The following is a 57,671-nucleotide window of genomic DNA, read 5'->3' as shown; positions in this document are numbered from 1 at the left end:
TTCTACGAAGTTACAAACGAATGGGCGGATTAAGCTGATTGGTACTGCAACTACCGTGATCAGTGGAATATTGAAGTTGTAGGTTCTAAGCAAGTTATCTTATGAGCTTGCGTTTTCTAACTTGCTCTTATTTTCAATGTCTGTTTTTATTAGTCGGGCTTATTCTTCAGTCATGCCTATTTGATTGACTAAATAGCTAAAGTGTCATTGTCATTATTTAAGGAATCGCCGTGTCAGCCTTCTACCTTTCACAAGTGCTCGTCGCCATCGCTATATGTTTCGACTTGTTGTCTTTTCAGTTCAAAGAAAGGAAGAAAATCGTTACGTGTTTGTTTTTCGCTGGCGTTCTTATTTCGAGTCATTTCATTCTTCTTGAGCAATGGACAGCGGCGAGTTTGATGATTATCGCGACTGTACGTTATTTGACGAGTGTGTTCTCGACATCACCTAAATTAAAATACCTCTTTTGTTCTATGTCATTAGTGGCAACCGTTTTTACTTATTCTGGGGTTGTGAGCGTATTAAGTTGTTTGGCTTCAGTTTTTCAAACTTTAGCGGCGTTCAATAAAGACGATCGTCGCTTGAGAGAGTTGATGATAATAGGAACCAGTTTTTGGCTAATTCATAACTATTTGGTTGGCTCTCCAACCGCAGTGGTAATGGAAGTCTTGTTTATATGCAGCAATTTAGTGGGTTATTACCGTTTTTATTTCAAAAAAAGTGCAGTGGTATAAACGGAGTACGTCGTGGTTAAAATTCGAAACTATCAAGCGAGTGACGCCAAAGCACTGTGGGAAATTTACTTTAATACCGTTCGTAATATTAACGTTCGTGATTACTCTCAAGAACAAGTCGAGGCTTGGGCACCAAGTTATTTTGACTCCGAACTTTGGCAAAAGTGTTTGCACCGTATACAACCCTTCGTGGCCGAGTTAGAGGGAGTTGTGGTTGGTTATAGCGACCTTCAACCGAATGGGTTGATTGATCATTTTTTCTGTCATCATGAATACCAGGGCAAAGGTGTAGGAAGAGCCTTAATGGAACATGTGTTTTCTATTGGTGCAGATCTCGGAGTGACTCGGTTTTTCTCTGAGGTGAGTATTACCGCCAAGCCTTTCTATGAGCACTTTGGTTTTACGGTTGTGGATGAGCAGGAGGTCGACATGCGTGGAGTTAAGCTGACAAATTACGTTATGGAGAAAGTGACCTAATAACCTAATCTGTAGCAAAGGATGAAAGGGCGTGAACCAATCACACCCTCTAGGAATTATTCGTGTTTATCTATTTTGCTTACTTTGGCAGTAACACTTTATCGATCACGTGGATTACGCCATTGCTTGCTTCAACGTCTGGCATTGCGATTTTAGCGTTATTAATCATTACGTTACCATCGTCAATTGCTATCATTACAGCTTCCCCTTGCACCGTTTCAGCACTATTAAGCTTCATGACTTCTGTGGCCATAATTTTCCCAGGTACGACATGATAAGTCAGCACTGCGACTAACTTGTCTTTATTCTCTGGTTTCAACAGCATATCGACCGTTCCCTCTGGCAGTGCAGCAAATGCCTCATCGGTTGGGGCAAATACGGTAAATGGTCCGTCGCCTTTCAATGTATCGACTAAGCCTGCTGCTTTTACCGCCGCGACTAAGGTTGTGAACGAGCCATTTTCTGCAGCCACGTCAACGATGTCTTTCTTCATACCATGATGATCCGCATGAGCAAAAGCTGTGAAAAGAAGCGATGCAAATAGTACTGACAGAGTCTTACTTAAATTATTAAACATATTGTCGTCCTTTGAGTTTGTCTGTATTTCCGACAATCACTACGAAAGTTTAAACTGGATAGATCAACTAACTGAACCTTCGATCAACATCCTTTGATAGCCAACGTCATCATACGAATAAAAATACACTGCTAAATCATTGTTATAATTTCACTTATCTACGTATAGCTGAAAGTAATTACTCAATTAATGGATGTGAATATGATTTTTTACCTGTTTTACTATCGGGATTTGCGTCAATGTGGACGCGAAAGGTGATTTGATAGGTTATCAAGATTGGTCCTAATATCGATTTTTATAACTCCGAGTAAGTGTTAGCAACTGTTGGTGTCGACGATAAATTCTAGCCACACTCAGATTCCAAACTGCAATTTTCATTATTCGTTTAGCTTTCTCTTTATTATTGATTCAAGTATCTTGATTACTTACCACCTTCTAAGGTTGTAGGTGCTCGTTGCTATCCGTAATATGAAAAATAGGTTACAGGTAGGAAGAATTAATAAGGAAGTGCTTTGGAAATACAAATTAGACATCTTGAACTCACGGACAATTCAGATATTTTCGATATTTATCGGCATCCATCAGTATCTGAAAATACTTCACAAAAGCCTTTCCTTAGTTCAGACCAAGTTGAAAGGTTGTTTGGACATTCTGATCATTTTTCTTTGGTGGCTGAAGTCTCGGGTAAAGTCGTGGGACATATGACCTTATTCATGACCACGAAGGTCAGAGACAGACACTGCGCAGGGCTTGGTATCGCGATTCATCCTGATGCCCACGGCAAAGGGGTCGGTAAGGCATTAATGCAAGAAGCAATCAACCAGGCGGATAACTGGCTTAATCTCGTGCGCCTTGAACTTGAGGTTCATGCTGATAACCACGCCGCAATTGCTTTGTATGAAGGTGTCGGTTTTCAATTTGAAGGCACTAAAAGGCTCAGTACATTCAAAGCCGGGAAATACATCGATATGTTATTAATGTCGAGAATTCGACCGGATTACCTCTAATATCTCGTTATTCGTTTACCTTTAGTGGACAGATACTACAGCGATAACTGACAGCCCCAAACCGTTTGTTGTTTGGGGATTTTATATAGAATGAATGGGTTATTATTTATCCCAAACCATAGCGCAGCGCAAACTGGATTAATTCAGTATGGTTGTTGAGTTCACAATATTACTGAGTAATTGGTTAGTGAAATTCCCATCTGATTCTGTATAGTTACAACAGTTTGCTTCGTATAACCCCAATGATATGGTTTGGGGGTCTCTACCAGCTCCCGCAAAGTGCTGATTACGAAGGGTTTAGACCACAATAGTGTTCTTGCTCTTTGTAATGGCGTTCAAAAAACATCTTGTCTATTATTCAGAGTAAGTACACACCTAAAATCCATAGTAGGTGAAATATGAACGCATTTATTCAAGGGCTTCCAAAAGTAGAGCTGCATTTACATATTGAAGGTTCATTAGAACCCGAGTTACTTTTCCAACTGGCTCAACGCAATGGCATCGATCTGCCTTATTCATCTCCAGAGCAATTAAGAGCTGCTTATGAGTTTGATGATCTGCAATCATTTCTTGATATTTACTATCAGGGCGCTAATGCTCTGCGTACAGAACAAGATTTTTACGACCTAACATGGGCATATTTAGAGCGCTGCCGAGCCGACAACGTTATTCACACTGAAATTTTCTTTGATCCTCAAACACATACTGATCGTGGCATTGCATTCGATACCGTGATTAACGGCATTCACCGTGCGCTTGAATACGGTCAAAAAGAACTAGGAATTACCTCTCAAATCATTGCCTGCTTCTTGCGCCACCTGTCTGAAGAGAGCGCCATTCAAACGTTCGCCGATATTATCAAGCATCAAGATAAAATCATTGGTGTTGGATTAGACTCTTCTGAATTAGGGCACCCACCTGAGAAATTTAAGCGAGTATTCCAGAAAGCCAAACAAGCGGGTTTCCTAACGGTAGCTCATGCGGGAGAAGAAGGGCCAGCTCAAAATATTGTTGATGCGATTGAAATGCTTGGTGTTAGCCGAGTAGACCATGGTGTGCAGTGCATGGCTGACAAGGCCTTGATAGAGGAATTGATTGAAACCAAGATGCCACTGACTGTATGTCCACTGTCTAACACTAAATTACGCGTTTTCGATGCGATGGAAGACCATAACATAGTCGAGTTGTTAAGAAAGGGCGTAGCTGTCACCATTAACTCTGATGATCCTGCGTACTTCGGTGGTTATATGTCGGATAACTTTAATGCTGTGAATCAAGCTCATGACATGACGCAGCAAGAACTGGCGCAGTTTAGCTTGAATGCTATTGAAGCGAGCTTTATTGGAGAGTCATTAAAGCAGAAATATAGAGAAGTTGTGTTGGCTTATATCGCATAGCTTTCTGCAATATATGAAGGTAAGAAGCTGGCTATAATAACGTGCCAGCTTCTTTAGTTTGAACGAGAGATAAATCGATCTACTTGTTCACGTAATCTTTGAATTTTTGTTTGGTTTCAGAGTCAGCTTTTTCGTACCAGAAATAGAGCATCTCCTCGGCTGTGTTCGCAGCGTTAGTATCTATCTTAGCTGGCAGAGTAACTGCTTGGGCATCAACGGACGTAGTCATGCCAATGGCTAGTGCCGCAATACCACCTTTCTTGTTGTATTCTTTAGCTTCTTGAGGGAACTTACGACCAATTTGCATGCCGTCTTTAATTAACTTGTCTTGCTTAACACTGATAACGTTTTGGTTCTCATCAACCAATTTCCAATCTAGGTGCTCAAGGCCTTTCTTCGCTTCACGGGTATTATGGTATTTAGGCATATCGAACATCAATGCAGCGTCGGTAGCACTGAAGGTTGCAATAATAGCATCGCTATCAACAAACTCACGGTCGTTACCTTTGTCAAAAGCAAGCTGATATTGGAATACGATCTGGTTTTTACCGTCTGGAACGGTGAGCGTTTTATGGGAAGAGAATAAGCTGCCATCTAGATCTGGCTTAGCTTCGTTGACCGCTAGAATATCAACACTTGATGGAACTTGAATTTCAACGTCAGCTAATACTGCAGGTGTTGCAACGATAGCTGTAAGTAGGGCAATGCTTTGGATTGTCTTCATAATCATACAGTTGTTTATAGTTAGATAAATCACATTCTCATGCAGAGCGAAGTATTTCAAGTTACCTTGTCTCGATTTGATAAAATTCACCGAAACTTAACCTAAGCCTAATTTTTGAACGAATTACTCGCACTTTTCCGCTCAGATAAGGGGGCGTTTAACGACTCATGATGTGTAGGGTTTATATCGAAGCTTTAGGACTCGAATCTTTAGGGTACATGGGGAAACACTGCATACATTGAAAATATCAGAAACCCAACGGGCAACAACTTATTTGAAAGCGGCAAACCAGTTTGTTGCTCGTTTGAAGAGTAAACAAGCCAAACGTACGAACAATTGCCCACATAGCGGCTGAGGAGGTCTACCCCGTTTTTCGTTGTTGATGGAGTTTGTGTATTAATCGCATTGCTTGGTGACTATTGACCATTAGCCTATTAATGAGTTGTTGAAGTAGCTCTGCTTCGGGCATCATATGTTGTTCGGTGATTTCTTCAGCGGAGATTGATAGCTCAAGAACCTCTGACATTTGAAACTCTATGGCGATATTTTTTACTGCTTGTAAGGTGTCGTAGAGTTCATCAGGTTTTGAATCAGAAAATATCTTTATTAATTGATCAATTTCGTTCTCTAACTTATTGACTAGAGATCTTAAACATTCAAGCTTCTCGCTGGCTTTAAGCTCTTCGCCAATCAGTAATTGGCAGCGAGATATCTCTTCTTCTGTCATCGGTAGCTTATCTTTTGGATGACGAGTAAGTACCGTAACATTGCCTCTAGCCTCGTTCTGAAGACTTTGCAAATGCGAGGATCTGTGTCGATTTATCTCAAACTTATGACGAAATTCATTAATGGCATTTTGGAGGCTGTTTTTTTGTAGTGGTTTAGTGAGAACGAAATCAGCCCCTGAAAGCAAAAAATCGTCATGAGCCTCCTTGAATACGTCTGCGGTGCACGCGAAAATGACGGTCTTGAGTTTAAGCTCATTTCGAATCTTATGTATCGCTTCTATACCGCTCATATTGGGCATGTGGTTGTCCATGATGATTAAGTCATATTGGTTTGAAATCAATTTATCCAATGCCTGTAATCCGTCGTAGGCATTCTCAACGGTTAAGTTTATCGACTCACAAAACTTTCTTATCACCATTGCGTTAATCTTGTTGTCTTCTACTAATAGCACAGAAAAATTATCGAGTGTTTCACTATATTTGGGTAGTGCTTTTTCTACTATTTGTCTTTCAATCTCATACATTTCTAACGGAAGAGTGATGGTAAATTTAGTACCGAAATTTATCTGACTGAAAACCGAGATCGTCCCGCCCATCAATTCGACTAACTGCTTCACAATAGAAAGTCCTAATCCTGTTCCGCCAAACTTACGTGTCGTTGAAAGCTCTGCTTGTTCAAATGCCGTGAATATGTGGTCGATTTTGTCTTCGGCAATCCCAATCCCTGTGTCGGCGACCGTAATATGTACACTTGGTGGGTTCGTTGATGTGATCTGGAATTCAACTTCGACTTTCCCACTTTCGGTAAATTTAACGGCGTTGCCAGCAAGATTAAATAAGATCTGACGTATACGTGCGGGATCTCCAATGAGCTGAATATTGGTTGGTGTGCTGTCTTTTATGAGAAAAGATAAGCCTTTTTCGGCGGCTAATGGTGTCAAGGTTTTATCAAGGTGGGGGATGATGTCTGTAACAGAGAATGGGCTTAGTTCTAGCTCCATTTTTCCTTGTTCTACTTTAGAAAAATCAAGAATGTCATTGAGTATTGTGACGAGATGTTGACCTGAATCGATAATAATTTGGGCCTGTTTTCGGGTATCAGTACTTTGTGAGTCCTCTTTGATGATTTGAGCGATGCCCAATACGCCATTCATCGGCGTGCGTAATTCATGGCTCATGGTCGCGAGGAACAAAGACTTCGCTTCGTTGGCTTTGTGTGCTCTGTCAGCTGCTTCTTGGTAAGAAAGGGTGTTCCGTTTCAACTCGAATACACGCAGAATAAAGATCGTGATTGAGAAGGCAAAGGTAAGCAGGGCTAGGGTGATGATGAGTCGAACGATAAACCCGACGAGTTGGTCTTGAAAGTTTGTAAACTGATGTGCAATTTGATCTAGATATTCCATGCTATGAGCGGCAAGGACTTGCGAGAGAAGCTGGCTTTGTTGTTGATTAAGCTCCACAAACGTTTCTGATAGATTCGCCAAATCTGAGCCTACATTTTGTTGCTGGATAGAGGATCCGGTTTGCAAAATACTGGCGAGAAGTCCGCTTGGTATTTCTAAGTTCATAGAAGAAGATAAGCGGTTATCAGTGAGCTTAAGAGTCAGAGATTGCAGAATGAACTCTCGAGCGACACTCAGCCCGACAAGGTTGTCTAGCTTATCGATATTAGCCATTGAAGCATTGTGGAAGCGCTCAAGTAATTGAACTGTTTGTAAGTCGCTAAAGAACGTGGAATGTATTTTCTTTCCTTGATAACTCTCCCTCAATGTTTGTAGTTTCTTTTCTAAACGGACTAGATTTGCCGACATTTGATAAGGGTTTGAAATACCTGCGAGAGCACTGTTCGTGACTTTATCGCGCATTTCTAAAATTTCATGGCCTAATTCACGAACAGACTCACTGTATTCAACGACATTCTCATGTTCAGCGTAGGTGAGTACAATGGCGCTGATTAGACCCATAAATAGAGAAACAAAAAGTAAGAGGGCGAGCCTGATTTTATTCATTTTCAAACTCCACTAATATTGGAGGTCGGTGGCCTGTAAGTGTTTTTAAAAATACTTTAAGATCACTAATAGTTTGTTTTTCGAATGTTTTACCGAGCTGGCTTTCACCCATGATTTTGATTGCTTCCTCTAAAGTAGGCGTTTGACCATCATGAAAATAGGGTGCTGTAATTGCCACATTTCTTAGGCTGGCGACACGAAATAGATGTTTATCTTGTGGTTGACCGGTAAACATAAAACGGCCTTGATCTTTGCTTCTCTCTGCACCTGTTCTTGATAACCCAAAGTAGCCAAATCGCATTACCATGCCGCCGCCAATATTGGTGCCTTGGTGGCAACGAATACAGCCTTCCTCTTGAAAGGTTCTCCACCCCCTTTTTTCGCTTTCAGAAAGTGCAGAACTATTGCCTCTTAAATATTGGTCGAAAGGAGAGTGCGGTGTCGTTAAGCCTCGCATAAACTCAACAAGAGCCGCTTTAATTGAGGCCTCGTTAATATCTGTTCCCTCTTCATTGAATAGATTAACGTAATCATCTGACTGGGAGACATAATCAATAATATACCCCCAGTTAGAATCCATTTCGGCGACGTTGTGTACGGGGCCATCGATTTGGTCAGTAAGGTTGTTAACGCGACCATCCCAAAAGAAGCGGTAGTTAAAGGTTGCGTTGAACACTGTGAGTGAATTTCTCATTCCGCTGCCGTTTACCCCTGCGGATACAGGAGTCACTTCAGCCCCATTGGTTTGCAGGCTATGACAACTTTCACAACTGACACTTTGATCGGATGATAAGTTGGGATCCCTAAATAAAACCCAACCTATTTTGGCAAGTTTCTTATCAATTTGAATTGAATCTGGAATTGGTGATACTGGAGATTTTGCAGATGGGAGCTGTTTGGTATTTTGGCTATCTCTAGTGGAGGTGTGCGCTGCTGAAAGGAAGGTTTCATCGTCGTTATTACGAGAATGTTGTTCTTCATGTTCAAGTAATACATGGACCTTTGAAGAGGCGGTATCATAAACCAATACGGCGATTGAAACGCAAATTACCGTTATGCTTATTACAGCCAGATATGGCGTTTTCATAGCATTAATTCCAACTGATTATGACCATTCAGAGTCGCTCTGATTCCACCTTCATTTTCCTTGTTAAGGATAGGTGTGACTTTATAAACCTAGTTGCATTAAATTGAAGTTGCAAGGCAGGTGGAAGGAAATTAAACCGGCTTGGAAAGTATGGTCGGGGAATAGACTGACAAACTGGGGGCTAATGTCGGTTAGATGAGGAAAAGCCGTAGTCACTGCATTGAGTCACCACGGCTTGGTTATTTCATAATGCACTTACTTTATATATTTAGTGCGTATGTTTACTGAGGTACTAATGTTTACTTGAAACATCTCGCCTAAATCGGCTTATTTAGCTTGCGCTGCTGCCGCTTCTAGTTGCTTTAGTCTACCTTGAAGCATGTAAGTATTCTGGTTGAAGTTGCCAGAGTTCAGCACTTGGCTATTCTGCATTGGGTAATCTGGTAGTGTGTTCATAAACTCTTGTACTTTGCCGCCTACCGGTACGAATAGCCACATGTTGTCTGCCATCCAGCGCAGGTACATGCCAGATTCGTGTGGTGCTTTTTCGAATGGGTCGGCACGCAGGTGTACGACTTGGGGCCAGTTTGGTTGGAAACGTACCGCATCGGTAATGTTACCATCCATAACAGCGAATGAGATCTTGAAGTCATTCCAACGTACAGCGTTTAACTCAGCGTTAGCAGAGAAGTAAAGCATGCTGTCACGAGGGCCTTTTTCTTCTTTACCTTGGAAGTAAGGTAGGAAGTTGTAACCATCTAGGTGTACACGCCAGTTTTTACCGTTGTAAGTCGCACCTTTATCAGAAGCAAGCTTCTCAACCACTTTATCATCACCAGCCGCTGCTAGTAGCGTCGGGATCCAGTCTTGGTGACTCATGATGTCATTGATCTTAGTTCCCGGTTTGATTGTACCAGGCCAGCGAACGAGCTGAGGAACACGCATACCACCTTCGTAAGTGGTACCTTTCTCACCGTGGAAGTAAGTTGCACCGCCATCAGGCCAAGATACTGTCTCTGCACCATTATCGGTAGAGTAGATTACGATGGTGTTGTCTGCGATTTTAAGCTCATCAAGCTTGTCTAGCAGGATACCTACTTGGTCATCGTGCTCTAACATGCCGTCAGCGTAAATGCTGATACCCGATTTACCTTGGTATTTTTCTTGTAGACGAGTCCACACGTGCATACGTGTTGTGTTGTGCCAGATGAAGAATGGTTTGTCAGCTTTCACTGCTTTTTCCATGAAGGCTAGAGATTCTTCTAGGAACTCTTCATCCGCGTGCTCCATACGCTTACGCGTCATAGGGCCAGTATCTTCGATCTTACCATCAGCCGTTGACTTGATTACACCTCGAGGGCCGAAGTTCTTACGGAACTCAGGATCTTTAGGGTAGTAGTATGTCTCTGGTTCTTCTTCTGCATTCAGGTGGTAAAGGTTACCGAAGAACTCGTCAAAGCCGTGATTCGTTGGAAGGTGCTTATCTTGGTCACCCATGTGGTTCTTGCCGAACTGAGCGGTCATGTAGCCCTGTTCTTTAAGAAGGTCAGCGATAGTGGGAGCCCAATCTGGGATGCCGTGATCAGAGCCTGGCATACCGATAGTTAACAGACCCGTACGGAAAGGTTCTTGGCCCGTTAGGAATGCAGCACGACCAGCAGTACAAGACTGTTGCCCGTAGTGGTCAGTAAACAGCGCGCCTTCGTTAGCAATACGGTCGATATTAGGTGTTTCGTAACCCATCATACCGTTGTTGTATGCACTGATGTTGAATACACCAATGTCATCACCCCAGATAGCAAGAATGTTTGGTTTTTCTGCTGCTGTTGCCGCTGAAGAAGCGGCTAATAAGCCAACACTTAATGCCAGTTTATTAATTGTAGTACCCATAAGGACTCCGATTCACTTTAAAGATTAATGCGTTAGAGCAACACATCGCTGGACAAACATTAATCTTTAAAATCGGTTGTGTCTTTTTATAGTGGTTATAACTAATTGTTATGGGTGTTTATTAAGGTTTTGATTTTTATGGTTCTTTACTGGTTTAGTCGATTTGCCTTCTAACATCAGTTGTGATCATTATCATGTTTGTGTGCCTAATTTCTATCATCTAGTTGTGCGTGTCGCTGTTAAGAAAAATGACAAATAGATTAATAGTTTAGCGAATCTCGCGATCGTTCAAAAAATGGACTATATGTTGTATGGCAGGATGCAAACAACTAACGAAGAGGTTTTTATGACAGCGAAATATGGCGTCAAACGTCGATTAGCAATTTTGGGTACTGCGATGATGGCGGCTTCCACCACCACATTCGCGGCAGAAAAACCGAATATTCTCGTCATTTGGGGTGATGACATTGGTCAATCTAATGTCAGTGCGTACACCTTTGGCTTAATGGGGTATCAAACTCCGAATATTGATAGCATTGCCAAAGAAGGCATGATGTTTACCGATTACTACGCAGAGCAATCTTGTACCGCAGGTCGCTCTACGTTTATTACAGGGCAAAGTGTACTGAGAACAGGCTTGAGTAAAGTAGGCTTGCCGGGTGCAGACATTGGCTTACAAGCTGAAGATGCAACCATTGCAGAAATGCTGAAACCTATGGGTTACATGACAGGTCAATTTGGTAAAAACCACCTTGGCGATAAAGATGAGTTTCTTCCAACTGCACACGGGTTTGACGAATTTTTTGGCAACCTTTACCACCTGAATGCAGAAGAAGAACCAGAAAATGAAGATTACCCGACCGATCCTGAGTTTCGTAAGAAATTTGGCCCGCGTGGTGTCATCAAATCATTCGCTGACGGCAAGATTGAAGATACGGGTCCTTTAACGCGTAAGCGTATGGAAACGGTCGATGAAGAAACACTAGACGCGGCACTTGATTTCATGGATCGCGCAGTGAAAGCGGACAAACCATTCTTCGTGTGGTGGAACGCGACACGTATGCACTTTAGAACCCACGTGAAAGCGGACAGTAAGGGGGTGACAGGTGTGGGTAATTACGCTGATGGTATGGTGGAACACGATCGCCACGTAGGACAGTTATTGAAGCAAGTCGATGAGCTGGGTATCAAAGACAACACGATTGTTTTCTACTCAACGGATAATGGTCCACATATGAACTCTTGGCCGGATGCCGGTACAACACCGTTCCGTGGTGAGAAAAACACTAACTGGGAAGGCGCATACCGTGTACCAGCAATGGTTCGTTGGCCCGGTAAGATTGAACCGGGTAGTGTTTCTAACGAGATCATGCACCATATGGACTGGTTGCCAACTTTTGCAGCCGCCGCTGGTGATGACCAAATCAAAGAGAAACTTCTGAAGGGTCATAAGGCAGGCGATAAAACGTTTAAAGTTCACCTAGATGGTTATAACTTCCTTCCTTACCTAACCGGTGAAGAAGAAAAAGGTCGACGTTCTGAGATCTTCTACTTTACCGATGACGGTGATTTAGCGGCACTTCGTTACAATCAATGGAAAGCGGTGTTCATGGAGCAGCGTGCAACGGGCACCATGCAGATTTGGTCAGAACCGTTCGTGACGTTGCGTCTTCCTAAGTTGTTTAACCTCCGTATGGACCCATACGAAAACGCAGATATTACGTCGAATACCTATTATGACTGGTTGCTAGACCATGCTTATATGTTCGTTCCTGCGCAAGCGTATGTGGGTAAATTCTTAGAAACGTTTGCTGAATTCCCACCACGCCAAAAAGCAGCAAGCTTTAGCTTGGATCAGGTTATGGAAAAACTTCAAGAGAACCATAACAAGTAAGCTTTGGTTTATTGAAACTGATAACACGAAAGAGCTCCTAGGAGCTCTTTTTCATGTGCATTTCGATGAGTCAATACTAGTCGCGCATGTGAATCACAACTATCGAGTTAACTACCACTAAATAATTGTAATTTCATTGTTTTTACGTCTACCTTATTAAGCATAAGGATGTATAAAAACAAGGAATGTTATGTCTGCATGGTTGTGCTCACTAGTGAACAAATTAAAACACCTGAGAGCTGCAGTATTATTTGGAATTTTTGCGCTGTTCAGTTTGAGCGTATATGCCAACGAGAAAGCTCATCATATAAGCTATGAAGCTTCGCTCGCTAGCTCTAAAGCAACGTATGTCGGCTCGGAAGCATGTATTGACTGTCACAGCGAAGAAATTGAAGCGTGGCGAGGTTCTCATCATGATATGGCGATGAAGCATGCTACCGATGAAACGGTATTGGGCGACTTCAACGATCAAACCGTGACTCATAAAGGAAAGCCCAGCCGTTTTTTTCGCAAGGGTGATGAGTTTTGGGTCAACATCGAAGGGCCAGACGGCCAATTCAAAGATTACAAAATCAGCTATACCTTTGCCTTTGAACCTCTTCAACAATACATGGTTGAGTTTGAAGACGGGCGTGTTCAGTTGATTCCTTTTGCTTGGGATTCTCGCAGTGAGGGCGAAGGCGGACAACGCTGGTTTCATCTCTATCCTGATACCACCAACACCGATGAGTTTTACTGGACCAACAGTGGTCAGAACTGGAACTTCATGTGTGCAGACTGCCACTCAACAAACCTAGAAAAGAACTACGACAGCGCAAACAATACTTACAATACCACTTGGTCTGAGATTAATGTTGGTTGCGAAGCGTGTCATGGCCCTGCGAGTGAGCATGTTGATCAGGCCCGGTCAGCAAAAGCTAATGGTGGGAAGGGTGTCCAAGTCTCGGCGCATTACGGTTTCGATCGCGACTTGTCGAAGTCGGTTAAAGAGTGGAGCTATCAAGAGGGCAACTCAACCCTTCAACCAAAAGACATCATCCATACCAATCAAGTTCAAACTTGTGCTCAATGCCACAGCCGACGTACTCAGCTAAATGAAACGGGTGATCACGTTAATGGGTCATTCTTTGATAAATATCGTCTGAGCTTAATTACCCCTGAGCTTTACCACAACGATGGTCAAATCTACGATGAAGATTACGTTTACGGATCTTTCTTGCAATCAGTGATGGCAGAGAAAGGCGTCACGTGTACTAACTGTCACGATCCTCATACTGCAGAACTGAAAATTGCCGAAGAAGCCGTGTGTAGCCAGTGTCACATTGCTTCTGAATACACACCTGAAAAGCACACATTCCATGAAGCCAATACCGAAGCTTCCCAATGTACCACTTGTCACATGCCAGAAACGACGTACATGGAGGTCGACCCAAGGCGTGACCACAGCTGGCATATTCCACGCCCAGATATCAGCCAACACATTAAAACACCGAACGTGTGTACTAGCTGTCATGAAGACCAAACTGATCAATGGGCCGATCAACAAATCGGTAAGTGGTTCCCAGATTCTAAGTATCGTAACCAACAACACTTTGCCGTTGCTTTTTACGCGGATTCAATAGGGCACAGAGGTGCAGAGGATGCATTGGCATACTCGGCTCAGGATTCAAGCTTAAGCAATATTATTCGCGCTTCGAGCTTAGAACGTTTGGGTGGTAACACGGGTAAGAACACACTTATCTCACTAGCAAGAGCGGTAAAACATGACGATGAGATGATTCGGTTAGGCGTCGTGCAAGGTTCGTCTGGTTTCCCGTTTACTGATCGTTGGCAGATCCTAGAGCCACTATTGAAAGACCCTGTATTGTCGATACGTTCAGAAACCGCAGGCGCACTAGTACGTTATTGGGGAGAAATGAATCCGCTGCAGAAAGACCAAATCAAGCCTGCATTAGAAGAGTACATCGAGATACAACAATTCAATGCTGACAGAGGGTTTGGCAGCACGAACTTAGGTAACGTTTACCGAGATTTAGGTCAGCACGACAAAGCCATTGAATTCTATCAAGGTGCTATCGAGATTGAGCCTTACTTCGAGAACAGTTACGCCAACTTGGCTGATTTGTATCGTGCACTTGGTGACGAGCCAAAGGCATTAGCAACATTGAAACAAGGCATTCAAGCGCAACCAAAATCGAGTGTGTTGCCATACAGTGCAGGGCTATCCATGCTGCGAGTCAAAGATTACAAACAGGCAACCAACTATTTAAAACAAGCGGCAGAAACCGCACAAACCGACCCGCAATATTGGTATGTGTACGGTTTGGCTTTAGAGAAGTCGGATGTACTTGCGGCAAGTCAATCACTGCATAAGGCTTACCAATTTAGTCGCAACCCACAGCACCTGTATGCTCAGTGTGAAGTGTTGGCGCGAAACAGCCATATACCGGGCGTACCAAAGGCGTTTGAGCAATGTATTTCATCATTGAGCAAAGTGGCACCGCCGGAAGCCATTAACCAATTGAAAGCTAGGTTTAAATAAAGCGATGAGGTGAGCTTGGCTATCGAGCTTATAACTAATAGTTATGGGCCTTGTGAGTAGGATGTACGCAGCCAGATTGAATTAAGGGAATACCTATGAACCATGCGCAACAAGCAATAAACCAACTGATTGAACAGACAGAGAAAAGTGTTATCGGTCAGAGTCACGTCGTTCGGGCTCTGGTAATCGGATTATTGACCAATGGCCATGTGCTTCTAGAAGGACTTCCCGGTACAGCGAAAACTCGCTCAGTAAAATCGCTGGCGAATCTACTGAACACCAGTTTTGGTAGAATTCAATTTACGCCAGACCTGCTGCCATCTGATGTGACGGGCACTGAGGTGTATCAGGAGCTTGATGGAAAGCCTCAGTTGCATTTCCAACCGGGTCCTATTTTCAACAGCATTGTTCTAGCCGATGAAGTGAACCGTGCGCCTGCAAAGGTACAAGCGGCACTACTTGAAGCGATGGCGGAAGGCACGATAACCGTGGGTGGCCAAACTCACATCCTTCCTGATTTGTTCATGGTATTGGCCACTCAAAACCCAGTAGAACAAGAAGGTACGTATCCACTACCTGAGGCGCAGATGGACCGTTTCATCATGAAAGTGACGGTTGATTACCCAGAAGACGAAGCGGAACGTGACATCATTCGATTGGTGCGCAGCGAAGAACTGTGCAGTGAAACGAGCTCAGAGCTAGTCACACCGCAACACATTGAACCTGAATTGGTACTTGAAGCTCGTCGTCAACTGCCTGAAATCGCAGTTTCTGAATTAGTCGAAAACTACATTGTGGCTTTGGTGATGGCGACTCGTAAGCCAGAGCGTTACCCTGAATCAAACTTATCTAAATGGATTGAGATTGGTTCAAGCCCACGCGCGTCAATCGCATTAGACAAATGTGCACGCGCTTATGCGTGGCTACAAGGGCGTGACCATGTCACGTTGGACGATGTGCGAGCGATGCTACCTACGGTATTAGGTCATCGATTCTCACTCTCTTATGACGCATTGGCCGATGGTGTTGACCATCAAAGAGTGGTTGAAGAACTGCTTGATAATGTTGAGATCGGATAACTAGGGGGCGTCATGGCGAAGCCAACACAAGCTCCCAAACCGCAAGGCCTTGATCCACGATTATACTGTGATTACTCAAGGTTAGTGCGAATACAGGCTCAAGCTGAGTCGTTTTCTCTGTTGCCTCATCTTAAGGCGGGCAGTGTACTGTCGGGGCGACATAATTCTCTGTTCCGTGGCCGTGGTTTGAACTTCGAAGAATTACGTCATTACCAATTGGGTGATGATATCCGTAATCTCGATTGGAAAGTCACCATGCGCACGGGTAAGCCTCATGTTCGCAGTTATACCGAAGAGAAAGACCGAAATGTGATGATCTGTGTCGATCAGCGAAGTTCGATGTTCTTTGCTTCTCAAAACACCATGAAATCCGTTGTGGCGGCGGAAGTGGCGGCATTATGTGGATGGCGAGTACTGAAAGATGGCGACCGCGTCGGCTTTGTTTTAGCTTCACATCAAAAACTCTTTCATACCAAAGCACAGCGCTCACAGTCTGATTTACTCGCTCAACTTAAACACCTTACTAAAGCGAATCAAAGCTTAGGTGTCAGTGTGAGTGACAGCGAGGGTGTCGGGTTCAGTCAATGGATTGAACTGATCAAGCGTATGAGGCTAAAACAGTCGACCTTAATCTTTATTAGCGACTGGCGTGATTGCCAAGAACAACATCTTGATCGACTCAAGCAGCTACAGCAGCACAACGACATCCTTGCCATTATGGTGACCGATCCGTTAGAACAATCACTGCCTCATGATCTCGCTAGCGCCAACTGGGTGGTGGGTGACGGTCGTTTTCAGCTCAATCTCGATAGCCAATCTAAGGTTAACCTTGCAAGCGACAGCCTTGCTCAAAAAGCGGCACTTCAAAAACAATCCCTTGCTAAATTAATGGCGATGAAAAACCTTCCTTATATCGAATTAGACACGTCAGGAGCTCATATTTCACAGCTTCAAAAGCTAGTAGGAGGGCGCTAAATGGCCGTTGAACATACGCCTCCTAGTACTTATATCCTTCGCGAACTGCGCGATGTAACGATTCCCGACAGCGTGAGTTGGTTTCCCCAAACGATCGGTTGGAAGATCCTTGGCGTTGCCTTGTTATTGGCCGCGTTCTATCTGGCTTATCGCTTGGCGTTAAGGTGGTGGAATAATCGTTATCGTAAAGAAGCACTTAAAGCGCTGATGGTATTGGATGCACGAGATAAAAACTCAACCGAACGAACCTTCAAGGTACTCAAGGTGGTGCTTCGTTATTTAGACAGCGGCAATGCTAAGTTGTTTGGTCAAGCCTATGTAAACCGCTTGAATGCTTATTTGCCCGTTAGCGCTGGCACGAGCGCAAACAGCAATGCTTTCTTTACCGATGAAGTCTCGGGGCTGTGGATGCAAAGCTTAATCGACCCAAAGGTACGTTTGACCTTTGAACAGCGTTTAGAGGTGATTCAAACCGCGATGATGTGGTTAAAACTTCATAAACCCGATGTACAAACAAAACCGAATGTACAAGCGACAACAGAGGGGCGAGATAATGTTTGATAGTTTATCTGCTAGCTTTGAGTTCGCGCACCCATTGTGGTTTATCGCGTTACCATTGCCTTTGTTGGTCTACTTGGCTGTGCCTGCTTATCGCACTAAACAAATGGCCATTAAGGTGCCATTTTTCAGTGAGTTGGTGGAAGCAATAGGCGAAGCGCCATCCGAAGGGGCAAGCCAGTTAACACCAAGTTGGTGGCAACGCACCACGCTGATTATTACTTGGGTACTCGTGGTTTGCGCGTTAGCTAAACCAACCATATTAGGAGAGCCACAAGTTCGTGAACAATTAGGTCGCGATGTGATGGTGGTGGTCGATTTATCGGGCTCAATGGCTGAACAAGATTTTACGTCTCAACAAGGGGACAAAATCTCGCGTTTAGACGCAACTAAAGAGGTGTTAGCCGACTTTGCTAAAACTCGAAAGGGTGACCGATTAGGCTTGATTCTGTTTGGTGACGCGGCATTTGTACAAACTCCATTCACTGCTGACCAAGATGTGTGGCTTGAGCTACTTAACCAAACCGATGTGGCGATGGCAGGACAAAGTACACATTTAGGTGATGCCATAGGCTTAGCGATTAAGGTGTTTGAACAAAGCGAAAAGCAGAGTGCTGCGGTTCAAGATTCGAGTATTGATGCCAACGCAAAAGAGAAAGTAGTGATTGTGCTAACCGATGGTAATGACACTGGCAGCTTTGTGGAACCTATCGATGCGGCCAAAGTGGCTAAGGCGAAAGGCGTTCGTATTCACGTTATCGCTATGGGTGATCCGCAAACCGTCGGCGAGGTGGCTTTGGATATGGAGACCATCAAGCGTGTGGCTCAAGAGTCTGGTGGTGAAGCCTTTGAAGCCCTTAACCGTGATGAACTGACTAAAGCTTATGCTCAAATTGGTGAGCTAGAGCCTCAGTTGTATGAGAGTACGACTTATCGTCCTAAACAGGGGTTACACCATTACTTGATGGCGATTGTCGTTGTGATGTATTTGACTGCGTTTAGCTTAGCAACAATCCGTAGAAGATCGCTTTTGGCTTCTTCAATGAAAAATTTGAAAGGAGAGAACAATGCCTGATTCTCTCATGTTGCAACAGTTCTTTACCCAGTTTCACTTTATCCGACCGTTATGGTTGTTGGCCTTTATTCCGATGTTTTTCCTATTGTGGATTCGCTGGAGAGAAGAGACTAAGCCAACGTGGAAAGACATTCTGCCTGCCCATTTACGTGATGCGTTAACCATTGGGGAAACTGGTTGGCGTAAGCAACTACCACTGAAGTTACTGATGGTTATTGTGACCATCGCCATCATTATCTGTTCGGGCCCAACATGGCAACGTGAAGCTTCGCCTTTTGGTGAAGACAAAGCCTCAATGTTAGTGGTGCTTGATAACAGTGACTCCATGCTGGCTAAAGATTTACCACCGAGTCGCTTAGAACGCTCTAAACAGAAAATTAGAGACTTACTCGCAGCGCGCAAAGGCGGTAATACGGGTTTGGTTGTGTATGCGGGCAGTGCCCACGTTGCGATGCCTGTGACTCAAGACAGCAAGGTATTCGAACCGTTTCTGGCTGCTATCACCCCTGACATCATGCCGGTATCAGGTAAGTCAGCGGAAGAGGCATTGCCACTCATCAATCAACAATTGTCGGGTGAGTTAGGTTCGTCAGTGTTGTTGGTATCTGATGGTGTTAACCCAAGTACCATTAGGGCGTTCGAAAGTTTCTTTAACGACAATCCGTATCAGTTGCTCATTCTGGCGGCCGGAAATAGCAATGTGGTGAGTGATAATCCCGTCGATCTCGATTCATTGCGCAGCCTAGCGAGTAAGACGGGTGGACGACTGTTCGAAGTGACCGTTGATAACTCCGATATCCAACAGCTCAACCAAGCGGTTGAAAGAAACATGCAACTTAACGGTGAATCTTCAATGCCTTGGAAAGACATGGGATACGGCCTGCTTATCCCAATGGCTATCATCATGCTGTTGTGGTTTAGAAAAGGGTGGTTGGTTCAATGGTGTGTGGTTGGCGCTTTGATTACAAGCAGTGTGTATTCTCCGCACACTTTGGCGAAAACGGTCAGTTTAACTGCTGACAAGCCCATGGTTGAAGAGTCCGTGACCGTTTGGGATAAAACAGCCCAATGGTGGTGGGATTTATGGCTGACGCCTGATCAACAAGGACAACGTTTATTGAATCAAAAGGAATACCTTGAAGCCGCCAAGCATTTTAAGGATCCAATGCGAAAGGGCGCGGCTTATTACTATGCTCGTGATTTTAAGTTAGCTCATAGCGCCTTTTTACAAACCAAAACCGATTATGGTTTGTATAACGCCGCAAGTGCGTTGGCTCGACAGCGTGAGTACCTTGCTGCTCGTGATCTACTGAAATCACTGAGTGAGAAGCCCGATCTGTCGCCAGAATTAAAAGCTGATATAGATAATAACTTAGCGGTTTTGAGTGGCATTGTCGAAGAGGTTAATCGCACCAGTGAAAGCCAATCAGGCACCACCGACGGCCCTGAAGAATCTTTAGAGCTGGAGGATGATCAACCGCGCACGGGTGATGGTGCAGAAGAAGAAACGGTGGCGGAATTAATGCTTAAGGAAACCCTTAACGCCAATGAGATTTTGGGTAGCCAAGAGCTTGCCGACAAGTGGTTGAAGCGAGTAGAAGCCGATCCTAAGTTCTTCTTGAAATCGAAATTTCAAATTCAGTTGAGAGATCCAGCGCCTTTGCTCGAACGGACATCGCAACAGGAGCAGTCGTCAAAACAAGAACAGGCACCAAAACAGGAGCAAACACAATGAGTCGATATGATTTAGCTCTTGCAGCGGTTCAAGTAAAGGCAGGGCGCTCAGAGTCCTTTAACCTAACCAAGACCTTGCTTGTGTCGATGGTTCTGTTGATTAACACTGTTTTACCTACTCTTGCTTCTGCGGCCGATATCTATGACCTGCAGAGGAATGGCGATGTCGAATTGATCGCTTGGGTCGGAGAAAAGCCAAAGTCTGGCGATAAAATTACGCCTGCAAAAGTAAGCGTTAATGAGCAAGTGATTCTGAACATTGAGGTGGCGACACCACGTTGGCTAACCGGGGGGACTCGAATTGGTAGCATCGAAATCCCGAACGTTATTGCTAAGCAGCGAAATCAACTTGCGACCAACTACACTGAGCGAGTGGAAGGTACAACATGGTCACGCCAACGCTGGGAAGTGACGCTTTATCCGATGACTTCAGGCGAATTCGTGATTCCTACTGTGCCTGTTCGTATTCAAGTGTCAGCTCCTGATGGATCAAACGTTGGTGGTACGCTCTATACGCAACCCATTAAGTTTGAAGCTTCATTACCTTCAGGTTTATTAAGTGATGAATCACCTTGGTTTTCTGCGATAGATGTGGATGTTGAACAGCAATGGCAACGTTCGAATGAAAACTTGAAAGTCGGTGACGCGGTTACACGAACAGTGACGATCAAAGCCAAAGACAGTTTGTCGGTGTTACTGCCGGATGTGTTGTCCAATGAATCGACTCAGCAATATCAAGCTTACCCACAACCTAATCGTTTAGACGATACACAAGAACGTGGTGATTACCGTTCTAGCCGAATCGAAGAAACGGTTTATGTGATTCAACAAGGTGGCGAATTTACCTTGCCGGATTTCTCATTCCAGTGGTGGGACAGCAAGAATCAACGTCTTGAAAGTGTTGTCATAAAAGGTGAGGTGTTTGAAGCAAAACACACTGTTCAATCCTTCATCAAGGCTTATATGTCGGTCTTTATCAGCGTTGGTTTGGCATTAGTGTTGTTTGTTGCGTTATTTGTTTCTGTGAAGCGTTATTACAAGAACCGACCGACACCGAGTCGGTTGGTATTCCATCGTTTGCTTAAGCAAGGTAATTGGCCTGCATTGAGAACCTTTATCTACCGTCAATTGCGAACAGAAACGACTCAGTTAGAACTGGATAAAGTGAAGCTGAGTAAAGCGCAACTTGGTAAATTGAATGGACAAAAACGTTGGGTGGAGGACAGCGAAGCACTTCAGCAAGGGTATGAAGATAAAAACGTCTTTACTCGTTTGTGGAGAGGGTTACGCAACCTGCCCAGTGACCAATCAAACTCAAGCCATTCTCGTTCGATTTTCGCTCGCTTGAAAATCCCTAAAGCCTTGCCAGACTTAAAAGATAAAACTAAGTAGCAAACTTTAGTTATTCGCATCGAACATAATCGGCAGGTTCTCTACTATGGGGAACCTGCTTCTTTAATATGGAACTGTATGAAAAATACCGAGCTAAATTTAATTCCTATATTTGTTGCTATCTATGAAGAGCAGAACTTGTCTAGGGCTGCTAGTCGCATGGATATCAGCCAGCCAGCTGTGAGTAAAGCGCTTGCGCGGTTGCGAGATATCTATGACGAGCCACTGTTTCATCGAACCACTTCTGGCGTAGAGCCAACCACGTTCGCTATTGATATCTATCCTGCAATGGCTGCCGCATTGAAGAACTTTACGTCTACCTTATCCGCATCAAGAGACTTCGACCCTAAAACCTCTGGCCGTGTGTTTTCTATTGCCTGCGTCTCGGCGGCGAGCTATGAAATGATGCCAAGAGTGATGAAGCTAATCAGCCAGGTTGCACCTGGTATCGCACTGGAAGTTCATCCTCTGTTTACTGAAGACTACGAGTCTGATTTAAGGCTCCAAAGACACGATGTGATTGTCGATATGACGCCAAAGGGAAGAACCATGCTCAAGCATGAGGTGATTTCTAAAGAGGAACTGGTGATTGTATGCAGAGCTGATCATCCTACGATTGGCGACACCATTAATATGGATCAATTTCTTTCTCTTGGTCACGTCGTGGTATCTCGTTGGCATGCACGTAAAAGCTTATTGAGTTCAGAACACTATGATGGCTTAGAACAGCGCAGAGTGGTTTACCGAGCGGCTGGCGTTGTCGAGATGCTCCCGGTCATTGAGAACTCAGATTACATCGGTATGCTGCCAATATCGTCGGTTCGCTGCTTCTCGGAGAAGTACAATGTCAAAATACTGCCTTTACCATTCGAGTTGGAAGACCTCGAAATGTGTATGATTTGGCACCCAAGCCGAACCAATGAGCCAAGCCATAAGTGGCTGCGTGCTAAAATAAAAGTGGCGGCAAAAGAGATATCAAGTTAATAGTTAGACTATATTAGTTAGCATTATAGAGGACATAGCATGGACAGCATTCGCGCGATTTTCAATGGTAAGAAAGCCAATACTCCAGAGTTAAGACAAGCGGTTTTTGATGCAAGAGACCGTGATATCGACCTACAAGTTAGAGTGACTTGGGAGCCTTCAGATATGCATCGTCTAGTCAACGAGGCAATATGCGATGGTGTGAAACGGCTCATTGTTGCTGGTGGCGATGGGACGGTCAATGAGGCCGTTAGTGCGCTCAACCAGTTTCAAGTAAGTGAAAGGCCGCAACTTGCGATTATTCCCATGGGAACTGCGAACGACTTTGCTACCGCTACCGGCATCCCAAGCGATATACCTTCGGCATTCGATTTGGCAATAAAAGGTTCAGCTTTCGCGGTCGACAGTGTTCGTGCTAATGACCGCTATTTCATGAATGTAGCGGCAGCAGGATTTGGAGCTGAAGTGACTGCTGAAACGCCTGTTGAATTGAAAGACTTTCTTGGTGGCGGTGCGTACACGTTAACAGGCGTTGTGAAAGCGTTAGGCTTTAAGCCTTACAGCGGCACCTTAACCGTAGATAAAGGCACTTTTACTGGCGAAATTCTGGTTGGTGCGTTTTGTAATGGGCGCTTGGCCGGTGGCGGTCAATCACTTGCGCCTGAAGCTTTGATAGACGATGGCTTAATGGATCTAACATTAGTTAAGTCATTTGTAGCGTCAGATTTACCGCAAGTTCTTGAGGAGTTAAAAAGTCCTGATGAAGACGGTAAGTATGTTGTGCATACCCAAACGAGCTGGCTTGATATCGATTTTACTCAACCTTTACCGATTAATTTAGACGGAGAGCCATATCGCTCAAATAACATCCGATTCGAAGTTATTCCATCAAGTATCCGTCTGGTACTTCCTGATGACTGCCCTTGTTTAAGTAAGAACTGCGTTTGAATATGCTCAATGTCATATGGTGTTACTGAACGTGAGATCTGCTTTGCTTCAATAGTGTGCTCTGCTTACTGAGTGTGCTTGCAATATTTCCTGCGTTCTTATCGCCAGCCCAGATCCGGGTTAACGTTGTGCTGTGTAATACTGAACTATCTTAATCCGCCTGTAACTAGTCTACGTCTTTAACTAGGCGCAGACCCATGTCTGACATGGTGATTGATTGGCTTGCGAAATCACGACGGTAACTTTCAGATTCATTTTCGTCATAAGCGAAGCTGCCACCGCGCACCGATTTATGTGATAATCCTACGTCACTGTGCTTTGCATTGTTTGGATTATTTGTTGGACCGAATCTATAGAAGGTGTCATCGAAGGCATCAATCACAAACTCCCCCACGTTTCCTGTCATGTCATATAAACCTAGTTCATTTGGCTTTTTTAACCCGACAGGATGCGCGCTATTTTTCGAATTTGCTGAGTACCACGCGACACCACCTAAGCTATTGGAACCGCTGTAAGTATAGCCTTTACTTCTGTTGCCACCCTTCGCTGCAAATTCCCATTCCGCTTCAGTTGGTAGGCGGTATTCTTCGCCTGTTAACTCATTCAACTGCTCAACGAAATAGTTCGCCTGTTGCCAACTTAAGTTGTTAACTGGAATTTGTGGGTTTTTGAAATAACTAAGAGACGACCCCATCACTGATTCGAATAGTTCTTGAGTCACCTCAAACTTCGCAATGTAAAAACTATCTACAACTACTTCACGGGCTGGTCGTTCAGCTTTGGTTGCTTTCTTGCTGTTTGAGCCCATGGTGAATGTTCCGCCTTCAACCAACACCATATCTTGGTCAATTTTTTGGGCGATAGGGTGTGTAGGCACGCTTGCACAGCCGCTTAGGAAAATAGTCATGGTGACGCCACTCACTGCTGCTAAATGTTTGTAATTGGTAAATTTCATCACGTGCCTCAAATGTTCTAAATAGGGTGTGATTCTAACGTTTTTGGTCATTCCTATTGGTTATAAAGGGTATAACATGCCACTGAGTTAATTCGGAATTATGATGGGAACAAGACACTAAGATAGGTAGGTAAATCATGCACATTACTCAAGGTCCACAATATAACGGTAAAGCGTCTAAGCGCTTGCATGTTATGGCTAAACCGATTGGCGCAGCGTGTAACATTGACTGTAAATATTGTTATTACCTAAGTAAGCAAGATTTGTTGGAGTACAAGCAAGGCAGTTCTCCAAGAATGGATGATGAGACGTTAGAGACTTACATCCGACAATACATCGAAGGTCAAAATACCCCTGAAATCATCTTCTCATGGCAGGGAGGTGAACCGACCATGCTGGGTTTAGCTTATTTCGAACGTGTGGTTGAGCTACAGAAAAAGTATCAGCCTGAAGGTGTGTTGATTTCAAATGACCTACAAACTAATGGCACATTGCTGAATGACGAGTGGGGGCGATTCTTGGCAAAGAACAACTTCCTGATCGGTTTAAGTATTGATGGTCCTGAAATGCTGCACAACGCTTACCGTACCAACCGAGCGGGTCGTGGCACATTCAAACAAGTGATGGCTGCGGTCGAGCTGCTGCACAAGCACCAAGTCAAATTCGCAACGCTCACTTGTGTGAATAACCTGACCAGTCAAAACGCATTAGAAGTGTATCGCTTCCTACGTGACGTGGTGAAGTCTCCACAAATGCAGTTTATTCCTATCGTAGAACAAAAAACCTTTAGAACCGTTGCACCGCAAACGTCTCAAGTGAGTGAGCAACTCAAGCAAGGTGACAAGCGTCTGATTCCGGGCCACAAAGATTCAATCATGGAATCATGGTGTGTATCGGACTTAGCGTGGGGCAACTTCTTGATTGCTGTGTTTGATGAGTGGGCGAAGCACGATATCGGTAAAGTGTTTGTTCAGTATTTTGAAGCGAGCTTAGAAACGTGGATTGGTCGTCCGAATCCGCTTTGCACCCTGAATGAGATCTGCGGTAAAGGCTTAGCGATGGAGCCAAACGGCGATGTGTTCTCTTGTGACCACTATGTTTACCCTGAATATAGAATCGGCAACATCCACCACGAAAAGCTTAATGACCTAGCATACAGTGCACCACAACAGAAATTTGGTTTTGCTAAATCACGTACGCTGACGAGCCAATGTCAGCAATGTGACTACAAGTTTGCTTGTCATGGCGAGTGTCCGAAAAATCGCTTTATCAAAACTCGTGCGGGTGAGCCGGGCTTGAACTATTTATGCGCGGGCTGGCACAAGTTCTTCTCTCATGTTGATAAATCGATGGCGTATATCGCGCGTGCGATGAGACACCCTGTTGCTCACGGCAAGTACAGTGATTCTGTGATGATGGCGCGTCGAGCAGAACTGGCAAAACAAACGACGTTTGAGACTAAGTTTTAACTCAGTGTCTAGGTTTAGAGTTATCGATCCTAACGAAATTTAATCAGATATGAGTCTAGGGACAGGCTAAATTCTCCAGCTTAAGGTAATACTATGATCAAGAAGAGTTTAGCGACCGCGGTTGCTTTATTTATTTCAACGTCCGCATTGATTTCAACGTCAGCGATGGCAGCCAATAGCGTTCAACAAACCGTTGATGCTCCGGCACAAAATATCAATCAAGTGCTTGAAATGACGGACACTCAAACCCGCATTCAACAGTTGTCTTACATGGCGCAAGATCAGAATCAGTCTATAGAAAACCGTACTGGTGCACTGCAAGAATTGGCCGCTTATCCAAGCCAAAACGCGCTGGTGGCGGTTGCTAGAGGCTTGAAAGATCAAGACCCTGAAGTTCGTGAAGCGTCTGTGATTGGTTCTGAACCTTATCAACTCGAACATCGCTGGGTATTGGTATCTCCGTTGCTTAAAGATAGCTCGACCATGGTTCGCCACACGGCAACATCGAATCTAATTCGTGACTTTAATGCCTTAGATGCACAACAAAAAGCGCAAATCGAGCCATCAGTAAAAGAGCTGATCAGTTTCCTAGAAACGCAAGAATCTGAAAAGTATCAATTGCTGTTTGCTGATGTACTTCGCTGGCACAACGAGTGGGATAAGGCGGAAACGGTTTATCTAGACCTGATCAAAACGCATCAAAAAGAGCCACAAGTTTGGTTAAGCTACGCTGATAATTTCCGAGCGCAGAAAAAGGACCAACAAGCGGTCGATGTATTGGATCGCGGTTTGAAACATGTACCAGACAACGCAGCTCTGCATTACTCTAAATCTCTAACTTTGGTTCGCCTTGAAGACAAGAGCGCTGCGGCTGATGAGATTGAAGTAGCAGCCAAACTAGCGAAAGATAACAGCTACTACTGGTACCTCAATGGGGTATTACAAGAAGAATTAGACATCGATAAATCGATCAAGTCATTCGAAAAAGCGTACCTAATATCGGGTTCCCCAGAGCAGCTATACGCAGTATGTGACATTTACGTACGCTACGGTAATGAGAAAACGGATGAATGCTTAGTTGAGCTTTCGAAAGTGGCTCCGAGTTACGTGATTGAACAGCTGAAAGAGAAGCGAGTAGCCCCAAGCTCGTAATCTCTTCAATAACAACGTTGAACAATTAAGAAGTCAGTTGATATATTCGATTGGCTTTTTTGTCTTGTCCTGAACTGTGCGACTCGTGTGTGAGTCATCTCGTCTAACAAGTTGCACTTTCTATTTGATGGAATAGTTTGTCTTTTCTTACGGGCTTCGCGACGTACCCATCCATTCCCGAATCAAAGCACTTTTGAATGTCATCATCGATAACGCTGGCGGTTAACGCGATAATAGGCGTTTTATTTAAACCTAGATTTCTCTCGTATTCTCTAATCTCTCGAGTTGCGGTGAAACCGTCCATTACTGGCATCATGCAATCCATTAAAATAATGTCAAAGTTACTGTCGCTCTTATACATATCAACAGCGATTAGTCCATTGTCTGCAATTTCAAATGCATAGCCCGCTTTTTTCAGCATTAAAGATGCCACCTTCTGATTCACGCGATTGTCTTCGACAAGAAGTATCTTTTCAGGTTTACTCGGCACTGTGTTTTGTTCTGTTTCTTCTGGCAATGTCTGTTTGGCTTTGCTTGCGTTATTAATAGGAATGACACTTGACACTACTGATGTCGACTTTTGATGAGAGGTGACAGGCAAAGGCATTGTCTCAACAGCGGCTAGGATTTTCTCTTCCAACATTTCGAACTTGAATGGCTTTGGCACATAGTCGTCCATTCCTACATCGAAACACTTTTGAATATCATCATCAATCACACTGGCGGTAAGTGCAATAATAGGGATACGACGTTTTGCTTTTGTTTCCTCTTCAATTCTTCGGATGTTGACTGTCGCTTGAAAGCCATCCATAACTGGCATCATACAATCCATCAATATTGCCGCGTAAAGAGAGTTATTAGCAAACATATCCACGGCTTCTTGGCCATTGTTTGCAAATTCGAAGTCAAAGCCACTTTTACTTACGTGAAGGCCAGCAATCTTTTGGTTTATCTTATTGTCTTCCACGATCAGAATTTTATGTTGAGGCATTAGATCTTGTTGATTGGCTTCTGAGCGAGCAGCAAAGCCCTGTACGTCGCAAAGTTCAATGGCTTTTATTAAGCGTATGCCAAGTAGCGGTTGTGATACTTGAGCGGTGATACTGTTACCAATATCACCTGATTCGCTGAGAAATGAACGAAGGAGACAAATAGTGGCGCCGTTTTGATGCAGTTTATCTAAGTTGTCGGAATGGTCGTTAACTCGGAACGAATCATCTTCAGCGAAAATGACAGTGGTCGATTTACTGTACTTTTTCGTTCTGATTTGCTTAACAATATCGTCTGCGTATTCCGTTATTTGAGTCACTTTCAAACCATAAAGATTAAGGTCGTTTTCTATGCGATCAGAAAGTGCATTTTTGTTACCTAGAATGTAAATGTTAGCGGTTGCTAAACTTGGCTTCGGCAACATTAAGTCAACGGGTAATTCTAAATCGAAGTAGAAACAACTGCCTTCCCCTTTAACTGAGGTGAGTTGAATCCTACCACCCATAAGTTCAACGAGCTGAGTACTGATGGCGAGACCAAGACCTGTGCCGCCGAATTGTCTAGTGGTTGAATTGTCCTCTTGAGCAAAAGGTTCGAATATTTGTTTTTGTTGCTGTTTATCTATACCAATGCCGGTGTCACGCACAGCGAATCTAATGGTAACACTATTGCTAGGTTGGCTGAGAGTTTGGATCGATAATGTCACCCCACCTTTTGCGGTAAACTTCACTGCATTCGACATAAAGTTCATTAGAATTTGTCTTAATCGGTGATCATCAAGCATGACTCGTGCTGGTGTATCTGAGCTGATGTCGACGCTAACTGTGATATTTTGCTCTTTTGCTTTCGGTGCAACAATTGAGGCGATGTCGTATATTGATTCTCTGATGGATGCGGAATGTGGGCTGATTAATAGCATGCCAGATTCTATCTTAGAAAAATCTAAGATATCGTTGATTAAACTCAGTAGCAGTTGAGATGATATTTCAATGGTATCAACATAATCTCGTTGTGTTGGGGTAAGCGGAGTATCGGAAAGGACTTCTGAGATACCGATAACGCCATTTAATGGAGTACGTATTTCGTGAGACATATTAGCAAGGAAGCTACTTTTTGCCTTACTCGCTTGGATTGCGTGATCTTTTGCCTGTTCAGCCTCTTCTTTAGCCCTTTCGGCGTCTTCTTTCGCTATCATCAGTCTCTCTTTAGCGAGCCCTTGTTCGATGGTCAATCGTTTTACTTGCTGAGCAAATAGACTGAGCTCATCTTTTCCTTGTATTAGTTTATCTAAAGAAGGCCGAGTTTGATCGTTCTCACTTTTTAAAAACTTGAGAACCAAATTAAGGTTATTGGTGACCTGCCTTGTCAAACTTAAGGTTAACCCCATCACTAATGTAGTGAGTAGGGCGCCGATAGAAATAAACAGCGTTCTCTGCATCTGAGCGGCATAAATCGCTTGCTCAACTTCTTGTTTGAATTCTTGTTTAATGATACTACCGAGGCTTTGTAATAGGCTTAGGCGTGCGTTCATTGCCTCTAAACCAACCGAGATTTCTTGTGGACTTAGCTGGCTTATTGCGTTGAGGTTGAGTAAGGCACTTCTTATTTTTTGGCTTTGAGTAAAAACGTCATTTCTAAACACCTCAACCATTAAAGCGACTTGATCCTCGTTAGCATTTAATAAAACGAAGCGTTCTAGGAACAGTTGTTGCCTTTCACTGAGGGTTTTTATTTGTTCTGCAAGTTCTGGGCTGTATTCTTGGCTGCTTTGAAATATTTCAATCAGTGAGGTACCCAGTTTGAATTCCTCATTTGACCAAAAAGCTAGCCACTCAAGCTGTTGTAATGCAGTGAGGTGCTGCTGAATCTCACGTTTGGTGTTCTCAAACGGGACTTTTTCTATTTCGATCAATAACCGTTTGTACGTATCACTTTGCCACTCAAGGGCATCTAATTTGTCGTAACTATCGGTTGCTTCCATCGTAAATAGAGTCGCGTCGCTGAAGTCTGCTACAAGTTGATTTACTTCATCAGAGGCGTCTAAAAAAATGGATGGGGAGACCTTTTTCAGTTCTTCTCTTACTTGACTGCTTTGTGTCGCAAACTCCTCCGAGCTAAAAGTTAGAGTACTCCGAGATAAGGCTGAAACATCCTGAAGGTAGACAAATAGCTGATTGGTTCGTTCAAAATCGTCTAACTGAGTTGTTAAGATATAAGCCTGCCGGCCTGCAAGGAAGAGCAAGAGTGAAATGGGGAGTAAAACTAAACCAAAGAGTTTGTGTTTGACTGAAAGGTTATTCCAGACCGTAATCGGCATATAAGGATCCATGCTACTGTTTTTATATAAAAACAGTAGAATAAAAATGACAATATGGAAACTTTGATAACGTAAATTTAGTGGAAGTGTGGAAGGGGTATAAGTTCCGAGGATCTTATCGCTTATCTTGCAATACATTCCGTTCTTGGCCATTGATAACGTTTGGCCTTAGGTTCATTTTGTATTTTTATTGATGAGAAATTTTAAAGAAAGCTTAATGATGATGGTTGTTATCTTTATTTACTTCTAATAGAAGTTGCTCTAGTGCTGATTTTGCAGTCGGTTCTAATGTCCAAATCCCTAGCATTCGCTGGAGTGCGGCACGATATACTCTGTTTTTTAACAGGAAGGCGAGAGTGCTAGTGTCGTTATTCAAAACATGGCTTTGTATCACGATTAGCTCAGCTTTGTTTGCGATGTCAATTTTCTGAAGATTAAAAGCGGGTAGAAATGCACACTCATACCATACCTCAACAACCTCTCGGAGTTCGATTTCCTCTTCAGGTACGTCACAGCCCTGAAATTGATGATTTTCAGGAATAGTGGATAAGTACGATACATCAAGCTTGTCTGCAACGAATGTGTACATTTGCTTCCTAGTTAAATGTGACTTGAGGGTAAATCATCTCTTTCACTTATGTTTTTGTCAATTACATCCATTTACCTAAAGAGTTAATTGTGAATAAAGGTTGTAGTTTTAACTTAAACTGTTTAAGTATTTGTCTGTTAAACCAAAATATTTCAAATTACCATCTGACTCTAAGACTAAGCTCATGTTTGATGTAATGATCAAGCCTGGGTCATTAGTCGAAAAAATCACGGTCGTGTTCAACAGTTTATCGGTGAACAAGCGATTAAAATACTGTGCGTTCTCGTTTTCGGCACCATTGAAAGGTTCGTCTATGATGATCAGAGATTGTTCACAATTACCTAAGCCAAGCGCTAACCGCAGTTTTTGCTGAACCCCGTTGGGAAGGCTTTTGCATTTATCCACGCTTAATTGAGTCGACAAACCTTCTGGTAGCCACTCATCCAATTCGAAGAAGCTGATCATCTCTTGCATATCCTCTGTTGGAATGAGTCCATTGTGCAAAATGAAGTTAGTCTCTAGAGAGCCCTCGAAGATATGCAAGTTAAAAGGGATGTAGTTAATCGATGTGCGATAGCGATAACTGTTGAATTGTTTGATGTTGTAGCCATCGACCGATACCGCGCCTTGATAGCGGTCTTCTAGCCCGGCAATGATGGAAATTAGCGTTGTCTTGCCGCAGCCTGTCGGGCCACAAATCACGACTTTTGCACCGGGTGGTATCTTGAAACCAAGATTGGTTAAACCGGTTGCGGCCCCTGTGTAACGGTGGCTCACACCACTGCCCACAATACTGCCTTGAAACAAGCGAATGGGCGGGCTCTTTTCTAAAGTCAGTTTGTCGTCATTCATCGACATTAAGTTGTTGATCTGAGCTGATGACGCCTTAATTGATTGGAATTTGGAAATGGAGTTGTAAATACCCATGATCGGTCCTAATGCCTTCCAAACTAAAATAACGGTTGCGAGCATGGCACCAGCATCTGAAGTACCTTCCATTACGCCGATTACCGCAGCGACAATACTCGCCGTGCCAATCACTTGGATCAAACTGCCCCCTGCAGCCTGAATTTTGCTGTTGGTCACGGCAACGTTCTCTGCATCATTAGTGCTTTGCATATGGGAAGCACTAAAGCGAGATTGAACCACACGCAATAAAGGTAGGCCTTGAATGGTCTTGATACCACGAAGGATCTCATTCCATTGATAAGAGACCATCGCATTGGCACGAGAGCTTTTGGATGTGGCTTGTGAGTAGATATAGCGAGAGTACACACAGAATACCAACATTAAGACTAAGCCGGCCATTACTACCAGTGCTGCCGTGCCAGACATCAGAGCTATCGCGATGATAAATACAATCACGAATGGCATATCAAAGTAGCTAAGGGTCGATTCTGCCGTTACCAATCGTCGGAAGGTATCGATATCTTTTAAGCGAGCCAACTGAGACGAAACCCCAGCGGTTGATGTCATAGCGTAGGGCAGCCATAGAAGCTTTGATATAACGGCTTGGGATATGTGTACCGCGAGATCTTTACCTGAGGTCGCTATGATATTGACCCGCATTTTCTTAAAAAAGTATTCAGAGAAACCAACAATAATGGCAAATAAGGTCAGCCAGTAGAGTGTTACTTGAGAACTAGACGTGAGCGCGAAATTATACACACTCATAATAAAGAAGGGTTGTAATGCCCCAAGTATGCTGATGAAGAAGCTCAAAATTATTAAGCTCTTGAATTCGTTGTTATAACGATAGAAAGCATATTTGATCCAATTACTTCTATCTTGAGATTCTGGTGGCGGTTCACGAAATAGACGAGAGTACTCGCTGATAGAAATCAACAAGCATGGCTTATTACACATTGGATACTCAATAGTATTGTTGTTCGTGTAATCAAACAGCAGCAATTTTCCATCCTTTGTTCCCAAAAAGATGGCGTTGAGGTTTTCTATCTCAATAAAGCTTGGATTAGGGTGCTTATCGATATTTTCGAGTGTTTTAAGCTTAGTGGTATCACAACGGTATCCAAGACGCTCTATGGTTGCGGTAAAGCTGTCGCTGTCTTTTGGTTTTGGCATAAACGCATCACTGAGGATAGCAGGCGTACCTTCCCATTCCAGCGCTATCAATGCGTAAGCTAATCCACGAATCAGAGGTGACTGATTGTAGCGTTCGTTATATCCGATTGCTTCAAAGTCCAATACACGCTGCGATACATTGTTGAAGTCAACGAGAATACTCATTGATTACCTCCCGTCAGTTTGACACGTTTGAGGCGGTGGTTAAGCTTGTCCATTTTATTGCTGGCAATGATCAAGATCTTGTCATTAGAACGATAAGCAGTACTGGTCAGCACCACTCGGGCAAATTCATCGTCAAAGACACAATCGATATCGTCGAATATTAATACGCGCTTGCTAGCGAGCAGGGCGCGGACGAGTAACAGAGCATAACCAACTTGGCGTGAGAATGGGTTGCGCATGTGACCTTTAAGTTCGGTGTAAAAACCGGCGGGAAGAGCATCGATTTGCGTCTTGATGTTCATGGTTTCACACAGCGCGAAAGCCGTGTTATTCAGGCTTGGTCGGAAACAGGTGAGGTTATCAATAATGGTACCTTCTACGAACGAGCTCGTTTTATCGACCATCAACACGCTGTTACGCCAAACGTTGTAGTTAATGTCACTCAGAGGCGTGTCGTTGATCATAATTGCCAGATGGTCATCGCTGCTTTGTCTCGTAATACAGTTGGCGAGGTGGGTCTTGCCTGCACCACTTTTACCCGTGAGCAAATAGGCTTGACCACGCTCGAATTCGATACGTTGCTTGTCAGAGTACTTGACTGAAATGCGTTCAACTTCTGTTGTTTCATGTTGATGTTCTACTGAAGCCGTCAGTTCAAGCAGTTCCGCGATACGTTGTATATGAAGTTTATTTAGTTCCCAACGGCTCGCGGTACGCATTACTTGTTGGTAGGGGGCAAAGTAACGGTTGGTTAGCATGATGATTGCAGCCATGATCCCTTGGCTTGATTCCATGTTGATAACCGCCATTGCCAACACCACAACAACACAGGCGATGGAGAGCTGTTGGATCAGTGCCAATATCAACCCGAAATTAGATTCAATTTGTTCATATTTGATGTTTTCGACTTCGCGTTCTTCGACCATTTGTGTCATCAAGCTTTCGACGCGGTACTCCATGTTTCGCGCTTTGATATCCAGTGGGCTAGAGATGATTTCTATGATTTTTGATGTGGTTAAGCCTTCGATATCGGATTTATTTTGCAGGCTACTAATCTTTTGTTTAGAGAGGCTAAATGCGAACATAGCCAGAATAATCGAGGCTATTAGAAGAGTAACGCCCGCCCATATGTTGATTAGCCCTATTATTATGATAGTTAATAAGCTAACCGCTAGGTTAATTAGAGCCCGAACAGACTCTCCGCCAAAGAAGGTTTTAAGTTCAGGAATAGTAGAGATGCGTTCGAGGTACTCACCGGGCTCTAAGCGGCGGTATTTGGAAATTTCAGCCAAACAGATGGATTGAAAAACCTTGTTAGTTAAGTTGGTCTCAAATTGCCTCATGATGACAGATGAGATCTTCTCTTCCTGATTCTTGAGATGGTAATCGAGGAAGATAGAAATCAAGATAATAGCGAACAATAAGAAAAGAGTGTTTTGTGCTTGATTGGGTAAAACACGGTCGAAAATAATCAGAATAGAGAAGGGCAAAACTAACCCAAATAGGGTGGAAATTATCGTGGAGAAAGTCAGATAACACTTGTCTGCCATATTGATCTTTTGAGAAAATTGCTTAGTTTGCATTGCGAGCTCCTTTCTTCAAGGACGAAGTCGAAAGAAGGTGTTTAGGCACTAATTCTTGGCTGTCTCGATCTTCGATATCACTCATCAATTGCATGATACTTTCTATCGATTCTACGGAGAGCACGCCCTTAATTTTTTCGAGTTTGATGGTCTCGATGATGTAGTCATATCGTGCACTTTCGTAATCTCTTAAAGCGCTGAATAATTTACTCTCGGCCGCGAGCAAATCGGTGATAGTACGCGTACCTAATTGGTAGGCTCTTTGGATCCCTTTGTAAGACGCATAATTAGCGCGAATGATGTTTTCATAACTGCTTATAGACTGGGAAAAGTCGTTAATGGTAAGTAGCGAGGTATTCACATTGTTACGTGTGGTGTAAAGCGAATCTTGGTAAAGCAATTCGGTACGTTCAATGGCCGTCGAGGATTTTTGATATCCGTAATAATCAGAACCACCGGATAAGATAGGTACGGCTAGATTTAAGCCAACACTCGTTGAGTTACTTTCACCAGTCGCTGTTATATCGGTCTTGTCGTAGTTATTGGCGTCATCATGCCGATAACTGGCTGAAAGCGATACTGTAGGTAAGAAGTTCGAACCGCTCTCTTTTAAGCCTCTACGGCTTCTCTCGACGTTTTTCTTAGCCACGAGTAAGTCGTTATTAAGCTTTAATGCTTGATCCATGATTGAACGTTGTTCTGTTTCGTTTATCTCTTTTAAAGGCACGCTTTCGTATATATCTTGCGAAGGTGTGATTGGGTATTGAATCTGAATCGATAGCCCATTGAGAATGACTTGGCGATCTTTTTGTAATGTTCTTAATCGATTTGCCACCCCCTCTTTTTGTGCAATCACTTCGTACAGTTCACTGGCAGCTGTGTTGCCTAGTTCCACGTTACGTTGCATCTGATGTTCACGAGCCTCAGATGATTTAAGTTCAACTTTCGTTGCTTTTATCTGTGCGTTGTTTTTCAAGTATTCAAAATATTGAGAGCCGACTTCTGAGATGGTGTCTTGGATTTTGTTCTCGTGTTTAATCTCTTCAATATTGAAGTCGAGCTTTGCCGTTCCATACTTAAAAACATCGCCAAGATTGAATATTGACTGGGAAAGGGAAAGGCTGTAGCTGTTCGAGTTGTAGCTTGAGGTCTCATCGGGCACGCTCCGCAATAAGGTCTGATTTTCATTCCATGTGGTATCGGCTGCGCCATTAAGAGAAGGGAGGAACTTAGAGCGGCTGATACCAATGTTGTACTCGTTCTCTTCGACACCTTTATCACTCGCGCGAAGTGAAAGGCTGTTTTGCAGGCCGAGTTCTACTGCCTCAAGCAGGGTCGTCGCCGATGCTGAAGGTGTAGTACTTAATGCAAGCGCAGCCATGATGCTGCTAGTTAAGTTTCTGTACCGCCACATATTTGTTGATCACCTTGATGATTTCATCGCTTTTGTAAGGTTTGCTGATCACGTAATCCATTCCGGCTTCAATACAAGCCTGGTGTTCGTTACTGCTGGTCAATGCGGTTGCACCTATAATGGTGCAAGGTTTTCTCTCTTTATTTTTTTCAAACTGTCGAATACGCTGTGTTGCTTCTATGCCGCCCATTCCTGGCATGATGCAGTCCATAAAAATAATATCGGAACGTTGATTCATGAAGTGTTTCACGGCGTCGGCACCGTCACCAACAGTGTCTGGTTCGTACTCTTGCTTGGTTAAAATGCGCTTAAGTAAGATTTGTTGAACTCGGTCATCCTCGACGATCAGGAATGAGCTGTTTTCCATTTGTCCTTCCGATGCTTCCGCTTCCATAATGGAAAGTAAGTTAGGAATAAACTCGTAAGGAATAGCTGGTGAGTTTATGATTTTATCGACGAAGCTGTGGCACTCTTGCGCGTGTTGTGTGTTGGTTACGGATAACAACAGCTTGGTATTCGGGTGATTCTTGAGCTGTGATTTGACCGTTTTACAGAGCGATGAAAGCTTATTGGGTTCAAATGTATCGGTCAGCATTATTGCATCGTATTCACCGAAGGAGTTCGCTGCTGAAAATAGCTCATTAGCAGTGCGGATCTCGGTGATATCGAGCCCCAAATTGGAGAGCATCTTTCTCATGACATCTATGCGAATTTGAGTGTTTGCGCAGAGCATCAAACGCTTACCGTCGAAACGAGTTTTCTCCGTATGGAAGCTTTTAGCCTTTAGGTCAAGTTCTATTTGAAAACGCTCTTGAGTGCCTGATTGGAACCAGCGGCTTTCGTAGTATCCGTAATCTTTCAAAATGCTCTTTGCTAAGTCGTCTGTGCTGGTGGTGTGGTCTTTGTGAGCGCTCCAATGGAGTGTATTTAGTTTTGCAACAAACACATCAAGCGTTGAGAGGAAATTAAGGTTGATGGTAACGCGCGTATTTTCCATATTAGAAGCCGCACCAGATTCAATCGTTACAAACAATTTCTTGTTAGCTTTGAGCTGAATAGCGTTAGAAAGCTGCAAAAAAAGTATCCAGAACAAGCTGGTGGATTGACCTTCAACGCGATTTGGTAAATTGTCAGAGATAAGACAGTCGAGTTGGCTTTCATTACGCTGAACTTTCGCACTGATATGAATCATCAATTCAGACAGCACGCTCAAAAGCGAGAACTCTTTAGATTTACTCTCTGAGCCTTGAGAAATCAATCGGTTATAGTTTTCAGCAAGCTCTGATAGTGTATTGGAAGCAGACGTAATGTCCTTCGCCATTAACACGCCGCTCTCATCTGTTTCTTGAACTAGGTATTGCACGCCACCATTGATAGTATTGGTTATTCCGCGAATTTCATATCCTATTAGGGCATACAGTTGCTTGTAGAGATCGTTATTGCGCTTCTGGTCTTCTAATTTACTGAATACCAATTTGAGGTGAGAGTAGATCTGACGTTGTTTGGGGTTGATGCTCACTTCGTTAAGAAGCTCTTCAAGTCTTTTTAAATCGAGCTGCTTGAGTTCTTGGTATAAGGCATCGAATTCACAGTCTATTTCTCGTTCGTTTGAGCTGGATTTTTTCAGTTTCAACATAGCTGCTGAGTTAGAAATAACGATAATAACAGCCAAGATTACGGCTATCATAAACAACCACACAAAGAACTTGTTCTTTTCTGACATCAAGTCGCTCGCGTGCTTATTAAACATGTTGCGATAGTTGTCATCCATTTGCAGGTAGCTGTTAGTGAGTGAAAGGTATAAGTCCAGCATGTCATTACGTGTCTTGGAACTATCGACAAAGCGATTAATAGCTAATTCCATTTGTGTATATTCGGTCGCCCCAACTAAGCTGAATTCGGTTTTGTTCAAAGAGGCTAAAGACCTAAACTCATCTATTTCGCTTTTTAAGGTTGATAGTTTCAAATCATTGCTGCTGCAATTGTTGGTTCTTAAACAACGTTGCAGGGTTTGGATATCAAGTTCGATAGTCTGGTTGAGTTCTTGAGCCTTTATTAGAAGTGGGGCGCTTTGCACTTGAGCGACTGAGTCTATTTTCGACCAAGAAAAGTACAAATAGAAAGCGAGCGCGGTTAATACCACACTAAACAATATGCTAAGGCGTAGAGCTGGAACGGAAATGTTGTATGAAGGTTTTCCGCTCATTGATTACCTCTCATCGAACGCATCTTCGATGGCAGACATCACGGGTTTTGCTGCATATTCGATCACACGACGTGACCCTGTTTTCACATCGGCGGTAAATTCCATATAAGGTGATAACTTGTATTGAGTGCCTCCTCGCTCAAGAAAATTTTGGTCAATTTCAATCTCTGCTAAATAGAATTCGGCATCCTCTTCTTCGTATGATGAACGACTGATTGAAGCAATGGTCCCCTCAACAAAGCCATACTTGGCGAAGTTATAAGTGTCCATTTTTACTTTCACTGCTTGGCCAATTTCAACAAATCCCATGTCTTTACGTGGGATCTTTGCTTCTCCGTGTAGCGAGTTATTGATCGGTGCAATGTCGGCAATGCTTTCGCCTGGCGGAATCACTGCAGAGCGAAAGTTGAAGTGTAGCTTGTCGACTACACCATCGACCGGAGAATAGACAATAAGACGATCAACTTTGTCGGAATGTTGTGGTTGTAAGATTCGCTTTAGCTTAAGATCTTTATTCACTTGAATAATTTGTGCTTGGTATTCTGAATTTCTATTTTCAACCAAATCTCGGTGTTGCTTTTCTAGTTTATCGAGCTGAAAACGCTCATTCATGACTGACTCATCAAGGTTTTCAATCTCACGTACCATGTTGGACTCTTGTACTTTCATATTGAGAACATCAACGTATGAGGCCATCTCTTCTTTATAAAGTGTATTTTTGATGTTGAGTTGTTTACGAATCAGAGAAAGCTGGTTCTCTGAGCTCTTTCTACGTTTTAACATCGAACTTATTAGAGAGTTTTTATGCTTAATATCGTGAGTGATGAGCTCTTCATTAGAGCGGTTTTTTGAGAATTCTTGTTGCCACGTATTCATGTTTACTTGAACCTGATCAGGATATTTTTCAGTGAAAGCAGTAAAGTTTGGCTTCTTCATGTCTCGTAAACTCTCATAGCGAATTTTGTCTAGCTCTAGCTGAATGATTTCTGTATTAACCGTATCGAGTTGGGTATTACGATCAAGAGAGCGTATTCTCGCGATAGGCTGCCCCTCGTAAACGACTTCACCTTTCCTTACTAGCAACTCTTCTAGAATACCTCCTTCTAAGTGCTGGACCTTCTCAACGTCAGATTCCAACAACAACTCTCCACGCAAAGAAACGACAATATCGATACGTGCCTGCGACGCTACAGCGATAGCAACTAAAGCGAGGAGAAAGATGATGAGCAACGTTTTGTGAACGCTGGTCATAGCACTAGCCAGCACTATGGTGTCGTCCGCTGTGACCTTAGAAGCATCGCTGTTAGAAACCAATGCTTTTCTGAGGTGATGCTCTATTTGGTTATTACTCATGACTGCCTCGGTTATTTGTCATCTACTACGTCCTTCATATCTAACAAATGCTTGATCTGTTGATTGACATTTTGTAGTTCGGTTTTGACATCCTCCAAAAGTTCTTCCGGAACAGGAAAGTGGTGTTTACTCAAATATTCCAACTTTGCCATTTGGGGGGGAAGATCTTGGTCACAAAGTAAAATTAGTATCGCCTTCAATTTTTTTGAGTAGCAGTTGAGTTCATCGAAATGATTACCTTTGTGAAGCGTCTCTATATTTATGGCAGCGTCAGAGAAATCCTTACAAAATTCGCTTAATAGCAATTGCAGCCCTTTGTGGTTGTTCTTGATTGAACGCAATAAATTTGTCATGTCTATCATCATTCCACTGCCTAAATTGCTTTAATGACAATAACTAAGGATATTCGAAGGTGCTTTTCAATTTTTTTTGATTATTCGCGTCTAGAAATTATGAAAATTGTTGTATAAAAACTTGGTTTTCTAAAATGGTGTCCTTTAATGCCTCTAAATACGATTAGTTAGCTAGTAGCAACGGAGGCTGTAATGGCAGGCGAAAATAACCAAAACAACCAAAATGAAGATCTCAATGACGCGGTAGAACAGACGGACACGAACGACGCGGGTACGCCCTCCCAGCAGCAGAATCAACAAAACCAACAGAACACGATAGCGACGACGATAGCGACAGGTGCTGAAAACACGGACGCAGCCGACGAAGTTAACCAAGCGTTGGAAGATAATCCAAGTGGCGCAGGTAATGAAGAAGAGGCCTCGGCCTCTGGTGGTGCTGTAGAAGAAGAGACGCCAGAAAGTGACGAAGGTTCAGATGATGCCCAATCTAATGTAGTTGGTGGTGCCGCTTCTGATGCCAGTTCGGATGATGCCTCGGGTAGTGGAGGTGGTTCAGGTGCCGGCGCTCAAGCTGTCGGTGGCGAAAACGCTGCCGCTTCTGAAGGCGGTTCAGATGCCGAAGGTAATGAAGACCAAGGCCAAGCCGCAAGAACATCAGCGGCGCCTAGCGCGGAGGCTTCGGAATCTGATGAGCAGCAAACGGGCGATGATTTAGATTCACAAACGGTAGAAGAGACATTTGCCGTTGACGTTGAAGCTTCTGACGAAGAAACCATCAGTGAAGTAGAAGATGACTTTGATTCAGAGACGGTAAATGAAACGTTTAAAATCAAAGTGGAAAGCGAAAATGATGCACCAGAAGTTGAACAAAATCTGGCTTACATTATGGATGAAGATGGATCCATAACATTCACTCAAGAACAATTACTCGAATACGCAAGTGATGTTGATGGTGATCAGCTGGTTGCTTCAAATGTTCAAGTCGGCGCAGATGCAACGGTTCAAGAAAATGGCGACGGTACTTTCACGGTGGTTCCTTCCGCTGATTTCAATGGCGAACTTGACCTAACTTTTGATATCAGTGACGGACAAGAAACAATAAGCAGCGCAATTGATCTAACGGTTCGTCCTATCAACGACGCGCCTGTACCAGAAGACAAAACGTTTGAAATAGAAGAAGACGGCACGCTCACCTTCACTGATGCCGACCTGTTAACAGGCGCGACAGACATTGAAGGCGACAACCTAACGGTTGAAGGTGTGACCTACGATGGCGGTGACGGCATTCTTACCAATAATGGGAATGGTACGTACACCTTTGCACCGAATGAAAACTTCAATGGTGATGTCAACTTCGGCTTCGATGTGTCTGACGGTACTGACACAGTATCTGCCAACATCGATGTCAGCGTAACAGCGGTGGATGATGCGCCAGTGTCTGGCGACTTAGCGTACTCAATCGACGAAGACGGTTCTATCCGTTTAAGCCAAGAGCAACTGCTATCGCAAGCATCTGATGTGGAAGGCGATGACCTAACAGCAAGCAGCCTGACCGTTGGTGGTAATGCGACCGTTATTCAAAACGATGATGGCAGCTTCACCATCACACCCGATGAGAACTTCAATGGCGACATTGATATCAGCTTCGATATCTCAGATGGCACCAATACCGTTCAAGCTTCAGCAGACCTAACCGTTAATCCAATCAATGACTTGCCAGCTCCTCAAGACCAGCAATTTAGCATTGAAGAAGACGGTACGCTGCTATTTACAGATGCCGATCTATTAACAGGTGCGACAGACATTGAAGGCGACAACCTAACGGTTGAAGGTGTGACCTACGATGGTGGTGACGGCATTCTTACTGACAATGGGAATGGCACATACACCTTTGCGCCAAACGAGAACTTCAATGGCGACGTCAACTTCGGTTTTGAGGTGTCTGACGGTACCGATACGGTCTCTGCCAACATCGATGTCAGTGTGACTGCCGTTGATGATGCGCCAGTGTCGGGTGACCTTGCTTATTCAGTCGACGAAGACGGTTCGATCCGTTTGAGCCAAGAGCAACTGCTTTCTCAAGCGTCAGATGTGGAAGGCGATGACCTGACGGCGAGCGGTTTAAGCGTTGGTGGTAATGCGACGGTTACTCAAAACGAGGACGGCAGTTTCACCATCACGCCCGATGAGAACTTCAATGGCGACATTGATATCAGCTTCGATATCTCTGATGGCACCAATACGGTTCAAGCTTCAGCAGACCTAACCGTTAACCCAGTCAATGATTTACCAGTACCACAAGATCAACAGTTCAGCGTTGAAGAAGACGGTACGCTGCAATTTACAGATGCCGACCTATTAACAGGTGCAACGGACATTGAAGGCGACAACCTAACGGTTGAAGGTGTGACTTACGATGGCGGTGACGGCATTCTTACCGACAACGGCAACGGCACATACACCTTTGCGCCGAATGAAAACTTTAATGGCGACGTCAACTTCAACTTCGATGTGTCTGACGGTACTGACACAGTACCTGCCAACATTGATGTCAGTGTGACTGCCGTTGATGATGCGCCAGTGTCTAGCGACTTAGCGTATTCAGTCGACGAAGACGGTTCTATCCGTTTAAGCCAAGAACAACTGCTATCGCAAGCGTCAGATGTGGAAGGCGATGACCTGACAGCCAGCGGGCTAACAGTGGGCGGTGACGCGACGGTTACTCAAAACGATGACGGCAGCTTTACTATCACACCCGATGAGAACTTCAATGGCGACATTGATATCAGCTTTGATATCTCCGATGGCACCAATACGGTTCAAGCGTCAGCAGATCTAACGGTTAACCCAGTTAATGACTTGCCAGTTCCTCAAGACCAACAGTTCAGCGTTGAAGAAGATGGCACGCTTATCTTCACCGATGCCGACCTATTAACCGGTGCCACGGACATTGAAGGCGACAACCTAACGGTCGAAGGTGTGACCTACGATGGTGGCGACGGCATTCTTACCGACAACGGTGATGGCACGTACACCTTTGCGCCGAATGAAAACTTCAACGGCGATGTAAACTTCGGTTTTGAGGTGTCTGACGGTACCGATACGGTCTCTGCGAACATCGATGTCAGCGTGACTGCAGTTGATGATGCCCCTGTATCGGGTGACCTTGCTTACTCAGTCGACGAAGACGGTTCGATCCGTTTGAGCCAAGAGCAACTGCTATCGCAAGCGTCGGATGTCGAAGGCGATGACTTGACGGCGAGCGGCTTAAGCGTTGGTGGTAATGCGACCGTTATTCAAAATGATGATGGCAGCTTTACTATCACACCCGATGAGAACTTCAATGGTGATATCGATATCAGCTTCGATATCTCCGATGGTACCAATACCGTTCAAGCCTCGGCTGACTTAACGGTTAATCCAATCAATGACTTGCCAGTTCCTCAAGGCCAGCAATTTAGCATTGAAGAAGACGGCACGCTGCAATTTACTGATGCCGACCTGTTAACAGGTGCAACGGACATTGAAGGCGACAACCTAACCGTTGAAGGTATCACCTACGATGGCGGTGACGGTATTCTTACCGACAACGGCAACGGCACCTACACCTTTGCACCAAACGAAAACTTCAATGGCGACGTCAACTTCGGCTTCGATGTGTCTGACGGTACTGACACAGTATCTGCCAACATCGATGTCAGCGTAACAGCGGTGGATGATGCGCCAGTGTCTGGCGACTTAGCGTACTCAGTCGACGAAGACGGTTCGATCCGTTTGAGCCAAGAGCAACTGCTATCACAAGCGTCAGATGTGGAAGGCGATGACCTGACAGCCAGCGGGCTAACAGTGGGCGGTGACGCGACGGTTACTCAAAACGATGACGGCAGCTTTACTATCACACCCGATGAGAACTTCAATGGCGACATTGATATCAGCTTTGATATCTCCGATGGCACCAATACGGTTCAAGCGTCAGCAGATCTAACGGTTAACCCAGTTAATGACTTGCCAGTTCCTCAAGACCAACAGTTCAGCGTTGAAGAAGATGGCACGCTTATCTTCACCGATGCCGACCTATTAACCGGTGCCACGGACATTGAAGGCGACAACCTAACGGTCGAAGGTGTGACCTACGATGGTGGCGACGGCATTCTTACCGACAACGGTGATGGCACGTACACCTTTGCGCCGAATGAAAACTTCAACGGCGATGTAAACTTCGGTTTTGAGGTGTCTGACGGTACCGATACGGTCTCTGCGAACATCGATGTCAGCGTGACTGCAGTTGATGATGCCCCTGTATCGGGTGACCTTGCTTACTCAGTCGACGAAGACGGTTCGATCCGTTTGAGCCAAGAGCAACTGCTATCGCAAGCGTCGGATGTCGAAGGCGATGACTTGACGGCGAGCGGCTTAAGCGTTGGTGGTAATGCGACCGTTATTCAAAATGATGATGGCAGCTTTACTATCACACCCGATGAGAACTTCAATGGTGATATCGATATCAGCTTCGATATCTCCGATGGTACCAATACCGTTCAAGCCTCGGCTGACTTAACGGTTAATCCAATCAATGACTTGCCAGTTCCTCAAGGCCAGCAATTTAGCATTGAAGAAGACGGCACGCTGCAATTTACTGATGCCGACCTGTTAACAGGTGCAACGGACATTGAAGGCGACAACCTAACCGTTGAAGGTATCACCTACGATGGCGGTGACGGTATTCTTACCGACAACGGCAACGGCACCTACACCTTTGCACCAAACGAAAACTTCAATGGCGACGTCAACTTCGGCTTCGATGTGTCTGACGGTACTGACACAGTATCTGCCAACATCGATGTCAGCGTAACAGCGGTGGATGATGCGCCAGTGTCTGGCGACTTAGCGTACTCAGTCGACGAAGACGGTTCGATCCGTTTGAGCCAAGAGCAACTGCTATCACAAGCGTCAGATGTGGAAGGCGATGACCTGACAGCCAGCGGGCTAACAGTGGGCGGTGACGCGACGGTTACTCAAAACGATGACGGCAGCTTTACTATCACACCCGATGAGAACTTCAATGGCGACATTGATATCAGCTTTGATATCTCCGATGGCACCAATACGGTTCAAGCGTCAGCAGATCTAACGGTTAACCCAGTTAATGACTTGCCAGTTCCTCAAGACCAACAGTTCAGCGTTGAAGAAGATGGCACGCTTATCTTCACCGATGCCGACCTATTAACCGGTGCCACGGACATTGAAGGCGACAACCTAACGGTCGAAGGTGTGACCTACGATGGTGGCGACGGCATTCTTACCGACAACGGTGATGGCACGTACACCTTTGCGCCGAATGAAAACTTCAACGGCGATGTAAACTTCGGTTTTGAGGTGTCTGACGGTACCGATACGGTCTCTGCCAACATCGATGTCAGCGTAACGGCGGTGGATGATGCCCCTGTGTCGGGCGATCTAGCGTACTCAGTCGACGAAGACGGTTCTATCCGTTTAAGCCAAGAGCAACTGCTATCGCAAGCGTCAGATGTGGAAGGCGATGACCTGACGGCCAGCGGGCTAACAGTGGGCGGTGACGCGACGGTTACTCAAAACGAGGACGGCAGCTTTACCATCACGCCCGATGAGAACTTCAATGGCGACATTGATATCAGCTTCGATATCTCAGATGGCACCAATACGGTTCAAGCCTCGGCTGACCTAACGGTTAACCCAGTCAACGACTTGCCAGTTCCACAAGATCAACAGTTCAGTGTGGAAGAAGACGGTACGCTGCAATTTACAGATGCCGACCTATTAACCGGTGCAACGGACATTGAAGGCGACAACCTAACGGTTGAAGGTGTGACCTACGATGGCGGTGACGGCATTCTTACCGACAACGGCAACGGCACATACACCTTTGCGCCGAATGAAAACTTCAATGGCGACGTCAACTTCAATTTCGATGTGTCTGACGGTACTGACACAGTATCTGCCAACATCGATGTCAGCGTAACGGCGGTGGATGATGCGCCTGTATCGGGCGATCTAGCGTACTCAGTCGACGAAGACGGTTCTATCCGTTTGAGCCAAGAGCAACTGCTATCGCAAGCGTCAGATGTGGAAGGCGATGACCTAACAGCAAGCAGCCTGACCGTTGATGGTGATGCCACAGTCACTCAAAACGAGGACGGCAGCTTCACCATCACACCCGATGAGAACTTCAATGGCGACATCGATATCAGCTTCGATATCTCCGATGGCACCAATACCGTTCAAGCTTCTGCAGATCTAACCGTTAATCCAATCAATGACTTGCCAGCTCCTCAAGACCAGCAATTTAGCATTGAAGAAGACGGTACGCTGCAATTCACCGACGCTGACCTGTTGACCGGTGCCACCGATATTGATGGCGATGACCTCACTGTAGAAGGCATCAGCTACACAGGTGGTGATGGTGTATTAACAGATCATGGTGATGGTACTTATACCTTTGCACCAAACGAAAACTTCAATGGTGATGTGAACTTCAGTTTCGATGTCTCTGATGGTACTGAAACGGTTAGCGCAAATATTGATGTGAGCGTGACGCCTGAGAATGATCCGCCAGTTGCGGGTTCAACCTCATACATGGTCAACGAAGACAATGCCATCACAATTTCTGATGAGCAATTGTTAGCAAACTCTTATGACGTTGAAGGTGCAGTGTCGGTTGACAGTGTAACTTACAGCGGCACAGATGGTGTGTTCCAAGATAATGGTGACGGCAGTTACACCTTCCTTCCTAATGAAAACTTCAGTGGCGATATTAGCCTTGACGTTATTGTTGCCGATGAAGACGGTTCGATTGATGAAACCACTGCGGGCATTACTGTTCTAGAAGTGAATGATCCACCGGTTGCAGGTTCAACGTCATACACCATTGACGAAGATTCGGTACTGACATTCAGTGAATCACAGATCCTCGTGAATGCTTCGGATGTCGAAGGCGATGTAGAGCTTGTCGGTATCAATTACGATGGCTCAGACGGTATTTTCACCGTTAACGGTGACGGTACATTCAGTTTTGCTCCAAATGAAAACTTTAATGGTCAGGTCCAGTTAGGAGTGACCATTCAAGATGAAGACGGCGCAACGATTGAAACACAAATTAATGTCGATGTACTGCCAATTAATGATCCACCAGTATCGGGCGACTTGGCTTACACCATTAACGAAGACAGCTCAGTCACGCTCACACAAGATCAGTTGTTAGCACGAGCGGGTGATATCGATAGCGACAACTTAGAAGCTATCAATCTATCTACTGATGAAAATGCGACCATCCAACACAATGATGATGGCAGCTACACTATTACACCTGATGCCGACTACAACGGTGACCTAGACCTGAACTTCGATATCATCGATAACGATGGTGGTGAGGTTCAAGTTGGTCTCGATATCACAGTCAATCCACTGAATGACTTGCCACAAGCGCAAGATCAACAGTTCACAATTGAAGAAGATGGCACATTACTGTTTACCGATGAAGACCTACTTGCTGGAGCATCGGATATTGATGGTGATGAGCTATCGATTGAAAATGTACTTTACACAGGTGCAGACGGTGTTCTGAGTGACAACGGTGACGGCACCTACAGCTTTGCGCCAAACGAGAACTTCAATGGTGATGTTCAATTCTCGTTTGATGTCTCTGACGGTACTGATTTAACATCAGCTGTTATTGATGTCAGCGTAACGCCTGAGAATGACCCACCGGTAGCGGGCTCAACATCCTACACTCTTCAAGAAGATGGCCAAATCACAATCAGTGATGAACAACTATTGGCAAACTCTTCCGATGTAGAAGGCGATGTATCACTGTCTGGAGTAACGTACTCCGGTGATGATGGCTCTTTCGTTGATAATGGCAATGGTACTTACACCTTTACGCCAAATGAAAACTTTGACGGGAACATTTCACTCGACGTTGTTGTGGTTGACGAAGATGGCGCAACGGCGATGACCACAGCGGGCATCGATGTTATTGCTGTAAATGATGCCCCTGAAACGTCTGGTATTCAGGCAAAGGTCGACGAAGACAATTCAATCACCATTACTCAAGAGCAGTTACTTGCAAATGCAACCGACGTTGAAGGTGATGAGTTAACGGCGTCTAATCTTCAAACCAACGATCCTGACGCGACGGTTGTTGCTAATGACGATGGTTCATTCACTATCACGCACACAGAGAACTTCAATGGCGAGTTGGACTTCACATACAGTATCAGTGATGGTGACAATGAAGTTCTGACCACGCTCGATCTAACGGTTAACCCAGTTAACGATGCGCCAGAAGCAGGCGAAGAGATCTTCATTCAAGCTCAAGAAGACCAAACGGTAGGTGTGACGCTTCGTGAAGAGCCAGCGCTACGTCTGGATCAAGCGCCAGAAAACGGCATCATTGAAGCGAATCTTGATAATGAGTGGGTGGTACTGGAAGTAGGACAAGAGGTACCAGCTGACACAGAAGTACGCTTTGTTCCAAGTGAAGGCGCGTTAGCTGAGGGCACACATACCACGCAAATTGGTACCTTCGATGATAATGCGAGCGTAGACGACTGGGGCACAGAAGTGGACCCATATACTCGTGAATTCTCGGATGGCGACTTAACGGTCACGGTTCAAAGTAATGATGAGCCTCTTGGTGCATGGAATGGCAATACTCACATTGGTCATGGGATCGGTGATACTGACCGTCAAGGCCTAAGTGGTGATGAGAAATTGACTGTTTCGGTTGAAGGTCAAGACATCAACGAAATCAGCTTCCACTTAGATGGTTTGGGTGGCTGGTTCATGGAAGAGTCGCGTCACTTTACTGAAGTAGAAATTCGCGCTTTCAATGATGATGGCGAGTTAATCGACTCGATGACTTATCACAAAGAAGATCGCAGTAATTACGAAACGGATTATACCCTGACCACAAGTGAGCCAGTGTCTTACTTTGAGCTCGGTACAGTACAAGGCAATGGTACTTATGTCGTTCAAAACATGACAGTGTCACAAACTTGTCCTGATGAGGCTGTGTTTACTTCGATTGGCGTAGACGGCTCTGAAATCACGGAAACGGTTGAGTTGAATATCCATGCCGGTGACAGCGAAATCGAGCTAACGGCTGATCTTCCGAATATCACGGTTGACACTGAAGGTTCTGCTCAGTTTGCTTCTGTTGTGATTACCGAAGAGCAGCTACTGGCACAGGCATCAGACATTGATGGTGATGATCTTGATATTCAAAATCTTGAACTGGTGGGTGAAAACTCAGAGCATGCAACACTCACCGATAATGGTGATGGCACTTGGACAGTCACACCGGATGAAAACTTCTACGGTGAAATCGAGCTAGGGTACCAAGTTAGCGATGGTGAGTTAACTGACGACAACATCATCAATATCAACTTCGAGTCGGTGAATGATGCGCCAATCGTTTCTGGCCCAATTGTCCTATCAACAGACGAAGATCAAGGTATCACGTTCAATGCTGATGATTTACTGGCGAACACCACAGACGTTGAAGGCGATGCGCTGTCTATTTCTGACATCACTTACGGTGGTGATGATGGTGACCTAATCGACAACGGCGATGGTACATTTACCTTCATGCCGAATGAAAACTTCAATGGTGAAATCGACATCGACTACAAAGTCTTCGATGGGACCGATGAAGTGGCAACACACCTAGACCTAACGGTTGTGCCGGTCAATGATGTGCCGGTTCCGGGCGAACCATTACACACCCAAATGCTTGAAAACGGCTCTATGATCATCGAAGCGAAAGATCTATTGTCTGGTGCTACCGACGTCGATGGCGACATTCTTCATGTCGAAAACCTATTACTTGCAGACCAAACGCAAGGTACCTTAACGGATAACGGTGATAATACTTTTACTTTCGAACCTACAGAGAACTTCTCTGGTGAAGTGAATCTGACCTTCGATATCAGTGATGGTCAAGCAAGTGCATCAAGCACTGCTACAGTCGACGTTGAAATTGTCAACGAAGGCCCTGAAGTTAGCGGTCCAATTGAAGCGGCGGTTGATGAAGATGGTTCAATTACTATTACGCAAGAAGACTTGTTAGCAAACGCAACGGATATCGATGGTGATAACCTTCAAGCGGCTAACTTAGCGACCAATGATCCCAATGCCGTTATTACAGAAAACTCAGACGGTAGCTTCACCATCACACCAAGTGCAGACTTCTTTGGTGAGATTGAGTTTACTTACGATGTCACTGACGCCATTGAGACTGTTGCAGCCGACCTTAACCTAACCGTTAATCCAATCAACGATGCGCCAGATGTGCCGGACATGTCTTTCACTACAGAAGACGGTCAAGCCATTACGATTACCGAAGCTGAACTATTGGCACAAGCGACAGACGTTGAAGGCGATGAGCTGTCTGTTGTGAATGTAACTAGCGCGAACGACACGGTTGAAGTCACAGATAACGGTGATGGAACATATACATTAACGCCAGAGCAGGGTTTCTTCGGCAATGTTGATTTGGCGTTTGATGTGAGTGACGGCATCGATGTGGTGGCGGCAAACATCGACCTGAAAGTTGAATTCGTCAACGATGCACCAGAAGCGACACCAATGGTCGCAGATGTCGATGAAGATGGCTCTATTCTCGTTACACAAGAAATGCTGTTGGAGAACGCAAGCGATCAAGATGGTGATGAACTGTTTGCGAGCGCGCTTGAAACCAACGATCCGAATGCAAGCATCGTAGATAATGGTGATGGTACTTACACAGTGACACCTTCGGAGAACTTCAACGGTGATATCGCATTCACTTATGAGGTGAACGACGGTGAGCTAAGCACCTCGAATGACATGACATTGACCGTTAATCCGGTGAATGACATTCCAATTGTTGCTCCAGGCCTGTACCACATTGAGGAGGATGGCAGCATCCTGTTCACTCAAGAAGATTTGTTGAGTGGTGCGATTGATATTGATGGCGACGACCTAAGCGTTACCAGCATCAATTACTCTGGTGATGAAGGCACCGTAACCGACAACGGTGATGGTACGTTTAGCTTTGTTCCTGAAGAGCACTTTAGTGGTGACCTGCAGTTCAGCTTTACGGTTACCGACGGTACGACTGAAGTAGAGCAAGACCTTAATGTTCATATTGAAGCGGTCGCAGATGCGCCAGATCTTGTCATTACGGATGGCGATGGCGTTAATGTTGATGACCAAGCTATTTTGGTTGAGCCAGGCGGTATTGTTGAACTGAATATCGCAGCGGCACTTGTTGACCAAGATTTGTCAGAAACACTAACCGTAACGGTAGATGGTGTGCCAGAAGGGTCGGTTATTCAATACGATAACGAAGGCGTTCTGAATGACCAAGAAAACGGTATCACCAGTTACAACGACACTGAAGTCACAGTAACGTTTGAAGGTGAAACGGCGGGTTACCAAAACGCCGCGGGTTATTACAAAGTCGACGAAGACGGTAACATCACAGGTGTTGAAGTCGTTTACGAGAATGCATCACAAGTTGGTGGCGGTGGTGACCTTATTCCAGGACAAGATCAATTCAGCTTCCAAGTTGAGGAAGGTGAAAGTTTTAACCTGTTCTTGATTCCAAACGGGCATCAACACAACGACTTTGACGCAATGCAAGGCGGTCAGTATGAGTTCCGTGCTGCGGATGGATCGCCAGCAAACATGGATACAGTAGATCCTCAGCTTATCTTTATTGCTGCCGATGGAACAGAAACTGTCGTTCAAGGTGAGAATGGTGATGCGATCTTCCATGGCGGTTCAAGCTCTCAGTTAAACCAAGATGGCCTCGAGCATACTCGCACGACGGTCAATGAAGATGGCGAGCTAGTCTATGGGTTTGAAGATCTTTATGGCGGCGGTGATGCTGACTATGCCGATTTCAACTTCACGATTGATGTGGGTGAGGTGAACAGTCAAATTTATAGCGGTGAAGTAACCGTTGGTTCTGATGGCTCTGTGACACTGCCAACAGCGGCAATCTCTCAAGAAGTGCAAATTCAGTTGCCAGAAGATTTCAATCAACAGATCGAAGTTAATGTAACGGCAACGGCGACAGAGTTATCGAACGATGACTCTGAAACGGTATCCCAAACTATCTATATCAACGCGACAGGCGTGCACATTGAGCATGCTCCTGAAGCACTACCTGTTTCTGCCACGGTTGAAGAAGACGGTTCTATTATTATCACGCAAGACGATTTGTTGGCTAATGCTCGTGATTTAGATGGCGATCAACTAACCGCACTGAACTTAGCGACCGATGATGACAGTGTGACCATCGCGGATAACGGCGATGGTACTTACACATTAACGCCAGATGCTGACTTCAATGGCGATGTTAGCTTTACGTTTGATGTGTCTGATGGTGATGATGTTGTCTCTACTAACTTAGAGTTAACCGTTTCACCAGTGAACGATGGTCCAGAAGCACAAGACCAGACATTCACAGTCGGTGAAGATGGCGTGTTAACTTTCAATGACGAAGACCTATTAACAGGTGCGACGGACATTGAGGGAGACGACCTAAGTGTTGAAGGTGTAACGTACACTGGAACAGACGGTGTCCTAACTGATAATGGCGATAGCACATACAGCTTCGCACCAAATGAAAACTTCAATGGTGATGTGAACTTCAGCTTTGATGTGTCAGATGGCACGGATACGGTTCAAGCCAATATTGATGTGAGCGTGACACCAGAGAACGATCCACCGGTTGCGGGTAGCACGTCTTACACCGTTCATGAAGACAACTCCATCACAATCAGTAACGAACAATTGCTTGCGAACTCTTCAGATATTGAAGGGGAAGTCGCGATTGATAGCGTGACCTACAATGGTAGCGATGGTGTGCTTGAAATTAACGGTAACGGTACCTACACCTTCTCTCCAAATGAAAACTTCAACGGTGAAATTAGCTTAGATATAGTTATTGTCGATGAAGACAATGCAATTGAAGCGACCACCGCAGGTATTACTGTTCTTGAAGTCAATGATCCGCCTGTTGCTGGCTCAACGTCATACACTATCGATGAAGATTCTGTACTGACCTTCAGCGAATCTCAAGTTCTGCTGAATGCTTCTGATATTGAAGGTGATGTTGAGCTTGTTGAGATCAATTACGATGGCCCAGACGGTATCTTCTCTATCAATGGTGACGGTACATGTAGCTTTGCACCGAACGAAAACTTCAACGGCCAAGTGCAGTTGGATGTGACCATTCAAGATGAAGACGGCGCTCAAGTTGATACGTTTATTACGGTTGATGTATTACCAATCAACGATGTACCAGTATCAGGCGACCTAGCATACAGTGTTGAGGAAGACGGTTCGATTACCTTGAGCCAAGCACAGCTTCTTTCTCAAGCAAGCGATGTAGATGGCGACGACCTGACTGCTTCTAACTTGATTGTTGATGGAAACGCGACGGTTGTTACTAACGATGACGGTAGCTTTACCATTACGCCAGATGCGAACTTCAATGGCGACATTGACCTAACGTTCGACATTAGCGACGGTACAGATACGCTGGTTGCGACGGCTGACCTAACCGTTAATCCAGTTAATGACCTTCCACAACCACAAGATCAAACATTCAGCATCGGTGAAGACGGCATCTTGAACTTCACTGATGAAGACTTGCTGACAGGTGCGACCGACATTGATGGGGATGACCTATCGGTTGAAGGCGTTACTTACACAGGTGCGGACGGTGTTCTTACTGATAATGGCGACGGAAGCTACAGCTTTGCGCCAAACGAAAACTTCAATGGTGATGTGAACTTCAGTTTTGATGTGTCAGATGGCACGGATACAGTTCAAGCCAACATTGATGTCAGCGTGACACCAGAGAACGATCCACCGGTTGCAGGTAGCACGTCTTACACCGTTCATGAAGACAACTCAATTACCATCAGTGACGAACAGTTACTTGCTAACTCTTCGGACATTGAAGGTGATGTGGCAGTCGATAGCGTGACTTACACTGGCGCTGATGGTGTCTTTGAAGACAATGGTGACGGTACTTACACCTTCTCACCAAACGAAAACTTCAACGGCGAAGTTAGCCTTGATGTTGTCGTTAGTGATGAAGAGGGCGCAACTGAAGCGACCACCGCGGGTATTACTGTACTTGAGGTGAACGATCCACCAATCGCAGGCTCAACCAGCTACTCAGTCAACGAGGACGAAGTTATCACCATCAGTTCAGAGCAACTGTTGGCGAACGCTTCTGATATCGAAGGTGAAGTGGCGATTGATAGCGTTAACTACACAGGTTCAGACGGTATCTTTACCGACAATGGTGACGGAACATTCAGCTTCGCACCTAACGCTAACTTCGATGGCGATGTCAGCCTTGATGTTGTCGTTACTGATGAAGAAGGCGCAACCGTAGCGACCAACGCAAGCATTGATGTTCTGCCTGTTAACGATGCTCCGGTATCGGGCGGCTTGGCGTACAGCGTGGATGAAGATGGTTCAATTACCTTGAGCCAAGAGCAATTACTTGCTCAAGCGAGTGATGTTGACGGCGATGACTTAACAGCGGCTAACCTAACCGTTGGTGGTGATGCAACGGTGACCGCCAACGATGACGGTAGCTTTACCATTACGCCTGATGCGAACTTCAATGGTGATATTGACCTTGCGTTCGACATCAACGACGGTACAGATACGCTTGTCGCGACCGCTGACCTAACCGTGAATCCAGTTAATGACTTGCCAACGACATCTGATGTTTACGCAAACGTTGATGAAGACAACGTCATCACTATCACACAGGAGCAGTTACTTGCGAATGCCGCTGATATTGAGGGTGACGATCTTGTCGCTTCTGGCTTAACCTTAGTGGGAGATGATGCAACGATTGTCGATAATGGCGATGGTACATTCTCAATCACCCCAAGCGAAAACTTTAATGGCTACATTGATGTGGCTTACAGCATCAGCGATGGTGACACACCGATTGCGGCTAACTTAGGCTTAACGGTTGATCCTGTTAACGATGCGCCGATTGTCTCTGCTGATGTGGCGATAACCATTGAAGAAGACGGTTCGTACACTATTACCCAAGAAGAGCTTTTACAATTCGCGACTGATATCGAAGACGATGATATAACCGCGATTATTGGGGAGCAGGGCGATGAAACGACCGTTATAGGAACGGTTCTAGATGCTGAAACGGGTAACCCAGTAGTTGGTGCAGACGTCACACTGACCGATAACGCAGGTCACTCATATACAACGGTAACAGACCAATCTGGTAACTATTCCGTGAATGGCCCTGTTGTTGACCAAGGTAGCGTTACTATTGAACAAGAAGGCTCAATTACCAGCAGTTTCCTTGTTCCAGCAGGTGAAGATACCAATGGTGGCGTGACGGCAATATCTGAAGTACTCGAAGAAACAGATATGCGTATCGTCGTCACATGGGGTGAAAGCCCTCAAGATATGGATAACCACTTGTGGCTTTACGATACAGAAACGGGCAATGAGTTAGACCATATCTACTACCGCGACATGAGCCACGACCTTGGTGAAGGTAATGTCGTCCAACAAGATGTTGATGATACGAATGGTAATGGTCCAGAAACCATCACTATTCCAAACTACCAAGATGCAAACATGCATTATTCAGTACACAACTACACCAACAGAAGTTGGGATGTAGATGGTGTTGAAGATGTGCAAGTTCAGGTGTTTGTTGGTGATACCTTAGTTGAAACCTTTACCCCAGAACTACCAGAAAACCCATCAGGAGAACACTGGCACGTATTTGATATCGTTAATGGCGTTGTCGTTCCAAGCCAAGATGTGGGTAGTGAAAACGCATTCGAGTTACCAACGTCAGAAGAAGTATTAGCGAATGTAAACGGCATTGATATTTCTGAATTACTAATGGGTGATGAAGGGGGTGACTCTGGTGATGCGGGGGGTAACGAGCCGAGTGTTGGAGACGTCTCAATCGAGAATGCACTTATCACTGACAATGGTGACGGCACTTACACCATCACTCCTGAAGAGAACTTCAACGGTGAATTCTCAATTAGCTATAACGTGGATGACGGTAACGGTGGGGTTACTCCTGCGGAACTAGACGTCACCGTAACTGCAGTTAACGACCTTTCTGTTATTTACGACCACGACTACACCATCAATGAAGATGGCTCATTGACCTTTACTGACGAGCAGTTACTGGCTGGTACAACAGATATCGATGGCGACGGCCTTACTGTTGAATCCGTTAACTACGAAGGCACCGATGGTGTGTTTACGGATAATGGTGATGGTACTTACACTTTCGCTCCAAACGAAAACTTCAATGGCAATGTCGACCTAACTTACGATGTCAGTGATGGGACTGATGTTGTATCGGCGAATATTGATGTTCAAATTGTTCCAATTAATGACGTACCGGTAGCTGGCTCTACCACTTACAGTGTTGAAGAAGACGGCAGTATCACCCTAAGTGATGCTCAACTTCTGGCAAATAGCTCGGATGTTGAAGGTGAAGTGTTTGTCAGCGATGTAAGCTACAGCGGCACCGATGGTGTATTCACCGACAATGGTGATGGTACTTACACTTTCTCTCCAAATGAAAACTTTAACGGCGACATCAGTCTTGATGTGTCTGTTATGGATGAAGATGGCGCAACGGCTGAGACAACTGCAGGTATCGACGTCATTGCCGTCAATGACTTACCGGTGGCAGGTTCAACGACCTACAGCGTTGACGAAGATAACGTGATTACCATCTCTGAAGCGCAACTTCTTGCGAACAGTTCTGATATTGAAGGTGATGTATCCGTAAGTGATGTTTCTTATTCCGGCGCTGACGGTATCTTCACTGACAATGGTGATGGTACTTACAGCTTCGCACCAAACGAAAACTTTAACGGCGATATCAGCCTTGATGTGACCATTATCGATGACGATGGTGCAACAGCGACCACAACGGCGGGTATTGATATTATCGCCGTCAATGACGCGCCAGTGGCGGGCGACTTGGCTTACTCAGTGGATGAAGATGGTTCAATTACGCTGTCTCAAGAACAGTTATTGGCGAACGCTTCCGATGTGGATGGTGATGCACTGACCGCAAGCAACCTATCTGCAGGTGACAATGCAACCGTAACAGCAAACGATGATGGTTCATTCACCATCACGCCGGATGCGGACTTCAACGGCGAC

32 protein-coding genes and 1 riboswitch (1 of these 33 running past the window's edge) are annotated in these 57,671 nt (G+C 44.7%); of the genes, 18 read left to right on the top strand and 14 right to left on the bottom strand.

Annotated elements, in window-relative coordinates:
• The 3 genes from OCT63_RS14950 to OCT63_RS14940 all read left to right on the top strand — a co-directional run.
• Positions 1-82, top strand: the 3' portion of a protein-coding gene (locus OCT63_RS14950) for a PhzF family phenazine biosynthesis protein (RefSeq protein ID WP_443088552.1). The gene continues 740 nt to the left of window position 1, outside the view; 82 of the gene's 822 nt are visible here — the last part of the coding sequence; its start codon lies off the left edge, out of view; its stop codon occupies positions 80-82.
• Between the two features lie 148 nt (positions 83-230).
• Positions 231-734: a YgjV family protein gene (locus OCT63_RS14945; RefSeq protein ID WP_269983974.1), complete on the top strand. Its 504-nt coding sequence runs from the start codon at positions 231-233 to the stop codon at positions 732-734.
• Between the two features lie 12 nt (positions 735-746).
• A complete protein-coding gene (locus OCT63_RS14940; RefSeq protein ID WP_269983973.1) occupies positions 747-1,211 on the top strand; it encodes a GNAT family N-acetyltransferase in 465 nt (154 codons plus the stop codon).
• 79 nt (positions 1,212-1,290) lie between these two features.
• On the opposite strand, the gene OCT63_RS14935 is transcribed toward OCT63_RS14940, so the two are convergent.
• Entirely contained in the window at positions 1,291-1,788 is a 498-nt protein-coding gene (locus OCT63_RS14935) for a fasciclin domain-containing protein (protein ID WP_269983972.1), read from the bottom strand.
• Positions 1,789-2,300: 512 nt separating this feature from the next.
• Between OCT63_RS14935 and OCT63_RS14930 the strand changes: the two genes are divergently transcribed.
• Complete coding sequence (locus OCT63_RS14930; RefSeq protein ID WP_060469682.1) at positions 2,301-2,795, top strand: GNAT family N-acetyltransferase; 495 nt, start codon at positions 2,301-2,303, stop codon at positions 2,793-2,795.
• Between the two features lie 209 nt (positions 2,796-3,004).
• Positions 3,005-3,104, top strand: a riboswitch (purine riboswitch).
• 89 nt (positions 3,105-3,193) lie between these two features.
• A complete protein-coding gene (locus OCT63_RS14925; protein WP_161674651.1) occupies positions 3,194-4,192 on the top strand; it encodes an adenosine deaminase in 999 nt (332 codons plus the stop codon).
• A 79-nt stretch (positions 4,193-4,271) separates the two neighbouring features.
• Here the strand turns inward: OCT63_RS14925 and OCT63_RS14920 are convergent, their stop codons facing one another.
• From OCT63_RS14920 to OCT63_RS14905, 4 genes are all read right to left on the bottom strand, one after another.
• On the bottom strand, positions 4,272-4,916 hold the full coding sequence (locus OCT63_RS14920) for a DUF2057 family protein (RefSeq protein WP_060469708.1): 645 nt from the start codon (positions 4,914-4,916) through the stop codon (positions 4,272-4,274).
• Between the two features lie 361 nt (positions 4,917-5,277).
• A complete protein-coding gene (locus OCT63_RS14915; RefSeq protein ID WP_269983971.1) occupies positions 5,278-7,653 on the bottom strand; it encodes an ATP-binding protein in 2,376 nt (791 codons plus the stop codon).
• The gene (locus OCT63_RS14910; RefSeq protein WP_060469679.1) at positions 7,646-8,740 is read right to left on the bottom strand and encodes a cytochrome-c peroxidase; all 1,095 of its coding nucleotides are present in this window, start codon (positions 8,738-8,740) and stop codon (positions 7,646-7,648) included. Before OCT63_RS14910 ends, OCT63_RS14915 begins: the two co-directional genes overlap by 8 nt.
• 327 nt (positions 8,741-9,067) lie before the next feature.
• Positions 9,068-10,630: an arylsulfatase gene (locus OCT63_RS14905; RefSeq protein WP_161674659.1), complete on the bottom strand. Its 1,563-nt coding sequence runs from the start codon at positions 10,628-10,630 to the stop codon at positions 9,068-9,070.
• A gap of 346 nt (positions 10,631-10,976) precedes the next feature.
• On the opposite strand from OCT63_RS14905, the gene OCT63_RS14900 reads away from it, so the two are divergent.
• From OCT63_RS14900 to yegS, 10 genes are all read left to right on the top strand, one after another.
• A complete protein-coding gene (locus tag OCT63_RS14900) occupies positions 10,977-12,524 on the top strand; it encodes an arylsulfatase (RefSeq protein ID WP_161674661.1) in 1,548 nt (515 codons plus the stop codon).
• A 190-nt stretch (positions 12,525-12,714) separates the two neighbouring features.
• A complete protein-coding gene (locus OCT63_RS14895) occupies positions 12,715-15,066 on the top strand; it encodes a tetratricopeptide repeat protein (protein ID WP_269983970.1) in 2,352 nt (783 codons plus the stop codon).
• A 95-nt stretch (positions 15,067-15,161) separates the two neighbouring features.
• A complete protein-coding gene (locus tag OCT63_RS14890) occupies positions 15,162-16,145 on the top strand; it encodes an AAA family ATPase (protein WP_269983969.1) in 984 nt (327 codons plus the stop codon).
• Between the two features lie 12 nt (positions 16,146-16,157).
• A complete protein-coding gene (locus OCT63_RS14885; RefSeq protein ID WP_269983968.1) occupies positions 16,158-17,120 on the top strand; it encodes a DUF58 domain-containing protein in 963 nt (320 codons plus the stop codon).
• Positions 17,121-17,681: a DUF4381 domain-containing protein gene (locus OCT63_RS14880; protein ID WP_269983967.1), complete on the top strand. Its 561-nt coding sequence runs from the start codon at positions 17,121-17,123 to the stop codon at positions 17,679-17,681.
• Positions 17,674-18,753, top strand: coding sequence for a vWA domain-containing protein (locus OCT63_RS14875; protein WP_269983966.1), 1,080 nt, complete (start codon positions 17,674-17,676; stop codon positions 18,751-18,753). The genes OCT63_RS14880 and OCT63_RS14875 overlap by 8 nt, the downstream gene beginning before the upstream one ends.
• Positions 18,746-20,488, top strand: a complete 1,743-nt coding sequence (locus OCT63_RS14870) for a VWA domain-containing protein (protein ID WP_060469672.1) — start codon at positions 18,746-18,748, stop codon at positions 20,486-20,488. The genes OCT63_RS14875 and OCT63_RS14870 overlap by 8 nt, the downstream gene beginning before the upstream one ends.
• Positions 20,485-21,879, top strand: a complete 1,395-nt coding sequence (locus tag OCT63_RS14865; RefSeq protein ID WP_269983965.1) for a BatD family protein — start codon at positions 20,485-20,487, stop codon at positions 21,877-21,879. Before OCT63_RS14870 ends, OCT63_RS14865 begins: the two co-directional genes overlap by 4 nt.
• A gap of 78 nt (positions 21,880-21,957) precedes the next feature.
• Complete coding sequence (locus OCT63_RS14860; protein WP_269983964.1) at positions 21,958-22,863, top strand: LysR family transcriptional regulator; 906 nt, start codon at positions 21,958-21,960, stop codon at positions 22,861-22,863.
• Positions 22,864-22,902: 39 nt separating this feature from the next.
• Positions 22,903-23,811 (top strand): lipid kinase YegS, encoded by a 909-nt coding sequence (yegS, locus tag OCT63_RS14855; protein WP_269983963.1) that lies wholly within the window; start codon positions 22,903-22,905, stop codon positions 23,809-23,811.
• Between the two features lie 166 nt (positions 23,812-23,977).
• On the opposite strand, the gene OCT63_RS14850 is transcribed toward yegS, so the two are convergent.
• Positions 23,978-24,766 (bottom strand): formylglycine-generating enzyme family protein, encoded by a 789-nt coding sequence (locus OCT63_RS14850; RefSeq protein ID WP_269983962.1) that lies wholly within the window; start codon positions 24,764-24,766, stop codon positions 23,978-23,980.
• A gap of 137 nt (positions 24,767-24,903) precedes the next feature.
• Here OCT63_RS14850 and OCT63_RS14845 point away from each other — a divergent pair, with 137 nt between their 5' ends.
• Both OCT63_RS14845 and OCT63_RS14840 read left to right on the top strand, forming a co-directional pair.
• Positions 24,904-26,235, top strand: coding sequence for an anaerobic sulfatase maturase (locus tag OCT63_RS14845; protein WP_269983961.1), 1,332 nt, complete (start codon positions 24,904-24,906; stop codon positions 26,233-26,235).
• 93 nt (positions 26,236-26,328) lie between these two features.
• Positions 26,329-27,387 carry a hypothetical protein gene (locus tag OCT63_RS14840; RefSeq protein ID WP_269983960.1) on the top strand — a complete coding sequence of 353 codons (1,059 nt, stop codon included), beginning with the start codon at positions 26,329-26,331 and terminating at the stop codon, positions 27,385-27,387.
• A gap of 103 nt (positions 27,388-27,490) precedes the next feature.
• On the opposite strand, the gene OCT63_RS14835 is transcribed toward OCT63_RS14840, so the two are convergent.
• The 8 genes from OCT63_RS14835 to OCT63_RS14800 form a co-directional block, all read right to left on the bottom strand.
• A complete protein-coding gene (locus OCT63_RS14835; RefSeq protein WP_269983959.1) occupies positions 27,491-30,694 on the bottom strand; it encodes a response regulator in 3,204 nt (1,067 codons plus the stop codon).
• A gap of 214 nt (positions 30,695-30,908) precedes the next feature.
• On the bottom strand, positions 30,909-31,283 hold the full coding sequence (locus OCT63_RS14830; protein ID WP_060469664.1) for a hypothetical protein: 375 nt from the start codon (positions 31,281-31,283) through the stop codon (positions 30,909-30,911).
• A 108-nt stretch (positions 31,284-31,391) separates the two neighbouring features.
• Complete coding sequence (locus OCT63_RS14825; RefSeq protein ID WP_269983958.1) at positions 31,392-33,530, bottom strand: ATP-binding cassette domain-containing protein; 2,139 nt, start codon at positions 33,528-33,530, stop codon at positions 31,392-31,394.
• Positions 33,527-35,113, bottom strand: coding sequence for an ATP-binding cassette domain-containing protein (locus OCT63_RS14820; protein WP_269983957.1), 1,587 nt, complete (start codon positions 35,111-35,113; stop codon positions 33,527-33,529). Before OCT63_RS14820 ends, OCT63_RS14825 begins: the two co-directional genes overlap by 4 nt.
• On the bottom strand, positions 35,103-36,527 hold the full coding sequence (locus tag OCT63_RS14815; RefSeq protein WP_269983956.1) for a TolC family protein: 1,425 nt from the start codon (positions 36,525-36,527) through the stop codon (positions 35,103-35,105). The genes OCT63_RS14820 and OCT63_RS14815 overlap by 11 nt, the downstream gene beginning before the upstream one ends.
• The gene (locus OCT63_RS14810) at positions 36,502-38,733 is read right to left on the bottom strand and encodes an ATP-binding response regulator (RefSeq protein WP_161753920.1); all 2,232 of its coding nucleotides are present in this window, start codon (positions 38,731-38,733) and stop codon (positions 36,502-36,504) included. The genes OCT63_RS14815 and OCT63_RS14810 overlap by 26 nt, the downstream gene beginning before the upstream one ends.
• 3 nt (positions 38,734-38,736) lie before the next feature.
• Positions 38,737-40,086: an HlyD family type I secretion periplasmic adaptor subunit gene (locus OCT63_RS14805; RefSeq protein ID WP_269983955.1), complete on the bottom strand. Its 1,350-nt coding sequence runs from the start codon at positions 40,084-40,086 to the stop codon at positions 38,737-38,739.
• An 11-nt stretch (positions 40,087-40,097) separates the two neighbouring features.
• Entirely contained in the window at positions 40,098-40,451 is a 354-nt protein-coding gene (locus OCT63_RS14800) for a hypothetical protein (protein WP_060469659.1), read from the bottom strand.
• Positions 40,452-40,631: 180 nt separating this feature from the next.
• Here OCT63_RS14800 and OCT63_RS14795 point away from each other — a divergent pair.
• Positions 40,632-57,671: tandem-95 repeat protein (locus OCT63_RS14795; RefSeq protein WP_269983954.1), on the top strand; the 17,040-nt coding region annotated here is incomplete at its 3' end.

The sequence above is a fragment of the Vibrio sp. RW genome (genome assembly GCF_027587105.1).
Classification (GTDB): Bacteria; Pseudomonadota; Gammaproteobacteria; order Enterobacterales; family Vibrionaceae; genus Vibrio; species Vibrio toranzoniae.
This window is presented reverse-complemented; position numbering and strand designations above follow the sequence as displayed.

Excerpts from the sequence above, each read along its gene's own strand:
- OCT63_RS14885 (WP_269983968.1), top strand. The coding sequence starts at position 16,158 with ATGGCGAAGCCAACACAAGCTCCCAAACCGCAAGGCCTTGATCCACGA.
- OCT63_RS14920 (WP_060469708.1), bottom strand. The coding sequence starts at position 4,916 with ATGAAGACAATCCAAAGCATTGCCCTACTTACAGCTATCGTTGCAACA.
- OCT63_RS14910 (WP_060469679.1), bottom strand. The coding sequence starts at position 8,740 with ATGAAAACGCCATATCTGGCTGTAATAAGCATAACGGTAATTTGCGTT.
- OCT63_RS14880 (WP_269983967.1), top strand. The coding sequence starts at position 17,121 with ATGGCCGTTGAACATACGCCTCCTAGTACTTATATCCTTCGCGAACTG.
- OCT63_RS14870 (WP_060469672.1), top strand. The coding sequence starts at position 18,746 with ATGCCTGATTCTCTCATGTTGCAACAGTTCTTTACCCAGTTTCACTTT.
- OCT63_RS14830 (WP_060469664.1), bottom strand. The coding sequence starts at position 31,283 with ATGTACACATTCGTTGCAGACAAGCTTGATGTATCGTACTTATCCACT.
- OCT63_RS14845 (WP_269983961.1), top strand. The coding sequence starts at position 24,904 with ATGCACATTACTCAAGGTCCACAATATAACGGTAAAGCGTCTAAGCGC.
- OCT63_RS14875 (WP_269983966.1), top strand. The coding sequence starts at position 17,674 with ATGTTTGATAGTTTATCTGCTAGCTTTGAGTTCGCGCACCCATTGTGG.
- OCT63_RS14905 (WP_161674659.1), bottom strand. The coding sequence starts at position 10,630 with ATGGGTACTACAATTAATAAACTGGCATTAAGTGTTGGCTTATTAGCC.
- OCT63_RS14890 (WP_269983969.1), top strand. The coding sequence starts at position 15,162 with ATGAACCATGCGCAACAAGCAATAAACCAACTGATTGAACAGACAGAG.
- OCT63_RS14860 (WP_269983964.1), top strand. The coding sequence starts at position 21,958 with ATGAAAAATACCGAGCTAAATTTAATTCCTATATTTGTTGCTATCTAT.
- OCT63_RS14820 (WP_269983957.1), bottom strand. The coding sequence starts at position 35,113 with ATGCAAACTAAGCAATTTTCTCAAAAGATCAATATGGCAGACAAGTGT.
- OCT63_RS14835 (WP_269983959.1), bottom strand. The coding sequence starts at position 30,694 with ATGCCGATTACGGTCTGGAATAACCTTTCAGTCAAACACAAACTCTTT.
- OCT63_RS14850 (WP_269983962.1), bottom strand. The coding sequence starts at position 24,766 with ATGAAATTTACCAATTACAAACATTTAGCAGCAGTGAGTGGCGTCACC.
- yegS (WP_269983963.1), top strand. The coding sequence starts at position 22,903 with ATGGACAGCATTCGCGCGATTTTCAATGGTAAGAAAGCCAATACTCCA.
- OCT63_RS14825 (WP_269983958.1), bottom strand. The coding sequence starts at position 33,530 with ATGAGTATTCTCGTTGACTTCAACAATGTATCGCAGCGTGTATTGGAC.
- OCT63_RS14925 (WP_161674651.1), top strand. The coding sequence starts at position 3,194 with ATGAACGCATTTATTCAAGGGCTTCCAAAAGTAGAGCTGCATTTACAT.
- OCT63_RS14915 (WP_269983971.1), bottom strand. The coding sequence starts at position 7,653 with ATGAATAAAATCAGGCTCGCCCTCTTACTTTTTGTTTCTCTATTTATG.
- OCT63_RS14840 (WP_269983960.1), top strand. The coding sequence starts at position 26,329 with ATGATCAAGAAGAGTTTAGCGACCGCGGTTGCTTTATTTATTTCAACG.
- OCT63_RS14800 (WP_060469659.1), bottom strand. The coding sequence starts at position 40,451 with ATGATGATAGACATGACAAATTTATTGCGTTCAATCAAGAACAACCAC.
- OCT63_RS14895 (WP_269983970.1), top strand. The coding sequence starts at position 12,715 with ATGTCTGCATGGTTGTGCTCACTAGTGAACAAATTAAAACACCTGAGA.
- OCT63_RS14900 (WP_161674661.1), top strand. The coding sequence starts at position 10,977 with ATGACAGCGAAATATGGCGTCAAACGTCGATTAGCAATTTTGGGTACT.
- OCT63_RS14810 (WP_161753920.1), bottom strand. The coding sequence starts at position 38,733 with ATGAGCGGAAAACCTTCATACAACATTTCCGTTCCAGCTCTACGCCTT.
- OCT63_RS14865 (WP_269983965.1), top strand. The coding sequence starts at position 20,485 with ATGAGTCGATATGATTTAGCTCTTGCAGCGGTTCAAGTAAAGGCAGGG.
- OCT63_RS14805 (WP_269983955.1), bottom strand. The coding sequence starts at position 40,086 with ATGAGTAATAACCAAATAGAGCATCACCTCAGAAAAGCATTGGTTTCT.
- OCT63_RS14935 (WP_269983972.1), bottom strand. The coding sequence starts at position 1,788 with ATGTTTAATAATTTAAGTAAGACTCTGTCAGTACTATTTGCATCGCTT.
- OCT63_RS14815 (WP_269983956.1), bottom strand. The coding sequence starts at position 36,527 with ATGTGGCGGTACAGAAACTTAACTAGCAGCATCATGGCTGCGCTTGCA.